Genomic DNA, 56799 nt, shown 5'->3' with positions numbered 1-56799 from the left:
AAGACCTTGCCGTTGTCCGCCACTGGGATCACGTTGAGGTTCGCGCTAAAGATGAAAGCCAGCGCCTGGATATTCGCGACGCGCTGACCCGTATTCCGGGGATCCACCATATTCTCGAAGTTGAAGACGTGCCGTTTACCGATATGCACGATATTTTCGAGAAAGCGCTGGTGCAGTATCGCGATCAACTGGAAGGCAAAACCTTCTGCGTACGCGTTAAGCGTCGCGGTAAGCATGAGTTTAGCTCTATTGAGGTGGAACGCTATGTTGGCGGTGGACTGAACCAGCATATTGAATCCGCGCGCGTGAAGCTGACGAAGCCGGACGTGACGGTTAATCTTGAAATCGAAAACGACCGTCTGCTGCTGGTTAAAGGCCGCTATGAAGGTATTGGCGGTTTCCCGATCGGGACGCAGGAAGATGTACTGTCGCTGATTTCCGGTGGTTTCGACTCCGGCGTGTCCAGCTATATGCTGATGCGTCGCGGCTGCCGCGTGCACTACTGCTTCTTTAATCTCGGCGGCGCAGCGCATGAAATCGGCGTTCGCCAGGTGGCGCATTATCTGTGGAACCGCTTTGGTAGCTCGCATCGCGTGCGTTTTGTCGCGATCAACTTTGAGCCGGTGGTTGGCGAGATCCTGGAGAAAGTCGACGACGGTCAGATGGGCGTGGTCCTTAAACGTATGATGGTTCGTGCAGCGTCGAAAGTCGCTGAGCGCTACGGCGTACAGGCGCTGGTAACCGGTGAAGCGCTGGGCCAGGTGTCCAGCCAGACGCTGACCAACCTGCGCCTGATCGATAACGTTTCTGACACCCTGATCCTGCGCCCGCTTATCTCCCATGATAAGGAGCACATCATTAATCTGGCGCGTGAAATTGGTACTGAGGACTTTGCCCGTACCATGCCGGAATACTGCGGTGTGATTTCAAAAAGCCCGACGGTGAAAGCGATTAAAGCGAAGATTGAGGCCGAAGAAGAAAACTTCGATTTCTCTATCCTCGATAAAGTGGTTGAAGAAGCGAACAATATCGATATTCGTGATATCGCCCAGCAGACGCAGCAGACCGTGGTGGAAGTGGAAACCGTGAGCGGCTTCGGCCCGAACGATGTGATTCTGGATATCCGCTCTGTGGATGAACAGGATGACAAACCGCTGAAGGTTGACGGTGTGGACGTCGTTTCTCTGCCGTTCTACAAACTGAGCACCAAATTCGGCGATCTGGACCAGAGTAAAACCTGGCTGCTGTGGTGTGAACGCGGGGTGATGAGCCGTCTGCAGGCGCTGTATCTGCGCGAGCAGGGCTTTGAAAACGTGAAGGTATATCGCCCGTAGTGACTTTTGCCTGAGGGTGCTGCGCTTATCAGGCCTGCAAGCGGTATGTTTTGTAGGCCTGATAAATTGTTTACGCTGCCATCCGGTAATATAACAATATTATTCAAAACGGACGGGGAGCTTTTTCCCGTTCGACTCCCAGACACCCTGATAGACGCCGTCTTTTAACTCCAGCGTTATCTTCTCTTCCGATTGTTCAGCGGCAGAGGTCTTCAGTACATAATGTTGATTGTCGGCTGTGTCGCATTTACCGTTTAATTCAATCGGTGCGCCAAATTTCTGGTAAAAGTAAGCCCCTTCAAAAAAATCACCGTATTTGCAGTCCACCTTCAACACAATACGCATGCTTTTTCCCAACGTGCCGTACATGACCTTGCCGTCAATGCCGGGCGCTGGCGAAACCGGTGTTGTTCTCTTTGCGGTAGTCAGATACTGTCCGTAAGGCGTGAGCTGATTATGCAGTTCAACGGTCGGGATTTTCGTGGTGAAATCGCCCAGTTCGTCACCCGCGCGATTGGCGTGGTTGCTACAACGTCCATTCAGGAAAGCCAGATGGTCTTTTTGCAGGGAGAATTTGTCGATGTAGTACAGACCGTCGGTGTAGGTTGCACACGATGCGTAGAATTCGGCAAAGCCAGAATCTCCACCGTCTTCTTTTATTTGCTCTGGCTTTTGTGATTTCTGTGCGACAACAAAGGCATCAATTTGGCTGCGGATATCTTTTCTGATGCGGGTGTTCAACTCGTTCATCGTGGAGCGGGAAAAGAGGTCGTTAAGGGTAATTGTCGCGCCGTTGGCTAAATCGAAGCTGATCGGTACATTGTACGACTCGCAATACGCCCCGCAGCCTTCGACAAACATGTTGAGGGTCAACACTTTGGCGTCGCGATACTCTACCGTGTAGTCAAGGTTTGCGGTGGGATTCATCTCTGATTTCGCAAACTGATTCACGGTCGCTCGTGGATTATTTCCCGGTAGCTGATTGATAAAGCTTGTGAAAATATAATCGTTAATGCGTTTTGCAACCTGTGGGTTATCCGTTGAGGTAAACCACGGCACGCGATATTGCATCTCAGTGCTTGCGGGATAGCGATACTCAAGGCTCTCAATTTCAAGTTGAGTCGCACTGGCGTAGCCGGAAAGGAGCAGTAAAGCCACTCCGCTCAGATATCCTTTCATCATAATTCCTTGAATGCGAGTGGCCTGAAGATTACTCGTAGTAGTTATAAATTCCTGCAGCCATCACCAGTTGTGATGCCACTTCGTAAGCTTTTTCGCGACTCACCAGGAGATCAATGATTTTTAAACCGAAATCGATTGAGGTTCCCGGTCCCTGGCTGGTTAACAGATTGACGCGCGGATCCCATACGACGCGCTTATCCTGCCACTGGTCAGTGGGAATATTGTCTTTCAGCGCCGGAAAACCGGTCATGTTACCGATGGGGAAAATATCGTGTGGGACGAGGACTGTGGAGGCAGCGGCGCAAATTGCCGCGACAATGCGCCCGGAGCGATGAAACTGTTTCACGGTTTCGACAAGCAGAGGGCTGTCGCGAAAACACTCGGCGCCTTTAATACCGCCGGGCAGCACGATAATGTCGAAATCCCCGTCAGCAACTTCCACTAATGGCGCATCCGCCAGTAGTTTTACGCCGCGTGAGCACACGATCGTCAGGCCGCCATCGCTGGCAACGCTTGCGGTCGTGACCTTAATTCCGCCGCGAACCAGCAGATCGATAGTGGTGACCGCTTCGGTCTCTTCACTACCAGGGGCGAGACATACCAGTGCTTGAGCGCTCATACTCACTTTCCTTTCTCTTAACCATTTCAAACAGGCGGGCATTTTCCGGGACGGCGATGCCGTGCGCGCGGGCGCGTTTTAACAAATAACCAGTAATGTAGTCGATCTCAGTATGGCGCAGGGCATGTATGTCTTGCAGCATTGATGAGATATTTTCCGCCGTACTGTCAATCACTTGCTCAACATAATAGCGTAAATCATCTGCTGATGTGTGGTGGCCTTCGCGTTCAATGACCGCCGCCACCTCCTCGCAGATGAGCGCTATTTTTTCAGGATGATGGCGTAACTCTCCATTTGAGCAATCCCATAATGCGGTCAGCGGGTTAATGACGCAGTTGACGGCCAGCTTGCGCCACAACTCAGCGCGAATATTGTTGTGCCAGGCGACGTCCGGTAGCACCTCTTGCAGGACTTCAGCCAGATAACTGAAATCACCGTCTTGTTCACGCGCCGGACCAATCCTTGTTGTTCCCTGAGCGACATGAATGATCACGTTGCCGTCACGGCGTGCCGCGTGGGTTGTGGTGCCCATCAATAGAGGTTGCTTAATGTTATGCAACTCTTCAATCGTCCCCATACCGTTGTGAATCAGCAGAATGGGAGTGGTGTCAGGCAGAATGGCGGCCAGGCCTTTGACCGCATCAGAAACCTGCCAGGCTTTCAGAGTGACAAGCAGCAGGTCGCTTTTCGCCAAAAAATCGGGGTCGTTTGCCGTCAGGGATTCATTGAATACTGACCCATCCGTGTCGATCAGGTTAACGCTGCAATAGGGTTGCGGTACGCGTAGCCACCCCTGAACCTCATGTCCATGTTTGCACAGCGTGGTTAGCCAAAGCTGTCCTAACGCTCCACATCCCAGTACGGTAATTTTCATTCTTCCTCCTCACCTGCAACATCACCAGGTGTTAATCCATATCGGCCGTACCCCATTATTGTTCGCAGGTATCAGTACCACGTACAATTAAAGGATACAGCCTAGTATAGCGCTGTCTGTTGTGTAACTTTGCAGGTATTATGCTTCGCATCAAAAATGAAGGGAGAGGAAAAGATGCCATCTTTCGATATTGTTTCTGAAGTTGATCTTCAGGAAGCCCGTAACGCGGTAGATAACGCCAGCCGCGAAGTGGAGTCACGCTTTGATTTTCGTGGCGTTGAAGCGACTTTTGAGCTGAACGAGTCGAATAAGACGATTAAGGTGCTAAGCGAGTCTGATTTCCAGGTCAATCAGTTACTGGATATTTTACGTGCCAAGCTGCTGAAACGTGGTATTGAAGGCACTTCGTTGGACGTACCAGAAACCTTCGTGCACAGCGGTAAAACCTGGTTTGTTGAAGCTAAGCTGAAACAGGGCATTGAAAGCGCGGTGCAAAAGAAAATCGTTAAGCTGATCAAAGACAGCAAACTGAAGGTGCAGGCGCAGATTCAGGGCGAAGAAATCCGCGTGACCGGCAAGGCGCGTGACGATCTGCAATCCGTTATGGCGCTGGTTCGCGGCGGCGATCTCGGCCAGCCGTTCCAGTTTAAGAACTTCCGCGATTAAGTCGTAATGCCTGATGGCGCTACGCTTATCCGGCCTACAGGTTGCACACGCTATTTGTAGGCTGGATCAAACGATAGTCGCCATCTGGCACTCTTCACGCCTGGCTGATGGCCTGTTCAACCTCAAATCGATTCGTCACTTTGCTGTCGATTTTCACGTAAGCCGAATGCTCTTTCGCAACAATTAACACTTCGCTTATCCCTTCTTTAGCCAGCAGACGCTGCTTAAGGGTGTCATCTGCGGCAATCTCAGGCGGGATTTCCACTCGCAGGCTACTGACATACGGCGGCTCTTTCATTGTGCTTGCCACCAACAACCAAACTGCCGCCAGAAGCGCGCCGGCCAGGAATACTGCCTGACCATCAAACATTTCGACCACCCAACCGCCGAGCGAACCGCCAATCGCCACGCCAAGAAACTGGCTGGTGGAGTAAACGCCCATCGCCGTGCCTTTATAGCCAGCCGGAGACTCTTTGCTGATAAGCGAGGGGAGGAGGGCCTCCATCAGGTTGAAGGCGAGGAAGAATATCTGAACGCCTGCAATCAGCCCCCAAAAACGCACGTTAGCGCTCCACAATACAATCTCTGCGATAAGGATCAGTAACACGCAGGCGAGGAATACGCGCTTCATCCGCCGCTTCACTTCTGCGTAGATGATGAACGGCACCACGGAAACAAAGGACAGCAGCATCGTCACCAGATAAATTTTCCAGTGTTCTGCGGCGGGGAAACCGGCTTTCGCCAGTTGGCCCGGTAAGGCGACGAAAGTGGACATCAACAAAATGTGCAGACACATGATGCCAAAGTTGAGCTTGAGCAGTTTGGGCTCCGCCAGCACTTTGCTGAAGCTGCCTTTTACCATGCCAGATTCGCGGTTCAGCACGTGGCTGGTGCTATTGGGAACGACCCAAATGGTTAGCACGATGCCGGTGGTTGCAAGAGCTGCAATCATCCAGAACAGCGCGTGTAGCCCCAGCGCATGGGTAACGATCGGTCCTAGCACCATCGCAATGGCGAAGGTGATACCAAAGCTGACGCCGATAAACGCCATCGCTTTGGTACGGTTTTGCTCACGGGTTAAGTCGGAAAGCAGCGCCATCACGGCGGCGGCAATCGCGCCAGAGCCTTGCAAAGCGCGACCGAGAATAATGCCCCAGATTGAATCGGAGAGGGCGGCAATCACGCTGCCGAGAACGAACACCGCCAGCCCGCCGACGATAAGCGGCTTACGACCGATGCGGTCAGAAAGCAGACCAAAGGGGATCTGGAAAACGGCTTGCGCCAGACCATAAATGCCAATGGCAAGGCCAATCAGCGCTTCGCTGGCACCCTGTAGCGCCATACCGTACGTGGTCAGAACCGGCAGAACCATAAACATGCCAAGCATGCGCAACGAGAATACGGTCCCTAAACCCCAGGTGGCGCGCAACTCACCGGGCGTCATTTTGTAATCGTTCATTCCCACCTCTGTATTAATTTCGCGCCTAGTGTAAAGCGGGGAAGGAGTGCGGTAAACCTCTACGATATGTGGAATTGTGTAGTGGGAAAATTGAAATAATTACAACTGCAACTAATTTACTTGCGATAATTACAGGTGTAGTCTTTTGGTGGTTATTTCTAATGGAAAGAGGGAAAAGGAAAATGGCGATTCCGGGCAATATGTGGATTTATGACGATGGTGGTGCGCTGATTAAGGGCGGGTGTGATGTAAAGGGAAGAGAATACAGTATTGAATTTAAAGGCTTTCATCACAATTTGTCTATTCCCACTGATAACGGTACAGGCAAGCCAACAGGCACACGCCAACATTCACCGATGATGATCGTCAAAGAGTTTGACTACTCCAGCCCGTATTTATACAAAGCTGTCGCTTCTGGTCAGAATCTTAAGTCTGCAGAGATTCGTTGGTACAAAATCAATGATGCCGGTCAGGAAGTTGAATACTTCAATATGTTTCTGGAAGGGGTGCGGATTGTCTCCGTTTCTCCCTCGATGGCTGGTCCAGAGGACATGAATAATAACCATCTTGAAACCATAGAATTACGCTACGAAAAAATCACCTGGAAGCATTGCGACGGGAACATTATCTATACCGACGCATGGAATGACCGGCAGACGGCATAATGGGGGATTGAATGGACACAACTGAAGAGGCGAATGGAACCTATTGGTATCATGGTCACAGCAATCTGTCCGCTGGCGAATTGTTCGATCTCATCTTTCTGGAACAGTTTTGTGATGAGTTAGGTATTGGTATTGAATCGGGAGCCGCTATTCTGGCTGGTCAACCCTGGTTGAAGACGAGACAAAAACCTTCCGGGGCTATTGAAGGAACAAGTGTTGTTTCCAAATACGGGAGAATGCTTCTGAAAGATGCGCGGGTACCATTTGGTATTAAAGTCCCCACTCCGGTGGGGTTAAGGATACAAAGCACTAACAAACTCGCTGCTGTGATTGCTCGTTATGTACCCTGGCTTGGGTGGATTGGTCTTGTAAATGCACTTGTGCAAGTATCCAGAAAGACTCAGATAAAATACAACTTAATTGCTCGCTCTAAAGATCGCATTCAGTGGACATCATTCTAATGAGTATTCAAGACGATGTGTTAAAGCTTTTCAGGGAAGAAATACCTGGGTATTTGGATGAAAACTGGAAAGAGGTTCCTTTAGAACTCGACTCAGATTTGTTTGATGCCCCCGGTGATGATCTTCACAGTGCTCTGGATCGATATGAGAAAGAGTTCAAAGTCGATTTATCATGTGTGAACTGGAAACCTTATTATCCATGGCACAATCTGCCACTATTCACTAGATGGTTCAAAGCTAACCGGGAAGAAGTGGAAGCAACACGCATACCGCTAACCGTAAGGATGTTTGCTGAGTCGGCTGAAGCGGGGAAATGGCTTTATGACTGAATAACATCCCTGCCAATAAAAAAGGGTGCCGGAGGCACCCTTTTCGTATCAGCAGATCGTTACCAGACGTAAGTCAGCAGGTTCTGCGAGTTTGGCACCATAAAGTCAACGGACATCATTACGGAAAGCGCGGTAATGGCGATGATGGAGAAACCGAACAGCTTGCGCGCCCAGACCCTGTCATCTTCCACTTTATAACCGCGCAGCGCCATGCCCAACCACCAGACACTCACCGCCGCAGCAACAATCAGGTATTTATAACCAGCATAGCCGCCCAGGGTGAGCATCAGCGTGGCGATAGCAAACGCCACGATGTACAGCGTGATATGGTTCTTCGCGACCGAAATACCTTTCACCACCGGCAGTACCGGGATGTTGGCTGCCTGATAATCCTTAAAGCGGAAAATCGCAATCGCGTAAGAGTGCGGCATCTGCCACAGGCTGAAAATAGCCAGCAGAATCAGCGCACCACTATCGAACTCACCGGTTACGGCGCAGTAGCCAATCACCGGCGGCGCAGCGCCGGAGAGTGAGCCAATCAGCGTGCCATAAACGGAATGGCGCTTCATGTACAGGCTATAGACGCCCACATAGACCACGAAGCCCATTACCCCCAGCCAGCAGGCCAGAGGGTTCGCGCCAAACCACAGCAGCATAAAGCCAGCAATACCCAGCAGGGTGGCGTATACCAGCGAGACCGCAGGGGAAATCAGACCTTTAACCAGCACGCGGTTTTTGGTCCTCTCCATCTTCCTGTCGATATCCCTGTCGATGTAGTTGTTAAATACACAACCCGACGCCACAACCAGTGACACCCCAACCAACGTGTAGATAAACAGGGGATAATCAATGCTGCCTTTCGAGGCCAGCAGGAATCCCCCAATCACCGAGATCAGGTTGCCAAAGATGATGCCTGGTTTTGTTACTTGCAGGTATTGCTTAAACATCATAATCGCCGCTCTTAGTGCATCATCATGTTGTAGTTAAGGTTCCACATAATCCAGATGGAGCCCACAACCAGGATGGCGATGATTAGCACAGTAAAGACAAAGGCTGTCATGTTCCAACCTTCATCAGATTTGCTATTCATGTGCAGGAAGCACACCAGGTGCACCAGAATCTGTACCACTGCCATTGCCAGAATAGTTCCCAGAATGACGGCTGGAGAGGCAGAACCTGTCATGACCATCCAGAACGGAATAACCGTCAGGATTATCGACAGGATAAAACCTGTCATGTAGGTTTTTACGCTGCCATGGGATGCGCCGCCGCTCTCGTTAGAATGACTCATTACATCGCCCCCATCAGATAAACAACAGTGAACACACAGATCCACACCACATCCAGGAAGTGCCAGAACAGGCTCAGGCACATGATGCGGGTACGGTTAGTACTGGTCAGGCCGCGACGAGCAACTTGCACCATCAGCACTGCCATCCAGATAAGACCGGAGGTGACGTGCAGACCGTGCGTGCCGACCAGCGCGAAGAACGCAGACAGGAAGCCGCTGCGATCCGGGCCCATACCGTTAACAATCAGGTGATGGAATTCATAGAGTTCCATCCCGATGAATCCGGCACCGAACAAGAAGGTCAACGCCAGCCAGGAGATAACCTGGCTCTTGTTGTTCTTGTACATGGCGATCGCCGCCATGCCGTAAGTAATAGAGCTGAATAACAGCAGGAATGTTTCAACCAGAACGAACGGCAGTTCAAAAATGTCCTTACCTGTTGGGCCACCAGCGGTGCCGTTCACCAGAACGGCATAGGTTGCAAACAGAATAGAGAACAGAATGCAGTCGCTCATCAGGTAGACCCAGAATCCGAAGATCTTGGTCTGGCCTGCATCGTGGTGCCCGTGTTCGTGCGCGTGGGCAGTCGCGTGCGTTAAAGTATCAGTTGCCATTTTTCAGCCCTGCCTTAGTAATCTCATCGAAATGCTGGTTTTCCAGTTTTTCGACTTCCGGGACCGGCACGTAGTAATCCACGTCTTCATCAAAGCTTTTCACAATCCAGCTGATGATCATGCCTGCGAAGCTTGCAATCGCCAGCCACCAGATATGCCAGATCATGGCGAAACCAAACAGTGTTGCGAAGGCGGTAATGACGATACCGGCACCGCTGTTTTTCGGCATATGAATTTCTTCATAGTGCGCAGGCTGCTTGTACGCTTCACCTTTTTCTTTCATTTCCCAGAAGGCATCACGCTCATGAACGTGCGGCACAACGGCAAAGTTGTAGAACGGAGGCGGGGAAGAGGTTGCCCACTCCAGCGTACGACCACCCCATGGGTCACCGGTCAGGTCGCGGTTCTGCTCGCGGTCGCGAATAGAAACGAAAATCTGAATCAGCTGGCACAGGATACCCAATGCAATCAGCGCGGCACCGCAGGCGGCAACGACCAGCATCGGATGGAACTGCGGGTCAATCTGCTGGCTGAGGCGACGGGTCATCCCCATAAAGCCCAGCACATACAGCGGCATAAACGCCACGAAGAAGCCGATGATCCAGAACCAGAATGCGCGTTTACCCCAGGTTTCGTTCAGCGTGAAGCCAAACGCTTTTGGCCACCAGTAGGTCATACCTGCGAAGCATCCAAATACGACGCCGCCGATGATAACGTTATGGAAGTGCGCAATCAGGAACAGACTGTTGTGCAGCACGAAGTCCGCACCCGGAACCGCCAGCAGTACGCCGGTCATGCCGCCGACTGAGAAGGTAACGATAAAGCCAATCGTCCACAGCATCGCTGAGTGGAATACGATACGACCCTGGTACATGGTGAACAGCCAGTTGAAGATCTTCACCCCGGTCGGGATGGCGATAATCATGGTGGTAATACCGAAGAAGGCGTTTACGTTAGCGCCTGCACCCATGGTGAAGAAGTGGTGCAGCCAAACAACGAACGACAGAACGGTGATACACACTGTTGCCCACACCAGTGAGGTGTAACCAAACAGACGTTTACGTGAGAAGGTTGCAGCGATTTCGGAGAACACACCGAAGACCGGCAGAACCAGAATGTACACTTCCGGATGGCCCCAGGCCCAAATCAGGTTGATGTACATCATCATGTTGCCGCCCATATCGTTGGTAAAGAAATGGGTGCCCAGATAGCGATCCAGGGTCAGCAACGCGACGGTAACCGTCAGGATTGGGAAAGACGCGATAATCAGGATGTTCGCACACAGCGATGCCCAGCTAAATACCGGCATCTTGAACATGGTCATTCCTGGCGCACGCATCTTAATGATGGTCACAAAGAAGTTGATCCCGGTTAGGGTTGTACCAATACCGGACAACTGGACTGCCCATATCCAATAATCGACCCCGACGCTTGGACTGTACTCTATTCCCGAGAGTGGCGGGTACGCCAGCCAACCGGTCTGTGCGAATTCACCCACGCCCAGAGACAGGTTAACCAGGATTACGCCGACAACGGTGAACCAGAAGCTCAGGTTGTTCAGGAACGGGAATGCAACGTCACGTGCGCCGATCTGCAGCGGAACCACCAGGTTCATCAGACCGATAACAAATGGCATTGCCACGAAGAAGATCATAATCACGCCGTGAGCCGTGAAGATCTGGTCGTAGTGGTGAGGTGGCAGGAAGCCCGCTTCACCTGCAGAAGCCAGCGCTTGCTGACTACGCATCATGATGGCGTCGGCAAAGCCACGAATCAACATGACGATTGCGACAATGACATACATGATGCCAAGGCGTTTGTGGTCAACCGAAGTTAGCCACTCTTTCCACAGGTAGGTCCACTTACCGAAGTAAGTGATTAGGCCCAGTAAGGCCGCACCACCGATGATAATGGCAGCGATCGTAACCATGACAATTGGTTCATGGAACGGCACTGCATCCAGCGTCAATTTTCCGAACATCGTATTCTTCCTCGGCCCCTTAGTGAGCGGATTCCGCGTGGCTCATGTCCATGCCTTCCATTCCTTCGTGTGCGCTGTGCTCACCTTCGGGTTGGGTCATGTCCATGCTCTTACCGTGAGCCATAAATTTGTTAATAACGTCTTTAAACAAATCTGGTTTCACGTTGGAGAAGTATTCCACCTGGTTGTATTCGCTTGGCACAGCCACTTTTTCGAACGCAGCCATGTCGCTCATGGTGTTCGTGGACTGTTTAGCTTTAGCAACCCATTGGTCGAATTCGGCGCGGTCCTTTGTTGCGATAGCCTTGAACTTCATACCGGAGAAGCCTGGTCCGCTATAGCTTGCGGAGATACCATCATAAGTACCGACTTCGTTGGCGATCAGATGCAGTCGAGTCTGCATACCGGCCATGGCATAAATCTGGCTACCCAGACGCGGGATAAAGAAGGAGTTCATCACGGAGTTGGACGTCACTTTGAACTCAACCGGAGTATTCGCCGGGAAGGCGATTTCATTCACGGTAGCGATACCTTGTTCCGGATAGATGAAGAACCATTTCCAGTCCATGGAAACCACTTCAATGGTAATGGGCTTCTCGTCATGCGCCAGCGGTTTGCTTGGCTCAAGAGCGTGAGTGGTTTTCCAGGTCAGTACGGCAAGGAAAATGATGATTAAGATCGGCACCGTCCAGACCACAGCTTCCACTTTATTGGAGTGTGACCAGTTCGGGCTGTACTTCGCATCTTTATTGCTTGCACGATACTTCCAGGCGAAACCAACAGCCATCAAGATGGCAGGAATAACGACAATCAACATCAGGCCAAATGCCGTCAGTATCAGAGAACGTTGTTCCAGTCCAATCTGTCCTTTAGGGTCAAGCAGCGCAGAATTACAGCCACTGAGTAATGCAGTGCCTGCAATTAATGACAACCATCCCAAACTTTTATTGTATTTCCTGAGTCTCATTTAACGACCTCAATTCCACGGGACCGGGTGGCGTTTAAAGTGTGAGGGCATTTTACGGGAAGGTTACATTACTGTAAACATCCTTGGATCTGTGTTACTGGGTTCTGCCGGGCATGTCACATATGTTGCAATATATGTCGTTTTGACTTTAAGAACCTGTTGCAACATCACGTTATAACGAAAGCGGGCAAGCGGGAGACGTGCTGAGGGCAATTGGTATAACCAATACGAAAATAAAACAATTGCTTAACAATTGATTATCAATAAAAAGACAATTGAAGAACAAAAAATAAATCTGTAGTGGCTGAATCGAGTAAGGGAAATAGTATATATAAAAGGCGTCAATAATTTCCAAATTCTTTGGCGCACAAAATAACAAATAATATTTTTAGTAATTGTTGTTTATTTAGCCGTTATAATTACGCAGGGTGATTACAACGGCGATATTAATGTGGATTTTTACGCCAGGCGGGTTTTGCGCAGTGCCAGATAATCCAGCAATCCACCAAAAACGACCCCGCAGACCGCGACCACCACCGAGATTTCCAGCAGTTCCGGCAGGAAGGAGAAGTGGGTGTAATCCAGCGCGTTCATGGTTAATAGCAGCAGCCAAACCACCAGCAGACAGCAGCCCGCAACCAACGTCATTAATGCCAGGCTGTACGCGCTACGAAATTCCGTGCGCGGAATGAAGCTCTCATTTTGCCAGCTATGTTCCAGAGTCTGACGACAAACCAGCAGCAGTATGAGGCCGGGGATAGCGGCAAACACAGAGAACAAATAAAACGTTGGCCACCCATGCGCTTCGACAAACCAACCTGCTACCGGGCCAACGTAAACGCGACCAACGGCTGAAAGCGCGGAGAGCAGAGCGAACTGGGTCGCTGAGAAGGACTTATTGCACAGAGTCATTAATAAGGCGACAAACGCTGCCGTACCCATGCCACCACACAGGTTTTCAAAGAAGACGGCGGCGGCCATACTGAACATGTGTTTGTCAGTGATGGACAATAACCAGTAGCCCGCATTCGACGCCCCCTGCAGGATGCCGAAAATCAGCAATGCGCGAAACAGCGAAAGGCGTTGCATCAGGATCCCGCCGTACAGCGCGCCAACGATGGTTGCCAGCAGTCCGAGCGTTTTATTCACCACGCCAACTTCACCCGCATCAAATCCGACGCCGCGGATTAAAAAGGTTGTAGTCAGGCTCATGGCAAAGGCATCCCCGAGCTTATACAGAACGATAAGCAGCAGAATTAGCCAGGCGTTGTTACGACCAAAGAAGTCGCGCAGCGGGGCCACAACCGCTTGCTCCAGCGTTTTGGGCACCGGAATGGCATCAGTCGGTTCGGGCGCTAGCAGGGTAGCGATGATGCAAGGTATCAGCAGCGCCGCCATCAGCCAGTACATTCCTTGCCAGCCCAGCCAGCGGTCGGCCATCCACAGAGCCAGCCCACCGGAAACCAGCATCCCTAAACGATAGCCCAGCACGCTGATAGCCGCGCCAGTGCCGCGTTCTTCGGCGGGTAGCACGTCGGTTTTCCATGCGTCAAAGACGATATCCTGCGATGCCGAGCAAAACGCGATCACCACCGCAAGCGCGGCCATCCAGCGTAGTTGCGTGCCAGGCTCCAGAAAGCCCATCGCGGCGATAGAAATCAGTAACAGCACCTGAGTTGCCAACAGCCAGCCACGGCGTCGACCTAAAAACGGCGGCGTGTAGCGGTCCATTAGCGGAGACCAGAGGAACTTAAACACGTAGGCCTGGCCGACCAGAGAAAAGAAACCGATGGTTTTAAGATCGATATTCTCGACTGTCATCCATGCCTGAAGCGTACCCGAGGTCAGTGCGAGTGGTAAACCGGAGGCGAATCCCAGTATGAGCAGGATAGCTGAACGTGGTTGCTGAAAAATACGTAAGTAATGACTGGACATGGGCTTCTATAGGCCCGACGAACGCCGGGCCATATGGGCAGAAATTAACGAGCGTTCTGCTTGATGAAATCGTGAACGCTGGTGTCCTGAGACATATCAGCGATGGTATCGGTCAGCACGCTGTTAACGGCGTCAGCGATATTTTTGTTAGAGGCCTGCAGTGCGCCTTCAACAGAATAGCTTGCGCGGTAGTTTTTGGTCATCTTGTTGCCGTTAGCAGCAGTCGCAATGATGGCGATGTCTGCCTTGGTGGCGATGTTATAGCGCACGCTACCCTGGGACACGTCTGCATACAGCTGGCTAACAATGATTTGCAGGTTAACAGCACCGTTTGGCCCAATCATATAACCGCGTGCGGTCATCTGTTTTTCCAGTACTTCTTGCAGCAGGAAGCGCAGATCGCGGGACGCGGTCAGGGTAACAAGCTGGTTGTCACGGGTAACTTTTGCCAGCGCCTGATCCTGACGCTGGTCGGCACCGTTGATGCTAACGGTCACACCCATCAGGCTCGGGTCCTGCTGTGGCAGGGTAATTTTCGGGGAAACTTCAATAGTGGTCGGCGGCGTTGCGCATCCAGCTAACATAAACAGCGCGACAAACGGGACGAGGATTTTTTTAAACATGCCAGGGCTCTCAGCGAATCTAAATTGTATGGTTGGAGAAAATTCCCGCCATCATAACATCGCCAACGATGAGGGGAAGTGGGTAACGCATGTAAATTCATTGTGTTGTCAGTTTTATGTCTTTGTGGAGACCATAAACGGACTTTTTGCAATAAATCGAAGTGAGGATTTAGTGAACTTCATCCATTTGGCTGAGAAAATCAGACAAACGCTAATTTTTTGTTGCTAAGGTGTAATGAAAGCGGTAAAAGCGGCTAGTATTTAAAGGGATGGGTGACATCTCAGCGTTGTCGGAGGAAAACTTCATGATGATTCGTGAGCAAATAGAAGAAAAATTAAGGGCAGCGTTCCAACCCGTGTTCCTCGAAGTTGTGGATGAAAGCTATCGTCACAATGTCCCGGCAGGTTCTGAAAGCCACTTTAAGGTTGTGCTGGTTAGCGATCGCTTTACAGGTGAGCGTTTTCTGAATCGTCATCGGATGATTTACAGCACCTTAACGGTGGAGCTTTCCACAACCGTTCATGCACTTGCCCTGCATACCTACACCATTAAGGAGTGGGAAGCGTTGCAGGATACGATTTTTGCATCGCCTCCGTGTCGTGGGGCGGGAAGCATCGCGTAAAAACGGATTTGCAACAACCGACGCTTTTCCAGTATGTTGCTATAGATTATGTGAAAACGGCCTGCGGGCCGTTTTGTTTTGTCTGAATTCTGGTGCAGTCGTACAGTATTCAGACAAAAATTAGCCGGGAATTGTGAAAAAAGCCGCAGCAACGCGCGATAACCGTTCTCGACTCATAAAAGTGATGCCGCTATAATGCGCGTCTTATTTTTCGGAATGTCTTCGGGATGATTCTGACGACAGGGAATGTGATTGCTTATGAGAACATCCCAGTTCCGCGAAGCCAACAACCTGTGCTTGCGGAGAAGAGTTGACCGAGCACTGTGATTTTTTGAGGTAACAAGATGCAAGTTTCAGTTGAAACCACTCAAGGCCTTGGCCGCCGTGTAACGATTACTATCGCTGCTGACAGCATCGAGACCGCTGTGAAAAGCGAGCTGGTCAACGTAGCGAAGAAAGTGCGTATTGACGGTTTCCGCAAAGGAAAAGTACCGATGAATGTTGTTGCTCAGCGTTATGGCGCGTCTGTTCGCCAGGACGTTCTGGGCGACCTGATGAGCCGCAACTTCGTTGACGCGATCATCAAAGAAAAAATCAATCCGGCTGGCGCACCGAACTACGTTCCGGGCGAATACAAACTGGGTGAAGATTTTACTTACGCGGTAGAGTTCGAAGTTTACCCGGAAGTTGAGCTGACTGGCCTGGAAGCAATCGAAGTTGAAAAACCGGTTGTTGAAGTCACCGACGCTGACGTTGACGTGATGCTGGACACCCTGCGTAAGCAGCAGGCTACCTGGAAAGACAAAGACGGCGCTGCTGATGCAGAAGATCGTGTAACCATCGACTTCACCGGCTCTGTAGACGGCGAAGAGTTCGAAGGCGGCAAAGCGTCTGACTTCGTACTGGCGATGGGCCAGGGTCGTATGATCCCAGGCTTTGAAGAAGGCGTTAAAGGCCACAAAGCTGGCGAAGAGTTCACTATCGATGTGACCTTCCCGGAAGAGTACCACGCTGAAAACCTGAAAGGTAAAGCCGCTAAGTTCGTTATCAACCTGAAGAAAGTTGAAGAGCGCGAACTGCCGGAACTGACTGAAGAATTCATCAAACGTTTCGGCGTTGAAGATGGTTCCGTAGCGGGTCTGCGCGCTGAAGTACGTAAAAACATGGAACGCGAGCTGAAAGGCGCTGTGCGTAACCGCGTTAAATCTCAGGCGATCGAAGGTCTGGTAAAAGCTAACGACATCGACGTTCCGGCTGCTCTGATCGACAGCGAAATCGACGTTCTGCGTCGTCAGGCTGCACAGCGTTTTGGCGGCAACGAAAAACAAGCTCTGGAACTGCCGCGTGAACTGTTCGAAGAACAGGCTAAGCGTCGCGTAGTTGTAGGTCTGCTGCTGGGCGAAGTGATTCGTACCAACGAGCTGAAAGCTGACGAAGATCGCGTTAAAGGCCTGATCGAAGAGATGGCTTCTGCTTACGAAGATCCGAAAGAAGTTGTTGAGTTCTACAGCAAAAATAAAGAGCTGATGGACAACATGCGTAACGTCGCTCTGGAAGAGCAGGCTGTTGAAGCCGTTCTGGCGAAAGCGAAAGTGACTGAAAAAGCCACTTCCTTCAACGAGCTGATGAACCAGCAGGCGTAATTCGTCGCTTATTTAGCACGAATTTCGTACACAAGCCCGTCACCTTTTGGTGGCGGGTTTTTTTTTGTCACGGATTTTGCATGGGAAGAGTGCGAAAACAGCGTTTCAGTGTTAGCGTTACAACAAAAGATTGTTATGCTTGAATTATGGCGATGTCGTACCCATTACAGAGGGACTAGCTGATAATCCGTCCATAAGGTTACAATCAGCACAGCAGGTTTTTTCAAATTTTATCCAGGAGACGGAAATGTCATACAGCGGCGAACGAGATAACTTTGCACCCCATATGGCGCTGGTGCCGATGGTCATTGAACAGACCTCACGTGGTGAGCGCTCTTTTGATATCTATTCTCGTCTACTTAAGGAACGCGTCATTTTTCTGACCGGCCAGGTCGAAGACCATATGGCTAACCTGATCGTGGCGCAGATGCTGTTCCTGGAAGCAGAAAACCCAGAAAAAGATATCTATCTGTATATCAACTCCCCTGGTGGAGTGATCACTGCCGGGATGTCTATCTATGACACCATGCAGTTTATTAAGCCGGACGTCAGCACCATTTGTATGGGCCAGGCGGCCTCAATGGGCGCGTTCCTGCTGACTGCCGGGGCGAAAGGTAAACGTTTTTGCCTGCCTAACTCTCGCGTCATGATCCACCAGCCTCTGGGCGGTTACCAGGGCCAGGCAACGGATATTGAAATTCATGCCCGTGAAATCCTGAAGGTAAAAGGGCGCATGAACGAACTTATGGCGCATCATACGGGTCAATCTCTTGAGCAGATTGAACGTGATACCGAGCGCGATCGCTTCCTCTCCGCTTCTGAAGCGGTAGAGTACGGTCTGGTCGACTCGATTTTGACCCATCGTAATTAATGCCCAGCGCGCAGGTGTACCGCTATAATTACCTGGAGCGGCACAACGCTGACTAGCGTCTTGCGCCTGAGAATGGCATTTGCGTCGTCGTGTGCGGCACAAAGAACAAAGAAGAGGTTTTGACCCATGACAGATAAACGCAAAGATGGCTCGGGCAAATTGTTGTACTGCTCTTTTTGCGGCAAAAGCCAGCATGAAGTGCGTAAGCTGATTGCCGGACCATCCGTGTATATCTGCGACGAATGTGTTGATTTATGTAACGACATCATTCGCGAAGAGATTAAGGAAGTAGCACCGCACCGTGAACGCAGTGCGCTGCCGACGCCGCATGAAATTCGCAACCACCTGGACGATTACGTTATCGGTCAGGAGCAGGCGAAGAAAGTGCTGGCGGTCGCGGTATACAACCATTACAAACGTCTGCGCAACGGCGACACCAGCAATGGCGTCGAGTTGGGCAAAAGTAACATCCTGCTGATTGGCCCGACGGGTTCCGGTAAAACGCTGCTGGCTGAAACGCTGGCACGCCTGCTGGACGTTCCGTTCACTATGGCCGATGCCACCACGCTGACCGAAGCTGGTTATGTGGGTGAAGATGTTGAAAATATTATTCAGAAACTGCTGCAGAAGTGCGATTACGACGTGCAGAAAGCACAGCGCGGGATCGTCTATATCGATGAAATCGACAAGATTTCTCGTAAGTCTGACAACCCGTCCATTACCCGTGACGTTTCCGGCGAAGGCGTACAGCAGGCGCTGTTGAAACTGATCGAAGGTACGGTTGCTGCCGTTCCACCGCAGGGGGGGCGTAAACATCCTCAGCAGGAATTCCTGCAGGTTGATACCTCCAAGATCCTGTTTATCTGTGGCGGTGCCTTTGCCGGTCTGGATAAAGTCATTGCTAACCGTGTTGAAACGGGCTCCGGCATTGGTTTTGGCGCAACGGTAAAAGCGCAGTCTGATAAAGCCAGTGAAGGTGAACTGCTGTCGCAGGTGGAGCCGGAAGATCTGATCAAATTTGGTCTGATCCCTGAGTTCATCGGGCGTCTGCCGGTTGTAGCGACGCTGAGCGAACTGAGTGAAGAAGCGCTGATCCAGATCCTGAAAGAGCCGAAAAACGCCCTGACCAAGCAGTACCAGGCGCTGTTCAATCTTGAAGGTGTTGATCTGGAATTCCGTGAGGAAGCGCTGGATGCGATCGCCAAGAAAGCGATGGCACGTAAAACCGGTGCTCGTGGTCTGCGTTCTATCGTCGAAGCCGCACTGCTTGACACCATGTACGATCTGCCTTCTATGGAAGACGTCGAAAAAGTGGTGATCGATGAGTCGGTGATTGGCGGCCAGAGCAAGCCATTGCTGATTTACGGTAAGCCGGAAGCGCAGCAGGCATCTGGCGAATAATTCATCAATTCATACAGACATTTAATTAATAAGGGGGGATTTTATCTCCCCTTTTATTTTTCCGTAAACATGGCGTTGAATGTGTGGGAAACATCCCCATATACTGACATACATGTTAAAGGTGGTGTGGAGCACAGTCGTACCACCTGATTACCTGGCGGAAACTAAACTAAGAGAGAGCTCTATGAATCCTGAGCGTTCTGAACGCATTGAAATCCCCGTATTGCCGTTGCGCGATGTGGTGGTTTATCCGCACATGGTCATACCCTTATTTGTAGGGCGGGAAAAATCTATCCGTTGTCTGGAAGCGGCTATGGACCATGATAAAAAAATCATGCTGGTTGCCCAGAAAGAAGCGTCAACGGATGAGCCGGGTGTAAACGATCTTTTCACCGTCGGGACCGTGGCCTCTATTTTGCAGATGCTGAAACTGCCTGACGGCACCGTAAAAGTGCTGGTCGAGGGGTTACAGCGCGCGCGTATTTCAGCGCTGTCTGACAACGGTGAGCACTTCTCTGCGAAAGCGGAGTACCTTGACTCGCCTGCTATTGATGAGCGCGAACAGGAAGTGCTGGTGCGTACCGCTATCAGCCAGTTCGAAGGCTATATCAAGCTGAACAAGAAAATCCCGCCCGAAGTGCTGACGTCGCTGAACAGCATTGACGATCCTGCACGTCTGGCGGACACCATCGCTGCGCACATGCCGCTGAAGCTTGCTGACAAGCAGTCCGTACTGGAGATGTCCGACGTTAACGAACGTCTGGAATATCTGATGGCGATGATGGAATCTGAAATCGATCTGCTGCAGGTTGAGAAACGCATTCGCAACCGCGTGAAAAAGCAGATGGAAAAATCCCAGCGTGAGTACTATCTGAACGAGCAGATGAAAGCCATTCAGAAAGAGCTCGGCGAGATGGACGATGCGCCGGACGAAAACGAAGCGTTGAAGCGTAAAATCGACGCGGCGAAAATGCCGAAAGAGGCAAAAGAGAAAGCGGAAGCAGAACTGCAGAAGCTGAAAATGATGTCTCCGATGTCAGCGGAAGCGACCGTAGTCCGTGGCTACATCGACTGGATGGTTCAGGTGCCGTGGAATGCGCGTAGCAAGGTCAAAAAAGATCTGCGTCAGGCTCAGGAAATCCTCGATACTGACCATTACGGTCTGGAACGCGTCAAAGACCGTATTCTTGAGTATCTCGCGGTTCAAAGCCGTGTGAATAAAATCAAGGGGCCGATCCTGTGCCTGGTTGGGCCGCCGGGGGTAGGTAAAACTTCTCTGGGACAGTCCATCGCTAAAGCAACCGGACGTAAATACATCCGTATGGCGCTGGGCGGCGTGCGTGATGAAGCTGAAATTCGCGGTCACCGCCGGACCTATATTGGTTCGATGCCGGGTAAACTGATCCAGAAAATGGCTAAAGTGGGTGTTAAAAACCCGCTGTTCCTGCTTGATGAGATCGACAAAATGTCTTCCGACATGCGTGGCGATCCGGCTTCCGCACTGCTTGAGGTGCTGGATCCAGAGCAGAACGTGGCGTTCAGCGATCACTACCTGGAAGTGGACTACGATCTCAGCGACGTGATGTTCGTTGCGACCTCTAACTCCATGAATATTCCCGCACCGTTGCTGGATCGTATGGAAGTGATCCGTCTGTCCGGGTATACCGAAGACGAGAAGCTGAACATTGCTAAACGTCACCTGTTGCCGAAACAGATTGAGCGTAACGCGCTGAAAAAAGGCGAGCTGACGGTCGACGATAGCGCCATTGTGGGCATTATTCGTTATTACACCCGTGAAGCTGGCGTGCGTAGTCTGGAGCGTGAAATTTCCAAACTGTGCCGTAAAGCGGTGAAACAGCTGCTGCTCGACAAGTCGCTGAAACATATTGAGATCAATGGTGACAATCTGCACGACTACCTGGGCGTACAGCGCTTTGACTATGGCCGCGCGGACAACGAAAACCGCGTTGGTCAGGTAACCGGTCTGGCATGGACGGAAGTGGGCGGCGATCTGCTGACCATCGAAACCGCTTGCGTACCGGGTAAAGGTAAGCTGACCTACACCGGTTCTCTGGGTGAAGTCATGCAGGAATCCATTCAGGCTGCGCTGACCGTGGTGCGCGCGCGCGCGGAAAAACTGGGCATTAATCCGGACTTTTACGAAAAACGCGACATCCACGTTCACGTACCTGAAGGGGCGACGCCGAAAGACGGTCCAAGTGCGGGTATTGCCATGTGTACCGCGCTGGTTTCTTGTCTGACCGGTAACCCGGTACGTGCCGACGTGGCGATGACCGGCGAGATCACCCTGCGTGGCCAGGTTCTGCCTATTGGTGGTTTGAAAGAAAAACTGCTGGCAGCACACCGTGGTGGTATTAAAACGGTCTTAATTCCAGACGAAAACAAACGCGACCTGGAAGAGATTCCGGACAACGTAATTGCCGATCTGGACATCCATCCGGTGAAACGCATTGAGGAGGTTCTGACGCTCGCGTTGCAAAATGAGCCCTCCGGAATGCAGGTTGTGACCGCAAAATAGTGACCTCGCGCAAAGAGCACTAATAAAAACAGGGCTGGCAGGCCATTTCGGACTTGCCAGCCTTTTTTTGTATAGCTAATTTAGATGACGGATTGGGCTTGCCATCATTAACGGGTGTTGTAAGGGCATGGCAGGCCTGATATAACTGCTGCGCGTTCGCACTTTGAAGGATTCAGGTGCGATATAAATTATAAAGAGGAAGAGAAGAGTGAATAAATCTCAACTGATCGACAAAATTGCTGCAGGGGCTGATATCTCTAAAGCTGCGGCTGGACGTGCGTTAGATGCAATTATTGCTTCTGTTACCGAATCTCTGAAAGAAGGTGATGACGTAGCGCTGGTAGGTTTTGGTACTTTTGCCGTTAAAGAGCGTGCTGCCCGTACTGGTCGCAACCCGCAAACAGGTAAAGAGATCACCATCGCCGCGGCTAAAGTACCGGGCTTCCGTGCAGGTAAAGCACTGAAAGACGCGGTAAACTAAGTGATTTCCCCTTTGGGGATGTGACGAAGTACAAGGGCGCATCGACTGATGTGCCTTTTTTATTTGTAATTCCGGTACTTTCTACGCGTTGTGGGCTGACAATTGCCCCTGTTTCTTGTCACAATAGGCCTTTGTACGCAGCGTTCAGGAAACGCTATGCTGCGTGAAGCATATATACTCAAAATCCTTGCCGCCGCTGTTGTGACAACGCGCAGGCGGCTTGAGAGATAACGCGTATAGTCATCTACAGCGGAGTGTGGTTACACCATGATGGACAGCTTACGCACGGCTGCTAACAGTCTCGTGCTCAAGATTATTTTCGGTATCATTATCGTGTCGTTCATTTTGACCGGCGTGAGTGGTTACCTGATTGGCGGGGGCAATAACTTCGCCGCCAAAGTGAATGGCCAGGAGATTAGCCGCGGGCAGTTCGAGAATGCGTTCAACAGCGAACGTAACCGCATGCAGCAACAGCTGGGCGATCAATACTCCGAACTGGCTGCGAACGAAGGCTACATGAAAACGCTGCGTCAGCAGGTGCTGAATCGTCTTATTGACGAAGCGCTGCTGGATCAGTACTCCCGCGAGCTTAATCTCAACATCAGCGACGATCAGGTTAAACAGGCTATTTTCGCCACGCCTGCGTTCCAGGTGGACGGTAAATTTGATAACAATCGCTACAACGCGATTGTTAATCAGATGGGAATGACCGCAGACCAGTACGCTCAGGCATTACGTAATCAGCTTACTACCCAGCAACTGATTAACGGCGTTGCCGGTACGGACTTCATGCTGAAAGGCGAAACGGACGAGCTGGCGGCGCTGGTCGCACAGCAGCGTATCGTTCGCGAGGCGACAATTGACGTTAACGCACTGGCCGCGAAGCAGTCTGTTACCGAGCAGGAAGTTGCCAGCTACTACGAGCAGAATAAAAACAACTTTATGACGCCGGAACAGTTCCGCGTGAGCTACATCAAGCTGGATGCTGCTGCTATGCAGGAGACGGCCAGCGATGCTGATATTCAGGCTTATTATGACCAGCATCAGGATCAGTTCACTCAGCCGCAGCGTAACCGCTACAGCATCATTCAGACCAAAACGGAAGATGAAGCCAAAGCGGTACTGGACGAGCTGAACAAAGGCGGTGATTTCGCTGCGCTGGCAAAAGAAAAATCTGCTGACATCATCTCTGCCCGTAAAGGCGGTGATATGGGATGGCTGGAAGATTCCACCACCCCGGATGAGCTGAAGAATGCCGGTCTGAAAGAGAAAGGCCAACTGTCAGGTGTGATTAAGTCTTCCGTTGGTTTCCTCGTTGCGCGTCTTGACGACGTGCAGCCTGCGCAGGTTAAACCGCTGAGCGAAGCCCGCGACGACATTGCGGCGAAAGTGAAGCAGGAAAAAGCGCTGGATGCCTACTATGCGCTGCAGCAGAAAGTGAGCGATGCCGCCAGCAACGATAACGAATCCCTGGCGGGCGCGGAGCAGGCGGCGGGTATGAAAGCGGTTGAAACGGGCTGGTTTAGCCGTGACAGCCTGCCGGAAGAGCTGAACTTCAAACCGGTCGCTGACATCATTTTCAATGGTGGTTTGGTTGGTGAGAACGGTACGCCTGGCAGTAACTCCGACATCATCACCGTGGATGGCGATCGCGCGTTTGTACTGCGTATTGCAGAGCACAAAGCTGAAGCCGTTAAACCACTGGCTGAAGTGAAAGATCAGGTTACTGCGCTTGTTAAGCACAATAAAGCAGAGCAGCTGGCGAAGCTTGATGCCGATAAACTGCTGGCGGATCTGAAAGCTGGTAAGGGCGATGAAGCCATGAAAGCGGCGGGTCTGAGCTTTGGCGAAGCGAAAACGCTGAGCCGTACGGGTCAGGATCCGCTGAGTCAGGCGGCCTTTGGCCTGAGCCTGCCGGCGAAAGACAAACCGAGCTACGGCGTGGCGAACGACATGCAGGGTAACGTTGTACTGCTGGCGCTGGACGAGGTGAAAGCCGGTTCTATGCCTGAAGAGCAGAAGAAAGCGATGGTTCAGGGGATTACCCAGAACAATGCGCAGATTGTCTTTGAAGCGCTGATGAGCAACCTGCGTAAAGCCGCAAAAATTAAAGTCGGTGACGCGCTGGAACAGCAGCAATAACCGAGGCTACTCGCAAAAAATTGCAAAAAGTTGTATCAACCAAAGGCCGCTTTCGCGGCCTTTTCCATTTCTGATATTTGCCGTTTGTCTGCCGTTCTGCACCTCGCTATCGTGATTCCACTGTTAACAAACAAGGAGAAAACAGTATGAAACATGGAATCAAAGCCCTGCTTATTACCCTTTCATTGACCTGCGCCGGTATGGCTCAAAGCGCACTGGCTGCAGAGCCAGTCGCCAAAAGCCAGGCGACTCAAGCCAAAGCGGATGCTACGGGAGTAGCACAAAGCAAAGCCACGCAACCGGCTAAAGCGAGCGATGATGAAGGCACCAGGGTAAGCATCAACAGCGCTTCTGCGGAGGATTTAGCGCGAGTCATGAATGGCGTAGGTCTGAAGAAAGCACAGGCGATTGTCAGCTATCGTGAGGAGTACGGGCCGTTTAAAACGGTGGAGGACTTAAAGCAGGTGCCGGGCATAGGGAGTTCGCTGGTAGAGCGCAATCTGGCAGTTTTAACACTTTAATAACTTGCAGAGTGCTGAAAGTTTGCCAGACTGTAGAGGTCATACCAGTTATGACCTCTTACCCTAAAGTGTGTTCCTATAAAAACAACGTAAGGCTCCTGCGCTATGCAAACACAAATCAAAGTTCGTGGTTTTCATCTTGATGTCTATCAGCACGTTAACAATGCTCGCTATCTTGAGTTTCTGGAAGAAGCCCGCTGGGATGGCCTGGAAAACAGCGACAGCTTTCAGTGGATGACCGCACACAACATCGCTTTTGTGGTCGTGAATATTAACATTAACTACCGCCGCCCTGCGGTGCTGAGCGACCTGCTGACCATTACCAGTCAGGTGCAACAGTTAAATGGCAAAAGCGGTGTGTTGAACCAGACTATCACCCTGGAGCCGGAAGGACAGGTGGTGGCAGACGCGTTGATTACCTTCGTCTGTATTGATTTGAAAACGCAAAAGGCGCTACCGCTGGAAGGGGAGTTGCGCGAAAAACTGGAGCAGATGGTGAAGTGATGGAAGGAAGCCTGACGGCGCTTCGCTTATCAGGCTTACGGGCGATATTGACCATGGTGAATGTCGAAAGCCGGATAAGGTGCGTGCACCGCCATCCGGCAAAACGATCACTTTAGTCCTGTTTTCTGCTTCATTGCCGCCATCACTGCCGGTTTATCTGCCAGATAATGGTTCAGGCCGTTGGCGCGCAGATTACAGGCCGCGCAGTGACCGCAACCGTCACCTTTGATGCCGTTATAGCAGGTCAGCGTTTCTTCGCGTACCAGGTCCAGCTTGCCCCAGTAATCGGCCAGTGCCCAGGTTTCGGCTTTATCGATCCACATCAGCGGGGTTTCAAAGCGAATATCTTTCGCCATTCCCAGGCTTACGGCATGATTCAGGGCTTTGACGAACTCATCGCGGCAGTCCGGATATCCAGAGAAATCCGTTTCACAAACGCCGGTAATGACCGCCTCCGCCTGCACCTGATACGCGTAAATCGCCGCCAACGTTAAAAACAGAATATTGCGTCCTGGCACAAAGGTATTAGGAATGCCGTTCGCATCCGGTTCGTAATCGGGTACCGGAATGTTATCGCGGGTCAGGCTGCTGACGGCCAGTTCGCTGAGCAGCGTTACATCAAGTACCTTGTGCGCACGCGCGCCAAGTTTTAAGGCCAGGTCACGTGCGACATCAATCTCAGCGCGATGGCGCTGACCATAATCAAAGGTCACGCAGTGCACTTCATCATACTGATGCAGCGCTTGCGCCAGACAGGTTGTGGAGTCCTGACCCCCACTGAATACAACAACGGCACGTTTCATGGTTTTTCCTGACAAATAACGAAACCCTTATGGTAGCGCCTGGGCGTGTCGCCGACCAGCTTCTTCACGCCGACGGGGGCGGTAGCCAGGCTTCGGTAAATTCAAACCAGCCGCGAGGATTCAGGCGTACGCCGTTCACGCCCGGCGGAGCGCTAATACGATAGTGATAATTGAACAGCGGTGTCAGGGTCGCGTCATGCATCAGCGAGGCGAAAACGTGTTGTAAAGCCGCATGACGATCGTCCTCATCGGCCTGGATTTGCAGGGCATCCAGGGTGGTTTGCAGATGAGTATATGCCGGCGAGCTCAATACATGTGACCAGAGCTGATCGCAGCGCAGCCACTGTTCGAGGGTATATTCAGGCGCTTCGCCAATCAGCCTGTCTCCTATCATCAGGTCGGCCTGGGCTAAAGGATGGTCGCCATCCCAGTTTTTAGCATTATGAAAAATAAGCGTTAATTCACAGCCGAGTAGCGCCAGCGCCTGGCGAAGCTGTTCAGCCATGGCGTGCAACTCTACCGGCAGGTGATAGGCCAGCGTAAGTTTTTCCGGTAGCGGCACGTCATCCCGTTCATCCCATTGGGGGATCGTCCATCCCGGCAGCAGCGCATTGCTTGGCGTGATCAGGTTTTCATCCACGTCAAGCGTTTGTAGCAGGGAAGATCGGTGGATAATATTGACCAGGCGACGGGCCTGCTGCGTATTCAGCCGCGCGCTTTTTCTGAGCGTGAGATAGCAGAAACCGAGGCTGATCCCGCTGCTTACCTGGCTTAGCATGGGAAGCTCTTCGGGTTTACCAATTGCAATTTGAACCGGATGGCGACAGCTGGTGCCCAAATCCTGGGAGAAAAGCTGCGGGGTTATCCAGTATTCAATGGCTTTTAGTAGCGGATGACTCAGGTGGTAGTGATCGTGACTCTCGATGCGCACCAGGTCTGGGGTAAACAGCGTCAACCGGAACGGACCGGTACCAACAAACGGGAGTTCGGGATGTGCCAGGTGACTGCTGTAGCTTGCCAGACGATGCGCCAGCCAGAAGTCGGGGCGATGCAAAATAAAGGTTAGGCACTGGGGATGCGTCACCTCAATGCGCTTTACGCTGATAAACAGCTTATTTAACGCGGGTAGCTCTAACAGCTTCAGCAACTGTTGATGTAGCTGTGTGCTGCTGACCGCATCGCCGTTATGCCAGTACAGGGTGGAGCGAATATAGAAATCCCAGCGCTGGCCGTCGGCGGAGATATTCCAGTGGTGGGCTAAATCTCCGCAGGGGCGTTGCGTAACACTGTCGAACCGGGTCAGGCCCGAGAATATTTGTCCGGCGAGGTGTTGCTCTGCGCGACCGGGGAGGAATCCAGGGTGCAAAGGGTCGAGCTGGCGGTAATAGGGGATACGCAGCGTTGGCGTGTCATTTTGCCACTGCCCGCCCATAAACGGCTGGAGCAGCGTTCTTAATTCTCCCGGCGCCAGCTGAGCCAGCTCCAGTACGCTAAGTTGCTCCCCCTTTTGCAGCGCTTGCTCCATCATAATGCTGCGTAGCGAATCTGGCGTCACCAAAAAGCGTAGCTGCCCGCGTTTCCCACGCCCCGACTGGGCGTGCCACTCCAGCCAGCCAGCATCCTGCGCTTGCTTCAGCAGGGTACGCACGTGGCGCTCGCTACAAAAACAGCGTTCTGCCAGCTCCCCGACGGTCACCGACTGCGGTTCTCCCGCCGACGGCTGCCACAGGCGTTGGTACTGATTCAGGCGATTCAACAATCTCATATACACGTCATCCTTCAAGCTGCCTCTTTGTTGGCGGCGTTAATTCACCCCAGTCACTGCATGTGATGTAGCCCCCTGAAACACCGGACAGTAGCTGTATCTCCAGATAAGAGATAGGCTTGAATATATGTCTAACACTAACGCCAATTTTGAGATGACCGGGATCCTGTTAGGGCAAGAAGTCCGTAAACGTAAAACTCCTCAGGAGAAGATCGCCATTATCCAGCAGACGATGGAGCCGGGTATGAATGTCTCCCATGTCGCCCGCCTGCATGGTATCCAGCCCAGCCTGCTGTTTAAGTGGAAGAAGCAATATCAGGAAGGCAGCCTCACCGCCGTTGCGGCTGGAGAGGAAGTCGTTCCTGCTTCTGAGCTTACTGCTGCTCTGAAGCAGGTCCGGGAGCTTCAGCGCCTTCTGGGCAAGAAAACGATGGAAGTTGAGATCCTGAAAGAAGCCGTGGAGTACGGTCAGTCGCGAAAATGGATAGCGCACGCGCCCTTGTTGCCAAAGGACGGGGAATAGCCATGGTCAGCCGGACCATGGGCGTGTCGCGTGCGCAACTGTCACTGCGGATTAACCGTTCTGCCGACTGGCAGGACAGGCGCTGTAACCGGCGTAATGAAGAAGCAGACGCAGAAATACTGTCGGCTATCCTCAACATTATCAGCGATATGCCGAGTTATGGTTATCGACGCGTGTGGGGCATCCTGCGCAAGCAACGTCGCACAGAGGGACAGCCACCTGTGAATGCCAAACGGCTTTACAGGATAATGAGCGAGCATAACCTGTTGTTGTTGCATCACAAACCAGAGCGACCGAAGCGTGAACATAAGGGCAAGATAGCGGTGGCAGAAAGCGATATGCGCTGGTGTTCAGATGGCTTCGAGTTCGGCTGCGACAACGGCGAAAAACTGCGGGTAACGTTCGCGCTGGACTGCTGCGACCGTGAGGCCATAGACTGGGCAGCAAGCACGGGAGGCTATGACAGTTCGACCGTGCAGGATGTGATGCTGAGGTCGGTGGAAAAGCGCTTCGGCGACAGGTTGCCCGACACAGCGGTGCAGTGGCTGACGGATAACGGTTCAGCGTATACCGCGTATGAAACGCGGAGGTTCGCGAGAGAGCTGAATCTGGAGCCCTGCACAACAGCGGTGAGCAGCCCGCAGAGTAATGGCATGGCCGAACGGTTCGTGAAAACGATGAAAGAAGACTATATCGCGTTCATGCCAAAACCGGATGTGAGAACAGCACTGCGAAACCTTGCAGTAGCGTTCACGCATTACAATGAAAACCACCCGCACAGCGCGCTGGGATATCACTCCCCGAGGGAATACCGGCGGCAGCGGACATCGTTAACTTAAGATACAAAAGCTGTTCGGAGATGGAGGGTCAAGATCACCCCAGTCACTGCATGCTCCTGGACGTTCATTCACTTGCCGCCTGGATGCAACTTGAATGATTTTGTGTAATAAACCCGGAACAAATCATTTTATCTATTCACTATTACTTCCGTATATCTCAGGTGATACTGAATCACAAGTTAACCGCGTCACAGTGTGGAGAAAGAAATGGCTCGTCTGGCTGCATTTGATATGGATGGCACCCTTTTGATGCCGAATCACCATTTAGGTGACGAAACGCTTTCAACGCTGGCGCGCCTGCGTGAACGCGAGATCACCCTGACATTTGCCACCGGCCGCCATGTGCTGGAGATGCGCCATATTTTGGGTTCTATCTCACTGGACGCCTTTTTGATCACGGGTAACGGCACGCGCATTCACTCTGTTGAGGGCGATGTATTGCACCGTCAGGATCTGGATCCGACTGTGGCGGATATTGTGTTACATCAGAAGTGGGATACTACAGCCAGCATGCATGTCTTTAATGACAACGGTTGGTTCACCGGACAAGAGATCCCATCGCTGCTACAGGCGCATGTGTATAGCGGATTTCGCTACCAGATCGTCGATGTGAAACGTATCCCGGCTCATCAGGTAACGAAAGTCTGTTTCTGTGGGGATCATGACTCCCTGATCCAATTACGCATTCAACTGAATGAGGCGCTGGGTGAGCAGGCAAATCTTTGTTTTTCCGCGGTTGATTGCCTTGAGGTGCTGCCGCTGGGCTGTAACAAAGGATCGGCGCTGGCGGTACTAAGCGACCACTTAGGTTATTCAATGGCCGAATGTATGGCGTTTGGCGATGCCATGAACGATCGCGAAATGTTAGGCAGCGTTGGGCGCGGCCTGATTATGGGTAACGCGATGCCACAACTGATTGCTGAACTGCCGCATTTGTCGGTGATTGGGCATTGCCGCAATCAGGCGGTGTCACACTTTTTGACGCATTGGCTGGACAATCCGCATCTACCTTATTCCCCCGAATGAGAGATCCCTTCCAGCAAGCCAGACTTCGCGTCTGGCTTTTTTTTGTGCACAGAAAACCCCCAGCTAGGCTGGGGGTTCCGGAAAGCTTTCAGCTTTGGGCCAGTTATTAAAACCCCTTTTGATTTGTTAAAACACATTGCGGTCTGGCAACTGCAAATGTTTAACAAGAAATCAAAAGGGGGTCCCAATGGGGGACGAAAAGAGCTTAGCGCACACCCGATGGAACTGTAAATATCACATAGTTTTTGCGCCCAAATACCGAAGACAAGCATTCTACGGTGAGAAACGCAGGGCGATAGGCAGCATCTTAAGAAAGCTGTGTGAGTGGAAAAACGTGCGGATCCTGGAAGCGGAATGCTGTGCGGATCATATCCATATGCTTGTGGAAATCCCACCCAAAATGAGCGTATCCGGCTTTATGGGGTATCTGAAAGGGAAAAGCAGTCTGATGCTGTATGAACAGTTTGGGGATATGAAATTCAAGTACAGGAATAGAGAGTTCTGGTGCCGGGGATACTACGTAGATACGGTGGGTAAGAACACGGTGAAGATACAGGAATACATAAAGCACCAGCTTGCAGAAGATAAAATGGGTGAGCAGTTATCGATCGCTTATCCGGGTAGCCCGTTTACGGGCCGTAAGTAACGAAGTCTGATGCAAATGTCAGATCGTATGCGCCTGTTAGGGCGCGGCTGGTAACAGAGCCTTATAGGCGCATCCGAAAAACCTCCGGCTATGCCGGAGGATATTTATTATCCCATTAATGGGTGTTCAGAAGCCGGGTGAGTTCCGCTTTCCACGGCGTTAAATCACCGATGTGCGTGTCGATCCACTGCGGGTTGTAGTAGGTTTCAAGATAGCGTTCGCCGCTGTCGCACAGCAGCGTGACCAGTGAACCGCTTTCTCCGGCATCGCGCATACGGGCGGCAAGTTGCAGCGTTCCCCACATGTTGGTGCCGGTTGAAGCGCCGACTTTGCGGCCCAACTGCGTTTCCAGCCAGTGTGCGGTGGCCACGCTTGCGGCATCCGGCACGCGCAGCATTTCATCGACTACGTCAGGAATGAAGGAGGGTTCGACACGTGGGCGGCCGATGCCTTCGATTTTGCTTCCTACCGGGCTGCGTAACGTTGCATCGCGATCCTGCCAGAAGGGCAGAAAGACTGAGTTTTCCGGATCCACCACCATCAGGCGAGTATCGTAGCCCTGACAGCGAATATAGCGGCCAATGGTTGCAGAGGTGCCGCCGGTTCCGGCGCTCATTACAATATGGCGGGGGACAGGGTTGGGCTCGCACTGCATCTGACGGAAGATGCTGTCAGCAATATTGTTATTGCCACGCCAGTCGGTAGCGCGCTCAGCATAAGTGAACTGGTCCATGTAATGACCGTTCAGCTCACGCGCCAGCTGTTCAGAGGCCGCATAGATTTCACAGGCGCTTTCCACGAAATGACAGCGACCACCGTAAAACTCAATCTGTTCAATTTTACGCTTCGCCGTACAGGAAGGCATGACGGCAATAAACGGCAGCCCTAACAGTCGGGCGAAATAAGCCTCAGAGACCGCCGTTGAACCGGACGATGATTCAATGATGGTGGTGCCTTCTTTAATCCAGCCATTGCACAATCCGTACAGAAACAGTGAACGCGCCAGACGATGCTTCAGGCTCCCGGTGGGATGCGTGCTCTCATCTTTTAAATAGATCTGAATGCCCGGGAACGCCGGTAGCGACAGACGAATGAGATGCGTATCCGCAGAACGCTGATAATCCGCGTTGATTTCATTGATGGCGTTTTTAACCCAGGAGCTATTCATCATTAATAGATATCCATTTGTCATTTTGTGCCAAGAATAGCGAAAAGCACGGAAAAAATTGTTGCCATTTAGCCTTTAAAATAGAATGTAAGGAGAAAATTCTTCTCTGTGGAGTGGATATGTTAGACAAAATTGACCGTAAGCTGCTTAGCTTACTGCAACAGGACTGCACCCTTTCTTTGCAGGCGTTAGCAGATGCCGTTAATCTGACTACCACCCCCTGCTGGAAACGCCTCAAACGGCTTGAGGATGACGGTATCCTGCTGGGTAGAGTCGCCCTGTTGGATCCAGAAAAACTGGGGCTGGGGCTGACCGCGTTTGTGCTGATTAAGACTCAGCATCACAGCAGTGAATGGTATTGCCGCTTTGTCACCGAAGTCACCGGTATGCCGGAGGTTCTGGGGTTCTGGCGTATGGCAGGGGAATATGATTACCTGATGCGAGTGCAGGTCGCCGATATGAAAAGCTACGATGAATTTTATAAGCGCCTGGTGAACAGCGTACCGGGCCTGTCTGACGTCACCTCCAGCTTTGCGATGGAACAGATTAAATACACAACTGCGCTCCCTATTGAATAACTCTCCCGGCGCTTATTGCCGGAAATCTTGTCAGGATATAACGCGTGCGATTATTTGCTCAATTAAGCTGGTACTTCCGCCGGGAGTGGCGTCGCTACCTCGGGGCGGTGGCCCTGCTTATCATCATCGCTATCCTTCAGCTTATTCCGCCGAAAGTGGTCGGGATCATTGTGGATGGCGTGACGACTCAACGCTTCACCACCGAGCGGCTGCTGATGTGGGTGGGAACAATTGCCCTGATTGCAGTGGTGGTTTATTTGCTGCGCTATGTCTGGCGCGTGCTGCTGTTTGGCGCATCCTACCAACTGGCGGTTGAGCTGCGGGAAGATTATTACCGTCAGTTGAGTCGCCAGCATCCAGAATTTTATCTGCGTCACCGCACGGGCGATCTGATGGCGCGTGCGACCAACGATGTCGATCGGGTCGTATTTGCCGCCGGAGAAGGCGTGCTGACGCTGGTAGATTCGCTGGTAATGGGATGTGCGGTGCTGATCGTGATGTCAACGCAGATAAGCTGGCAACTGACGTTAATTGCGCTGCTGCCGATGCCGGTGATGGCGTTGATGATCAAACGTTACGGCGATCGACTCCATAATCGCTTTAAGCTGGCGCAGGCGGCGTTTTCCAGTCTCAACGACCGTACTCAGGAAAGCCTGACCAGTATTCGTATGATCAAGGCCTTCGGTCTGGAGGATCGGCAATCGGCATTATTTGCCGCCGATGCCGAAGATACCGGAAAGAAAAATCTGCGCGTGGCGCGCATTGACGCCCGTTTTGATCCCACGATTTATATCGCCATTGGCATGGCTAACCTACTGGCGATTGCTGGCGGAAGCTGGATGGTGGTGCACGGCTCGCTGACGCTCGGCCAGCTCACCAGCTTTATGATGTATCTCGGTTTAATGATTTGGCCAATGCTGGCACTGGCATGGATGTTTAACATCGTCGAACGTGGCAGCGCGGCGTATAGCCGTATTCGCGCCATGCTGTCTGAAGCGCCGGTGGTGGATGACGGCACTGAACCGGTACCGGAAGGGCGTGGGGAGCTGGCGGTGGCGATTCGCGAATTTTGCTACCCGCAAACGGCACACCCGGCGCTGGAAAATGTGAACTTCCAGCTTAAACCTGGGCAGATGTTGGGCATTTGTGGGCCTACCGGCGCGGGGAAAAGTACGGTGCTGTCGCTGATTCAGCGTCATTTTGATATCACCCACGGCGATGTGCGCTTTCATGATATCCCCTTAACGCGATTACAACTGGATAGCTGGCGCAGCCGGCTGGCAGTTGTCAGCCAGACGCCATTCCTGTTTTCGGATACCGTTGGCAATAACATCGCGTTAGGACGCCCTCAGGCCACGCAGGAAGAGATCGAGTATGTGGCACGCCTTGCCAGCGTTCATGAGGATATTTTACGTCTTCCGCAGGGCTACGACACCGAAGTGGGCGAACGTGGGGTGATGCTGTCTGGTGGGCAAAAACAGCGTATTTCTATCGCTCGAGCGCTACTCCTGAACGCTGAAATCCTGATTCTGGATGATGCGCTGTCGGCGGTAGATGGTCGTACCGAGCATCAGATCCTGCATAACCTGCGCCAGTGGGGCGAAGGCAGAACCGTCATTATTAGCGCCCACCGTTTATCGGCCCTGACGGAAGCCAGCGAGATTATCGTGATGCAGCATGGGCATATTGCCCAGCGCGGCGAGCATGATGCGTTAGTGCAGCAGCCTGGCTGGTATCGCGATATGTACCGCTATCAGCAACTGGAAGCGGCGCTGACTGATGCACCAGAGATAAACGAGGAGGCGGCTAATGCGTAGTTTTGGGCAATTATGGCCGACCCTGAAAAGATTGCTGGCGTATGGCTCTCCATGGCGAAAACAGCTGGCTATTGCGGTAGTCATGCTGTGGGTGGCGGCTGCGGCGGAAGTCAGCGGTCCGCTGCTGATTAGCTATTTTATCGATAACATGGTGGCGAAGAATAATCTGCCGCTGGCGATGGTCGCCGGGCTGGTTGCGGCATATATCGGTCTGCAACTGCTGGCGGCTGGCCTGCATTACGCGCAGTCATTGCTGTTTAACCAGGCGGCAGTTGGCGTAGTACAACAGTTGCGCACCGACGTAATGGACGCTGCGCTGCGCCAGCCGCTCAGCGCCTTTGATACTCAACCCGTCGGGCAGCTAATCTCCCGCGTGACCAACGACACCGAAGTTATTCGCGACCTGTACGTGACGGTGGTAGCAACAGTCCTGCGCAGTGCGGCATTAATTGGCGCCATGCTGGTAGCGATGTTCAGCCTTGAGTGGCGTATGGCGTTAGTGGCGATGGCCATTTTCCCGGCCGTGCTGGTGGTGATGGTGATTTATCAACGCTACAGCACCCCGATTGTGCGCCGGGTTCGCGCTTATCTGGCGGATATTAACGATGGCTTTAACGAAGTCATCAACGGCATGAGTGTTATCCAGCAGTTCCGCCAGCAGGCGCGATTTGGCGAGAGAATGGGCGAAGCAAGCCGCTCGCACTATATGGCGCGTATGCAGACCCTGCGACTGGATGGTTTTTTGTTGCGCCCGCTGCTTAGCCTTTTCTCGGCGCTGATCCTCTGCGGATTGCTGATGCTGTTCAGTTTTACCTCTGGCAGCTCGATCGAGGTTGGCGTGCTGTACGCGTTTATCAGCTACCTCGGCCGTTTGAACGAACCGCTGATCGAGTTGACCACTCAGCAATCAATGCTGCAGCAGGCGGTTGTCGCCGGTGAGCGAGTGTTCGAACTGATGGATGGGCCACGTCAGCGCTATGGTGAAGATGAGCGACCGCTAAAGAGCGGGGACATTGAGGTGGATAACGTTTCATTTGCCTATCGCGACGACAATCTGGTGCTGCAAAATATCAGTCTGTCCGTGCCTTCGCGCAGCTTTGTGGCTTTGGTCGGACACACCGGCAGTGGTAAAAGCACGCTCGCCAGCCTGTTGATGGGTTACTACCCGCTGACGCAGGGGGAAATCCGCCTTGATGGACGGCCGCTGTCTTCACTGAGCCACGGTGCGTTACGTCAGGGCATCGCCATGGTGCAGCAGGATCCGGTGGTGATGGCAGATACCTTCCTGGCGAACGTCACGCTGGGCCGCGATATCTCAGAAGAGCGGGTATGGCAGGCGCTGGAGACCGTGCAACTGGCAGAACTGGCGCGAGGTCTGAGCGAGGGGATTCATACCCGGCTGGGCGAGCAGGGCAATAATCTCTCCGTTGGTCAAAAACAGCTGCTGGCGTTGGCGCGGGTGTTGGTTGAAACGCCACAGGTGTTGATCCTCGACGAAGCGACGGCCAGTATCGACTCCGGTACTGAACAGGCCATTCAGCAAGCTCTGGCGGCGGTACGTGAACACACCACGCTGGTGGTGATTGCGCATCGGTTATCGACGATTGTCGATGCGGACACCATTCTGGTGCTGCATCGCGGTCAGGCGGTTGAGCGTGGTACGCACCAGCAATTACTCGCGGCGCAAGGCCGTTACTGGCAGATGTATCAGCTGCAACTGGCGGGTGAAGAGTTAGCCGCCAGTACGCAAGACGATTCTGTTATCGCCTGATGGCGCGGCGCTTACCCGGTCTGCGGCCAGCGCGGTCTCATAGGCCGGATAAGGCGTTTACGCTGCCATCCGGCAATCAACAATCTGGTGCAAAAATGTAACGCACTATGCACCGTTATAGTGCGTTTTTTCTTTTTCTCTCCCGGAAGTACCCTGAGAACCTGAATCATCCCGCCTTTTTCATTTCTGGCACATCCCTTGCAATATTCCTCTCGTGTATCTGCAGCCACTACTGAATTCTGACTGGAGGGGATCTATGAAGCTGGTTACCGTGGTAATCAAACCGTTCAAACTGGAAGACGTCCGTGAAGCATTGTCGTCTATTGGTATTCAGGGGCTGACCGTCACCGAAGTGAAGGGGTTTGGCCGACAGAAAGGTCATGCTGAGCTGTACCGTGGGGCTGAATATAGCGTCAATTTTCTGCCCAAGGTGAAGATTGATGTGGCGATTGCCGACGACCAACTGGATGGCGTGATTGATGTCATCAGTAAGGCGGCATACACCGGAAAAATTGGCGACGGCAAAATCTTCGTCGCCGAGCTGCAACGTGTGATTCGTATTCGTACCGGCGAAGCCGACGAAGCCGCACTGTAACGTCTGGCACACAGTGATAGGAAACCAAAAAATGAAGATAGCAACGATGAAAACAGGTATTGCTTCACTGGCGCTGCTGCCGGGACTGGCGATGGCGGCACCGGCGGTTGCGGATAAAGCGGATAACGCTTTTATGATGATCTGTACCGCGCTGGTGTTGTTTATGACCATCCCTGGCATTGCGCTGTTCTACGGCGGTTTGATTCGCGGTAAGAACGTGCTGTCGATGCTGACTCAGGTTACGGTGACATTTGCTCTGGTTTGTATTTTATGGGTGGTTTATGGCTACTCACTGGCCTTTGGCGAAGGAAATAATTTCTTCGGCAACTTCAACTGGGTATTGCTGAAGAATATTGCGCTGACGGCGGTAACGGGGAGCTTCTACCAGTACATTCACGTTGCTTTTCAGGGCTCGTTCGCCTGCATCACCGTTGGGCTAATCGTCGGTGCGCTGGCTGAACGTATTCGCTTCTCCGCGGTGCTGATTTTTGTGGTGGTATGGTTAACGCTGTCGTACATCCCCATTGCCCATATGGTCTGGGGCGGCGGCTTGCTGGCTTCCCACGGCGCGCTGGATTTTGCTGGTGGAACGGTTGTACACATCAACGCGGCGATTGCCGGTCTGGTAGGCGCGTATCTGATTGGCAAACGTGTCGGTTTTGGCAAAGAAGCTTTTAAACCGCATAACCTGCCGATGGTCTTCACCGGTACCGCTATTCTCTACATTGGTTGGTTTGGCTTTAACGCTGGTTCAGCGGGTACGGCAAATGAAATCGCCGCACTGGCCTTCGTCAATACCGTGGTCGCCACCGCTGCAGCCATCCTCGGATGGATCTTCGGTGAATGGGCGCTGCGTGGTAAACCGTCTCTGCTGGGCGCCTGCTCTGGTGCCATTGCAGGTCTGGTGGGCGTAACACCTGCATGTGGCTACATCGGTGTCGGCGGAGCGCTGATTATCGGTGTCGTTGCGGGTCTGGCAGGCCTGTGGGGCGTGACCATGCTGAAGCGTTTTCTGCGTGTGGACGATCCGTGTGACGTGTTTGGCGTTCACGGCGTGTGCGGCATTGTCGGCTGTATCCTGACCGGAGTTTTCGCTGCCAGCTCTTTGGGAGGCGTGGGCTTTGCCGAGGGCGTGACCATGGGGCATCAGCTGCTGGTGCAACTGGAAAGCGTGGCGATCACCATCGTCTGGTCTGGCGTGGTGGCTTTCATTGGCTATAAGCTGGCGGATATGACGGTTGGTTTGCGCGTACCGGAAGAGCAGGAGCGCGAAGGTCTGGATGTAAACAGTCACGGCGAGAACGCTTACAACGCCTGATTCTCAATTTGCCGGATGGCAACGCTTTTGCGCCACCATCCGGTAATTCTCAATTGCGATTACGCATTACCCCTTCCTGTACGGTAGAAGCGACCAGCACACCATCCTGGGTATAAAACTCTCCGCGTACAAAGCCCCGGGCACCGGATGCCGAAGTACTCTCGACGTTATACAGCAGCCATTCATTGATATTAAACGGACGGTGGAACCACATGGAATGGTCAATGGTGGCGATCTGAATCCCTTTTTCCAGGAAGCCAATCCCATACGGTTGCAGCGCAACAGGCAGGAAGTTCAGGTCTGAGGCATAACCCAGCAGATACTGATGGACGCGCAGATCGTCCTGCAGCACGCCGTTAGCTCGGATCCATACCTGGCGCGTCGGAGGTGCGACGTGACCTTTTAGGGGGTTATGAAACTCGACAGGGCGTACTTCCAACGGACGATCGTTGATAAATTTTTCTTTCAACAGCGGCGGCAGCAAATGCGCCACTGAGCGGGCAATTTCCGTTTCTGATTTCAGCTCATCGGGACCCGGCGCATCTGGCATGGTTTTCTGATGTTCAAATCCGTCTTCCGGTGCCTGAAAAGAGGCAGTCATGTAAAAAATGGGTTTACCATTCTGGATCGCGGCAACGCGGCGCGCGCTGAAGCTGTTACCATCACGCAGGACTTCCACATCATAGATGATGGGTTTTTGGCTATCGCCGGGGCGTAAAAAGTAGCTGTGAAAAGAGTGTACCAGACGCTCTTCCGGTACGGTTTCTTTTGCGGCATATAGCGCCTGACCGACAACCTGTCCCCCAAAAACCTGACGTAACCCTAAGTCTTCACTTTGGCCCCGAAAGAGTCCTTCTTCAATTTTTTCCAGATTTAACAATGTCAGCAAATTTTTCAGTGCCAGACTCATACGTGCTCTCCAGGTGATATCAATGTCGCAGCGAGGTAGGCAGAGTATAACGCAATTTTAAAAGTGGTCCGATGGGTGCAATTGTCTGAATTACTGGCCTATTACAGGCAAAAATAGCTGTCCTGTGCCACACTTAGTCACGTTATGTTTTTGTTAACCACTCTTCTGGCGAGGAAAGTTCTCGCTGGTGCATAGATGATAAGGAGAATTTAATGAAACTCGTGCACATGGTAAGTGGTTTAGCGGTTGCAGTCGCTCTGGCGGCCTGTGCCGATAAAAGCGCTGATATTCAGACACCTGCGCCAAGCCCTAATACGTCAATTTCTGACACACAGTCTAAAATTCAGCAGCCAAATGTCTCCGGTACAGTATGGATCCGTCAGAAAGTGGCCTTGCCACCCGATGCGGTGCTAACCGTTACGCTGTCAGATGCTTCACTGGCCGATGCGCCGTCAAAAGTGCTGTCGCAAAAAGCGGTTCGTACTGAAGGTAAACAAGCGCCATTCAGCTTTGTATTACCGTTCAACCCGGCAGATATTCAACCTAACGCCCGTATTCTGTTGAGTGCGGCTATTACGGTAAATGATAAACTGGTCTTTATTACTGATACCGTTCAGACGGTCATCAATCAGGGTGGGACTAAAGCTGACCTGACGTTGGTCCCTGTACAGCAAACAGCAGTACCGGTTCAGGCGAGCGGTGGGGCTACTACCACGGTTCCGTCAACGTCACCAACCCAGGTGAATCCGTCATCTGCGGTTCCGGCTCCCACGCAGTACTAAGGTCGTTGTAACCCTCTCCGCCTGGAGAGGGTTAGTACACCCAGCGATAGCGCTGTAAATCGATCTGTCCGCTTCCTGAAACCACAATTCCTTCTGCCAGCAACGCCTGACGTTGTCGTTGCAGGTCGGGACCCGTCAGCGAAATGGCTCCGTGGCGATTGACCACCCGATGCCAGGGCAGGGTACTGCCTTCGGGGAGACGCTTAAGCACGCCGCCTACCTGACGCGCAGCACGCGGCGATCCCGCAAGCCGGGCAACATCGCCATACGTGGTGACGAAACCTTCGGGGATTGAAGCGACGATTTGCCAGACGCGTTGGGGGAAAGAGTCCTGTATATCCATCATTTATTCCTGCGCTAATCCTCCAGCATAATGCTGAATGGCGAAGGAGTGAAGCCGCATTGCACAAGAAAACAGCATCCGATGCTGGATGGGTTGCAATTACAGGGTGCAGCAGTGATAATGCGCCTGCGCGTTGGTTAACAACGCTCTCAATGGGGGCTCTGTTGGTTCTCCCGCAACACTACTCTGTTTACCAGGTCAGGTCCGGAAGGAAGCAGCCAAGGCAGATGACGTGTGTGCCGGGATGTAGCTGGCAGGGCCCCCACCCATTTCAGCCGTCCGGCAGTTTCTCTTTTGTTTATCTTCTTTTCTTTGTCATCGTATCGTCATTTTATTGTCATCAAATACTGTCACTGTGTTTTGGGGATGTTATTTGAGCTTTTGCCGCCGCCATTGCGCTGTAATGACATGGTCTTACATCCGGTGTGTTGTGGCTGACCACAAGGATTTTCTACGATGTCGACCGCTGTATTGAATGTCAAAGTTGATGAGGCGCTAAAAGAAAAGCTTCGCCATTATGCTGAAGTGCATAATGAAAATTTGAGTATCGCCACGGAAAAACTGCTACTAATCGCGTTTTCCGCCATTGAAGAGGTGGGAGTCTCCGCTGAGGATATCGATAGCCAGCATACGGAAGAATCCGTAGTTGACGCACTGACTCCTAAAGAAATCAAAGCATTGCGAAGATTACTGAAGAAGAAAAAATGAAACAACAATCGCTCTCAACCGCCTGCAATTATGGCGAAGCCTGTGAAATGCTGCGCTCCGGTTATGTGAAACACGTTCGTCTGAGCTGGAATGTCGGTAGCGATGAGTTCTTCCGTATTGCCTCCGACTGGTGTGATGCCGGGGCAAAAATTAAGAAAGACGGTGAGAATTTCGTGATTTCCCTGAAGGGTTTTCCGGTTCCTCCTCAGCGGTAGTATTGCCAGGACCTCCTCGTCCATCACGGCATTCAAGAGCGGGTCCTTTAACTCGTCGTTTAGATTATTTTACGCATTTTCCCGCCGCTGGCCTGCAAACGCAGGCTATCCCAAATAGGTTGCAACACTCTGAAGGCGGCACATGCTGTGTCATCCGGCAACGTGAAGGGCATACGCAAAAATCGGTCGAATGCGCCATCAAGGCCGAACCGCGTACCGGTTCCCAACTGAATGCCTGCACTTTCGGCGCGCGTGGCAAAGAGCGTCGCCAGCGTATCAGGCAGTTCAACCCAGAAAGAGAGTCCTCCTTGTGGCTGGGTAAATTGCCATTCCGGAAAATGTGAGTTCATCAGGCGCGAGCACAGGTCTCGCTGTGATGTGAGTCGGCGTCTTCTGTCAGGAAGAAAGTCCTCGGCGTTATCCAGCAGCCAACTGGTGGCGAGTTGTTCAAGCACCGGGGAGCCCAAATCGAAGGTGTCGCGGGTTTGGACCAGCGCGGCAATGGTACGCGCCGACGCCCGAATCCAGCCCAGACGTAATCCGCCCCAAAAGCTTTTCCCTGCTGAACCGAGCAGGATGATCGGGGCATCGCGATTGAATGCGGCAAGCGGCGGTGGCGGTGGGGCGTCATACCACAGGTTCACCATGGTCTCATCGACCACCAACGTCGTGTGGGTTCTTTCTGCAATATCCGCCACGACCTGGCGAGTAGCGGTGTCCATACAGCGCCCGGTCGGGTTGTGAAAATCCGGCATCAGATAGGCCATTCTCGGTGCAGTTTGCGCGATGGTGGCGACCAGACCCGCCGTATCCCAACCGTGCTCGGGCAGCGACACGCCGACGGGGCGACATGACGCCCCTTGTATTGCTGCAATGGCCAGCGGATAAGTGGGGTGATCTACCACTACGCGATCGCCGGGGCCGGTGAGTAAACGCAGGATCAGTGCCAGACCGCTGACCGCGCCGTTCACGACCATTATTTCGTCGGGCTGCGTCGGGAGTCCGCGTTCGCAATAATGCCGGGCGATGGATTCACGCAAAACCGACAGTCCCTGCGGTAGATACCCGGAGCTCAGCAGATGCTGCGGCATTGCGAACAGTGCCTGCTGGTAAGCCTGATGAATTTCAGGACCGGCACTCAGCGCTGCCGTGGACAAATCAAGCGCTGTTCCAGTGCTGGTCCGCGTTGGCACATGGCGAATGTGCTCCGGCAGGATCACCCGTGAACCGCTACCATGTCGGCTTTCCAGATATCCCTCCTCACGCAGTTGTGCCATGGCGCTGGCGACGGTGGTTCGGCTGACTTGCAGAACGGCAGCGAGCTCGCGCTCACCGGGCAAGCGGCTATCCAGCGCCAGTCGCCCATCGAGGATCAGCAAACGTAACGCTTCTGCCAACTGTCGCCAGATGGGCGTTCGCGAGGGACTTTCCTGCCAGTGTCCGAGCAGGCGTTGCAAAGACTGGCTTCCGTAACGGCGAGATGACATAGCAGTCCACTTTTTGAAAACTGGACATTAATCATAGTGCCAATTGCGGTGAAGATGAAAGTTATCTGAGAGTAAGAGGGGAAGAACATGCTGCGTCGTTTACTTCAGCTGTTTATCGGGCTGACGCTGTACGGTGTGTCGACGGCGATGTTTGTCCGTGCCGATTTAGGGGCCGATCCGTGGAACGTGTTCCACCTGGGGGTGGCAAATTTACTGTCGATGAATATCGGCGTGGTGATTATTGCCGTGGGTGTGTTGGTGCTTCTGGCGTGGATACCGCTACGCCAGCGCCCAGGGTTTGGCACGTTGAGCAACGTGATTATGATTGGGCTGGCGGCAGATGTCGCGCTGCTGGTGATTCCGGGATTTGAATCCCTGCTGGCGCGCAGCGGGCTGCTGGTGTCAGCGGTGATACTGAATGCGTTAGCAACCGCTCTGTACATTGGTGCCGGTTTTGGCGCGGGCCCGCGTGACGGTCTGATGACTGGAATTCACGCGCGTACCGGCTGGCCAGTACGACGAATTCGAACCGCAATCGAAGTGTCCGTGTTGCTTATTGGTTGGCTGCTGGGGGGAACCGTTGGGTTTGGAACGGTGCTGTATGCACTGGCTATTGGGCCGCTGATTCAAATTTGCCTGCCATGGTTTTGCCATCAGCCGCAGGCGCGTATTCGTATCAGGAATGCGCCTGGGGCACGATCGCCTGCTGGCGACTAAACTTAACCTCGACTGACGCGGCCGGAATCGGCTTGCCGCGCAGTACACTTCGGAGGTTTTTCTCATGAAGTATGTTGATGGCTTTGTGGTTGCCGTACCCGCTGAAAACAAGGAGGCGTACATTGCGATGGCGGCAAAAGCAGCTCCGCTTTTCAAGGAGTTCGGTGCATTGCGCGTGGTGGAGTGCTGGGCAGATGATGTCCCCGACGGCAAACTGACCGATTTTCGCATGGCTGTGAAAGCGCAGGATCATGAAGAAGTGGTATTCAGCTGGATTGAATACCCTTCCAAAGAGGTCCGCGATGCGGCGAATCAGAAGATGATGTCCGATCCCCGTATGAAGGAATTCGGTGAATCTATGCCATTTGATGGCAAGCGAATGATCTACGGTGGATTTGCGCCCATTATGGAAGAGTGATGTGACTGGCTGTGCGGCGTGCCGCCAGCCATCTCACCATCAACAGCCATGCTAAAGCCGTTTTTCTGCCCACAGAATAAATTCCGCTTTCGGCAGCGCTTTACTGTAGAGCCAGCCCTGACCGTACTGCACGCCGTGCTGGCGTAGCCAGGCTTCCTGATTCTCGGTTTCAATACCTTCTGCCACCATCTCCAGCTTCAGCGTTTTCGCGATCTCGATGATATGCGGCGTGACGTGTTGTACTCCAGCGCATCGACGAACGATTTGTCGATCTTCAAGATATCCACATCCAGATCCTGCAAATAGCTAAGACTTGAATAGCCGGTACCAAAGTCATCAATATAGATCGAATGGCCTGCCTGTCGGTATTTAGCAATAAACGGCGCGCTGTTTTTTGGGTCGGCAAATTCGCGTTCGGTCAGTTCCAGCGCGATTTGTGCAGGCTTAAGTTGCCAGTGGTTCACCTTCTGGCTTAACAGAGCAGGAAGTGTTTCGGAGGTCAGATCGGCTGACTCAAGGTTAATGGATATATGCTGGTGGGGATATTGACGCAGCCATTTTCCTAAATCGTCAAATACGCTTTCAATAATCAAACGGGTGAGCGGCTCTGAAAGCCCGGTCTCTTGCGCCAGTGCGACGAAAATCTCAGGCGACAGATAGCTCCCGTCGGCCTGTGGCCAGCGAGCCAGCGCCTCTGCCCCGACCACTTTCCCCGTTTTGAGCGAGATAATCGGCTGGTAGTAGACCTTGATATCCCGATGCTGGATAGCGTCCTGCAACTGGTGATGAGGGGACTGCAAACGGCGCAAAATACGCAGAATAAAGGCTGCGGTGAGTAAGCCGAGAAGGATCCCTGCCGGCAGCCAGATTAGCGCTTGTCGGTGCCAGCTCTTTTGCAAAGGTACAGTGGATGCCCAGGTTACAACCGTAATGCCCAGTTCGGGGAAGGGGCGGGCGTTATAAATACTGCCGTCTTTCTGCAGATGGGTAATCGAATGCTCTAGTTGCACATGTTGTAAAACATCCGGTGGCAGATCGGTGCTACTGGCTACCACCGTGTTACGCGCGGTACCAATGATAGCGACTTCAATCGGCCATGAGCCAAACGGGATGACATCAATAAAAGAACCGGGATCGATCATCACGACGTAATGTTTGCTACCTAATGCCGCCATAAAACGCTTGATGCCCAAATCGTTTTGCATGGTCAACCATGCGTGGTAGCCATCGGGCGTGATTTTCATTGCTGGAGGAAACGCGGCTGCCCGGCTTCTTTTTTCCAGGGATGAGCATTGTGGAACGTTATCTTTGAGGTACAGCACTTCCTGAATATAGCGATAGCTATATGACAAACGACGCATTTCAAGCAGATGCTCTTCACTACAAGGTTCACCCTGAAAAGCTTCAATATGGCGCAACGCTTTTTTGGCCTGTTCACCTACGCGTTCCGTACGTAATGCGACTCGGGTTGAGAACATATCGAGTTCATCGATAAATTTCGTTTCGACCTGACGATGCGCCAGCCACAGGCTTAAACCTACGGGCGCGAGGATGGAAAGAAACAGCACCCCAGTCACCAGGCTTATCAGATGTCGTGTTATCACAGTGATATCCTTATTAACACAGCGTAGGGAAAGTATATCCGAAAGCCGAAAAAGCTATTCGATTGGCATCATATATTTACGGCCACTTATCATCCCGTTTAACTCTTAATCGCGTAAACCAGGTTGTGATTTATACAAGAGTGGTGTATTTTGATGGTTATGTTATAACGTAACAAATCGAGGTTGCCATGAAGCCGGATATTCATCCTTTTTACCGTACTGTGGTGTTTCACGATACCAGCGCCAATGAATTTTTTAAGGTCGGCTCGACCATTAAAACGGAACGTGAGATTGAGTTTGAGGGGAAAATGTACCCGTACGTGACCCTGGATATCTCTTCCAAATCGCATCCGTACTATACCGGGAAACAAAAAACCTTTGATAACGAAGGCAGTGCAGCACGTTTCCAGAAACGTTTTGGTCATTTTATTGGCACTAAGCGAGGTTAAGATGCAGGTACTCAATTCACTTCGTAGTGCAAAACAGCGTCATCCTGACTGCCAGATAGTGAAACGCAAAGGGCGTTTGTACGTAATCTGCAAAACGAATCCGCGCTTTAAAGCTGTTCAGGGGCGTAAAAAAAGACGTTAGTTTCTTTACCAACATTTCAGGGATTAAAGTGCGTTTCCTTCATCGGGACGCACTTTTTTTATCTGCGTTGAGATGTGGTTACTGGCTGGTCTGGGGACGGGTTAGCGTAAAGACATCGTAAAACGAGAGTTCACCCTTACGCGATATCATCTTTTGCAGCTGCGCTTTATGTTCGCTATCGACGGAAGGTGAGTGCAGGATGGTATCGATGAGTGAAGGGGGGACAAAGCGCGTGTTATACCATTCCCCGTTATAGCAAACTCTGAAATCCAGTACGTCGATATCTTCAAAGCGGTATCGCGGCGCAACGTCGAAAAAGAAAAACGCGTTGAGTATGACGAACAGAACCACCAGCAGCCATACTGAATCGACTAACGTTTCTGACTGCAGCATCACCGCCAGCGTGGCAAACCACGCAACATACATGCCGATGAACAAGCCGGGATGTTTGCGAATAAAGCTGATGCTAAAGCGCGGTTTGTTGTCGCGCTTTTCGCGAATATTTAAGTCGTCGATGGTTTCGGTAAGCAGGCGCTGTATTTCTGTCATCTCTTGCCTTTGTGGTGTCTGCGATATTCAGATGCGATCGCCCTATTTTAAAAGGGGATACCTTGTGAAGAAAGTAACAGATTAACCACAATTTAGCATAACAGTTACATTTAAGATCACAGCGTTTTGATAATCCTGGCGGGATTGCCCCCAACCACGCAGTTTGCCGGAACGCTTTTCGTGACCACCGCGCCTGAGGCCACAACCACGTTATCACCCAACGTTACGCCAGGGTTTATCACTGCGCGTCCACCTATCCAGACGTTGTTGCCAATAGTCACGGGTTTGCCGAGCTCCATGCCTCTGTTTCGCTCGGTGGCATCCAGCGGGTGGGTGGCGGTATAAATATGGACTCCTGGGGCTAACATGCAGTTGTCGCCAATATGGATCGGGCAGACGTCGAGCATAACGCAGTCGAAGTTGGCGTAAAATTCTTTACCGAGATAAATGTTATAGCCGTAATCACAACGAAAAGAGGGTTCAATGTAAGCCCCTTCGCTCTGGCCCAACAGCTCATGCAGGATGGCTTGTCGCGCATTTTTTTCATCGGGAGCGGTGAGATTGTAGCGATGGGTCAACTGACGAGCGCGTAGTCGGTCGTGGCGCAATGTTTCATCCGCCGGGCGATAAAGTTCACCGGCGATCATTTTTTGCTTTTCATTACTCATTACGAATTTCCTGTGTACTGGAGGTCATTTCAACACAGTAAAACGCAATGCAAACAAGGGGAACGTTCCCATTTCTTCGTTGTGATCGTAGTCACGTGATTTGATTTAAATAACCATTGTAAATACGAAAATGGTCAGCCAGACAAATGTACCGCTATACCTGACTTAACCCGTGAGCAATTAGCGAATGAATTTCCAAACAGAAGTTGGAATCTTGTCGTAGAGCTTATTCATAGTCAATTCAGCAAGGCGGTGATCTGCTGCTGAGTAAAATACAGCCAGTTCGTTGTCGGACAATTCATATTTATTTTTTTCAATAACGCGCTCAAGTGTGTCAATTGTCTGACAACGTCGCAGGCGCATCAAATAATCAGTTTTAGTTAATGGTTTATCGGACATAAATCTTACCTATGATTGTAATAATTTTTAACAAGACAAACTAACAGGATTAGCCCTGGTGGCATTGACAAAACAGCGAAACAGTCGATTACCTGACTTCCGCCATTTCTGCAGATCCTGCGTATTAATACCATAACTGCTGAACAACATAAAAGTGTCATCCAGGTATTCATCTATCTGCGCGACCAGCTTATTGTCCTCATTGTACTTAATTTTATAATTAAGTGCGAAGGTTGCAATATGCTCTATCAGTTCATTGAGCTGCAAGCTGGTGGCAGAGGTAGGGTCATTAACCCAGCCATGGTTACTTTGTTCAAGGTTTGCAAGACAGTCATGATACAGGGTTTCGCAGAGAAATTTAAGCTGCGCGATATCATGTCTTTTGGGTGAGTATTCATCCATAACGCATCCCCTTCTTCGTGGCTTAAACTAACCGAACACCTTCGGGATGGATACAACAGACTACCTGGAACTTGCCCGCGACTCCTGATGATTTAACTATAATCTAGTCTAAAAAAGATTTCATCGTCATATCACGAAAAATTACAATTATGCAAACTTATGATGTCAGGTCATTTTTACATTTTAACAGATAAATGCGGTTATTCGGAATCGGACAATTTCTTTATTCTTCGGGCAATCATCGAGTTATCTTGATTAGGTTTAGCAACGAAAGGTAACAATCGACAATGTGAACCGCTTACCAGGAATAATCTTAATATTTATTAAAGTAAATAAGAACTCTCAATGATTTTTAAGAATAGCCTTTAAGGCTACAGGGATTATATCGCTTATTTACCCTGGAGAAAATAAACGAAATAGCAATAAGTGATTTTTATGATTTTTCCAGAAAAAAGGCCGCTTGCGCGGCCTTATCTTTAGAGATCTATCAATGATGGTCTACTGAGTGGCTATGCTCAAGATCTTCACTTTTGCGGCTAAAGCGGCGGCGTACCACCACAAAGAACACCGGAACAAAGAAGATAGCCAACACGGTTGCCGTCACCATCCCGCCCATTACGCCAGTACCAACGGCGTTCTGCGCGCCGGAGCCTGCGCCGGAGCTGATAACCAGCGGCATTACGCCCAGAATAAAGGCCAGCGATGTCATCAGGATCGGACGTAAACGCATGCGGACCGCATCCAGCGTCGCCTCTATCAGACCTTTACCCTCTTTATCCATCAAGTCTTTGGCGAATTCGACGATAAGTATCGCGTTCTTCGCCGACAACCCAATGGTTGTGAGCAGGCCTACCTGGAAGTAAACGTCGTTGGTCAGGCCGCGGAACGTTGCCGCCAGCAATGCACCGATAACACCTAACGGTACCACCAGCATGACGGAGAACGGAATTGACCAGCTCTCGTACAATGCCGCCAGACACAGGAATACGACAATCAGTGAAATGGCATACAGAGCAGGGGCCTGGTTGCCGGACAGTCGTTCCTGGTAGGACATACCGGTCCAGTCATAGCCGATACCGGATGGCAGTTTGCTGGCCAGTTCCTCCATCATTGCCATAGCTTCACCGGTACTTTTACCCGGTGCGGCCTGGCCTAAGATTTCCATGGAAGGCAGACCGTTATAGCGTTCCAGACGCGGTGAACCATATTCCCAACGTGAGGTAGAGAAGGCGGAGAACGGTACCATCTGTCCATCGCTGCCGCGGACATACCAGTTTCCAATATCTTCCGGCAACATACGGTATTTCGCTTCAGACATGATGTAAACTTTCTTCACACGGCCACGGTCGATGAAGTCATTTACGTAGCTTCCGCCCCATGCTGCACCCAGCGTTGTATTAATATCACTAATGGATACACCCAGAGCCTGCGCTTTTTCCTGATCGATATCGATCTTGAACTGTGGCGTATCTTCCAGACCGTTAGGACGTACGCCGACTAACAGATCAGGATGTTTCGCAACTTCACCAAACAGCTGGTTACGCGCCTGGGTTAGCTTCTCATGACCTAAACCTGCCTGGTCAATCAGCTGGAAGTCGAAACCGGTCGCGGTCCCTAATTCCACAATCGCTGGCAGGTTAAAAGCGAAGACCATCGCGTCTTTAATCTGCGAGAATGCCCCCATCGCACGTTGAGTAATTGCCTCAACCTTGTTCTCCTCGCCTGGACGTTCACTCCAGTCTTTCAGAGACACGAACGCGATACCGGTGTTCTGACCACGTCCTGCAAAACCGAAGCCGTTAACGGCAAACACCGATTCAACGTTCGCTTTTTCTTTGGTCAGATAGTAATCCGTCATTTCGTCCAGCACCTTCTGGGTACGCTCTTGCGTTGCACCCGCTGGCAACTGAGCCATTGACAGGAATACCCCCTGGTCTTCATCCGGCAGGAACGAGCTTGGCAGACGAACAAACAGATAGGCCATACCCACGACGATGATCAGATACAGCGCCAGATAACGACCGGTGCTGCGCAGAATTCCGCCCACGCTGTCGGTGTAATGGTGCGTGCTCTTATCGAACATGCGGTTAAACCAGCCGAAGAAACCTTTTTTGCCTTCTCCGTGATCGCCTTTAGCAACCGGTTTGAGCATGGTCGCACACAGGGCAGGGGTCAGAATCAATGCCACCAGGACTGATAACGCCATCGCCGAAACAATGGTGATGGAGAACTGACGGTAAATTGCACCGGTAGACCCCCCGAAGAAGGCCATCGGAATAAATACCGCTGACAGCACCATAGCGATACCAACCAGTGCGCCCTGAATCTGGCCCATCGATTTACGTGTTGCTTCCTTCGGCGGTAGCCCTTCCTCAGCCATTACACGTTCAACGTTCTCGACCACAACGATGGCGTCATCCACCAACAGGCCGATGGCGAGCACCATCCCGAACATCGTCAGCGTGTTTATCGAGAAGCCGAAAATCGCAAGGACGGCAAACGTACCCAACAGCACCACCGGCACGGCGATAGTCGGAATCAGCGTCGCGCGGAAGTTCTGCAGGAACAGATACATTACCAGGAACACGAGGATGATGGCTTCCGCCAGCGTTTTCACTACTTCGTGAATAGAGATTTTCACGAACGGCGTGGTGTCATACGGGTAAACGATCTTCAGACCTGACGGGAAGAACGGTTCCATCTTCTTCAGTTCATCGCGGATAGCGTTTGCGGTGTCCAGGGCGTTAGCGCCTGTCGCCAGCTTGATACCCAGACCGGATGCCGGTTTACCGTTGAACTTCGCAATGATGTCGTAGTTCTCACCACCCAGTTCAACTTTCGCTACGTCACGCAGACGCACCTGGGAACCGTCCTGATTCACTTTCAGCAGAATTTTGCTGAACTCATCGGCGGAGGTTAGACGGGTTTGCGCGATGATCGAAGCGTTAAGCTGCTGGCCTTTCACCGGCGGCGTACCGCCTAACTGACCGGCTGCAACCTGGGCGTTCTGCGCTTTGATGGCGCTGATCACATCAACCGGCGTCAGCTGGAAGTTATTCAGTTTGTTCGGATCCATCCAGATGCGCATCGCGTACTGGGAACCGAACAGCTGAACATCACCCACACCTGAAGTACGGCTGATGGCGTCCTTCATGTTGGCGCCCACGTAGTCGGAAATATCCTCCTGCGTCATGGTGCCGTTGGTGTTGATTACGCCGACAACCATCAGGAAGCTACTGGATGATTTCTCAACGCTCACACCCTGTTGTTGTACTTCCTGCGGTAGAAGCGGCATTGCCAGCTGCAGTTTGTTCTGCACCTGTACCTGCGCGATATCCGCATCAGTACCAGACTGAAAGGTAAGCGTGATCTGCACGGTACCCGTGGAGTCACTGTTTGAGGACATGTACATCAGGTTATCGATACCGTTCATATTCTGTTCGATAACCTGCGTAACAGTATCCTGTACTGTTTTGGCATCAGCGCCAGGGTAGGTCGCGGAGATCGTCACTGCTGGCGGTGCAATAGTCGGATATTGCGCTACCGGCAATTTGAGGATCGCGAGCCCCCCTGCCAACATGATGATAATGGCGATCACCCACGCAAATATTGGGCGATCGATAAAGAAATTAGGCATGTCTTAACGGCTCCTGTTTAAGTTAAGACTTGGACTGTTCAGGCTGGCTACCGCTTGCAGCTTGCTGGTTGTTATCAGCGGTGATTTCCTGCGCTTTTACCTGCGCGCCAGGACGTACTTTTTGCAGCCCAGTGACAATCACGCGGTCGCCCGGTTTAAGTCCATCAGTGACTAACCATTTGTCGCCAATCGCTTGTGCGGCAACAATTTGACGGGTTTCAACTTTGTTGTCTGCACCGATAACCAATGCACTGGCATCGCCACGCGGTGTGCGGGTAACGCCTTGCTGTGGAACCAGTAATGCAGTTGGGTTAGTCCCTTCTTCCAGACGAGCACGGACGAACATACCCGGCAGTAAGGTGTGATCCGGGTTAGGGAAGATTGCGCGTAACGTAATCGACCCGGTGGTTTGATCTACCGTGACATCAGAAAATTCCAGCGTACCGGACTGCGGGAATTTAATGCCGTCATTGGTCACCAGTTCGACTTTCGCTTTACCGTTTTCTTGCTTCAGCGTGCCGTTGGCCAACTCTTGTTTCAGGCGCAGGAAATCGTTGCTTGACTGCGTCACGTCCACATAGATGGGATCCAACTGCTGAACGGTTGCCAGTGCGGTTGCCTGACCGTTTTGCACCAGAGCGCCTTCAGTAACGGATGATTTACCAATGCGGCCGCTGATCGGCGACGTCACTTTGGTATAAGCCAGATTGATGCGTGCAGTTTCTACCGCGGCTTTCGCGGCGACAACGGAGGCGTTCGCCTGCTGTGCGTCTGCCAGTGCACTATCGTAATCCTGTTGACTGATGTACTTAGTACCCAACAGTTTCTGATAACGTTTGACCGTCAGTTGAGCGATATTTGCTGCGGCTTGTGCTTTTGCCAGATCGCCTTTTGCGCTTTCATAAGCGGCCTGGTAAGTAGCAGGATCAATCTGATAGAGAGATACACCCGCTTCGATGTCACCACCTTCCGTGAAATTACGCTTCAGGATAATACCGCTAACCTGAGGACGAACTTCTGCAATGCGATACGCACTGGTGCGACCCGGGAGTTCGGTTGTTATCTGTAGAGGTTCAGTTTTGAGCGTAACAACTCCAACCTCTGGCATCTGCTGGCCCCCTTGTTGGGCCTGTTTGTCGTCACATCCTGTTAGCGCTAAGCTGCCTGAGAGCATCAGAACGACTGCCAGAGGCGTTAACCCTCTGTTTTTGTTCATATGTAAACCTCGAGTGTCCGATTTCAAATTGATCAATGGCTGAAAGCCCATAAACCCATTGCTGCGTTTATATTATCGTCGTGCTATGGTACATACATTCACAAATGTATGTAAATCTAACGCCTGTAAATTCACTGACCTATGGCACGAAAAACCAAACAACAAGCACAGGAAACTCGACAGCACATTCTCGATGTTGCTCTGCGTTTGTTTTCGCAACAAGGGGTATCATCCACCTCGCTTGCGGGGATCGCAGCAGCCGCTGGTGTCACGCGCGGCGCAATCTATTGGCATTTCAAAAACAAATCGGATTTATTCAGTGAAATCTGGGAGCTAGCAAAACCTAACATTGATGAGTTAGAGACTGAGTATCAGGCAAAATTCCCCGACGATCCACTATCAGTATTAAGAGAAATTTTAATTTACGTTCTTGAAGCTACCGTGACAGAAGAACGCCGACGTTTATTGTTGGAAATTATATTCCACAAATGCGAATTTGTCGGGGAAATGGCCTCAGTTCAGCTAGCTCAACGCAGTCTGTGTATTGAAAATTACGACCGTATCGAACAAACATTGCGGCACTGCATGAACGCCAACATGCTACCGGAAAATCTGAACACGCGTCGCGTGGCGGTGCTGCTGCGTAGTTATGTTACCGGAATTATCGAGAACTGGTTATTTGCCCCTGAATCTTTTGATCTGAAAAAAGAGGCACGGGAATACGTCGCCGTGCTGCTTGAGATGTGTCTTCTCTGCCCAACCTTGCGGGTTAACGTAACGGAAACCTGTTAACTCTCTGGGTCTGTACCAGGAATTCTCCAGGTCATTTTGCCTCCTGCTATTCTGCCGGTCACAGCCGTGATATTCTTGCCGCTTGACTATTTTCGGTCACTTTTCCGGTTCAGAAACCTTCATTCTCATGACTATGTTGCAGCTCTATAAACGTTCACAGCATCTTATTGCTATTACCATTCTTTTCTTCATTCTTTTGCTATCCTGCCAGTCATCTGCATTTGCGCGGGCGCAACAGAGTGGTGAACTGCCGACGAAAGCGGATATTCAGAGCCAGTTAGACACGCTGAATAAACAAAAAGATCTCTCCGCACAGGATAAGCTGGTTCAACAGGATCTCATCGATACCATTGCCACGCTGGATAAAATCGATCGTGTGAAGGATGAAACCGTACAGCTTCGGCAAAAAGTTGCCCAGGCGCCGGAGAAAATGCGTCAGGCGACGGATGCGCTAAATTCGCTTAGCGATGTCGATAATGACGATGAAACGCGAAAAACGCTGAGTACGCTCTCCTTACGACAGCTTGAGTCGCGCGTGTCGCAGGTCCTGGATGACCTGCAAAGCTCGCAAAACGATCTGGCCGCTTACAACAGCCAACTGGTATCGCTGCAGACACAGCCAGAGCGTGTACAAAATGCGATGTACACCGCGTCGCAACAGATGCAGCAAATCCGCAATCGACTCGATGGCACCACTGTGGGAGAGGCGGCTTTACGCCCCAGCCAGCAGGTGCTGCTGCAGGCGCAGCAAGCGTTGCTGAACGCGCAGATCGACCAGCAGCGTAAGAGCCTCGAAGGGAATACCGTTTTGCAGGATACCCTGCAAAAACAACGCGATTATGTGACGGCGCACAGTAACCGCCTTGAACACCAGCTCCAGCTCCTGCAAGAGGCGGTGAACAGCAAACGACTGACGTTAACCGAAAAGACGGCACAGGAAGCGGTAACGCCGGACGAAGCCGAGCGTATTCAGTCCAATCCGTTAGTGAAGCAGGAACTTGATGTTAACCATCAGCTCAGCCAGCGCCTGATTGCCGCGACTGAAAACGGCAACAGCCTGATGCAGCAAAATATCAAGGTCAAAAACTGGCTTGACCGCGCGCTGCAATCCGAACGCAACATTAAAGAGCAGATCGCCGTTCTGAAAGGCAGTCTGCTGCTGTCGCGCATTTTATATCAGCAACAACAAACGCTGCCGTCGGCGGATGAGCTTGCCGATATGACCAACCGGATCGCCGATTTGCGTCTGGAGCAGTTCGAAGTCAACCAGCAGCGCGATACGTTGTTCCAGAATGATGCGTTTGTCGCCAAACTGGAAGAAGGACACAGCAACGACGTTAACCCTGAAGTCCATGATGCCCTGCTGCAGGTCGTGGATATGCGTCGTGAACTGTTGGATCAGCTAAATAAGCAGCTGGGCAACCAGTTGATGATGGCGATTAATCTGCAAATCAACCAGCAGCAGTTAATGAGCGTGTCGAAAAACCTGAAAGAGATCCTCACGCAACAAATCTTCTGGGTTAACAGTAACCGTCCGATGGACTGGGACTGGATCAAAGCCTTCCCGCAAACCCTAAAAGACCAGTTTAAGTCGATGAAAATCACGGTGAACTGGGAAAAAGCCTGGCCCGCCGTGTTTATTGCGTTCCTGGCAGGGCTGCCGCTGCTGCTTATCGCCGGGTTAATCCGCTGGCGTTTGAAGTGGCTGAAGGATTATCAGGCAAAATTAGCCGCCGCGGTGGGGAACCTGCGCAATGACAGTCAGCTTAATACGCCAAAAGCGATTCTGATCGATCTCATCAGAGCCTTGCCGGCGTGTCTGATTATCCTCGCGGTGGGTCTGATTCTGCTGACTATGCAACTGAATATTAGCGACCTGCTGTGGGCGTTCAGTAAGAAGATGACCATCTTCTGGCTGGTGTTTGGTCTGTGCTGGAAGGTGCTGGAAAAAGATGGCGTGGCGATACGTCATTTTGGCATGCCAGCGAAGCAGACCAGCCACTGGCGTCGCCAGATTGTGCGTATTAGCCTTGCGCTGTTGCCGCTTAACTTCTGGTCGGTCATTGCTGAGCTGTCGCCGCTTAATTTGATGGACGATGTGCTTGGCCAGGTGGTCATTTTCCTCAACCTGCTGCTGATCGCCTTCCTGGTATGGCCAATGTGCCGCGAAAGCTGGCGTGACAAAGAGTCGCATGGTCTGCGTCTGGTCACTATTACCGTGCTGTCTATTATTCCGATTGCATTAATGGTGCTGACGGCGACAGGGTATTTCTACACCACGCTGCGCCTGGCGGGCCGCTGGATTGAAACGGTCTATCTGGTTATCCTCTGGAATCTGCTGTACCAGACGGTACTGCGAGGGTTGAGCGTAGCGGCTCGCCGTATCGCCTGGCGTCGTGCGTTAGCGCGTCGTCAGAACCTGGTGAAAGAAGGGGCCGAAGGCGCAGAGCCGCAGGAAGAACCGACTATTGCGCTGGAACAGGTTAACCAGCAAACGCTGCGTATAACCATGCTGGTGATGGTTGCCCTGTTTGGTGTTCTGTTCTGGGCCATTTGGTCTGATTTGATAACCGTGTTCAGCTATCTCGACAGCATAACGCTCTGGCATTACAACGGCACCGAAGCGGGTGCGGCAGTGGTGAAAGACGTCACCATGGGCAGCCTGTTGTTTGCGATTATTGCGTCAATGGTCGCGTGGGCGCTGATCCGCAACTTACCCGGCCTGCTGGAAGTGCTGGTGCTCTCGCGACTGAAGATGCGCCAGGGGGCTTCTTATGCGATCACCAC

At 51.9% G+C, this 56799-nt stretch carries 53 protein-coding genes, 1 other RNA gene and 2 pseudogenes (2 of these 56 cut by a window edge); 32 read left to right on the top strand and 24 right to left on the bottom strand.

Annotation, left to right across the window (positions count from 1 at the left end; genetic code table 11):
- Positions 1-1334, top strand: the 3' portion of a protein-coding gene (gene thiI / locus HV350_RS18335; protein WP_005125147.1) for a tRNA uracil 4-sulfurtransferase ThiI. The gene continues 115 nt to the left of window position 1, outside the view; only the last 1334 of its 1449 coding nucleotides appear in the window; its start codon lies off the left edge, out of view; it ends in the stop codon at positions 1332-1334.
- A gap of 99 nt (positions 1335-1433) precedes the next feature.
- Here thiI and HV350_RS18330 read toward each other — a convergent pair whose 3' ends face one another.
- Genes HV350_RS18330 through panE form a run of 3 tightly spaced genes read right to left on the bottom strand, consistent with a single transcriptional unit; the run spans position 1434 to position 4009 of the window.
- Entirely contained in the window at positions 1434-2513 is a 1080-nt protein-coding gene (locus HV350_RS18330) for a hypothetical protein (RefSeq protein WP_181630672.1), read from the bottom strand.
- A 31-nt stretch (positions 2514-2544) separates the two neighbouring features.
- Positions 2545-3135 carry a protein deglycase YajL gene (gene yajL, locus HV350_RS18325; protein ID WP_181629077.1) on the bottom strand — a complete coding sequence of 197 codons (591 nt, stop codon included), beginning with the start codon at positions 3133-3135 and terminating at the stop codon, positions 2545-2547.
- Complete coding sequence (gene panE, locus HV350_RS18320; protein ID WP_016155860.1) at positions 3098-4009, bottom strand: 2-dehydropantoate 2-reductase; 912 nt, start codon at positions 4007-4009, stop codon at positions 3098-3100. The genes yajL and panE overlap by 38 nt, the downstream gene beginning before the upstream one ends.
- 174 nt (positions 4010-4183) lie before the next feature.
- Here panE and HV350_RS18315 point away from each other — a divergent pair, with 174 nt between their 5' ends.
- Positions 4184-4675 carry a YajQ family cyclic di-GMP-binding protein gene (locus HV350_RS18315; RefSeq protein ID WP_003831002.1) on the top strand — a complete coding sequence of 164 codons (492 nt, stop codon included), beginning with the start codon at positions 4184-4186 and terminating at the stop codon, positions 4673-4675.
- Positions 4676-4769: 94 nt separating this feature from the next.
- On the opposite strand, the gene HV350_RS18310 is transcribed toward HV350_RS18315, so the two are convergent.
- A complete protein-coding gene (locus HV350_RS18310) occupies positions 4770-6134 on the bottom strand; it encodes an MFS transporter (protein WP_016152045.1) in 1365 nt (454 codons plus the stop codon).
- A 182-nt stretch (positions 6135-6316) separates the two neighbouring features.
- Between HV350_RS18310 and tssD the strand changes: the two genes are divergently transcribed.
- From tssD to HV350_RS18295, 3 genes are read left to right on the top strand one after another with little or no spacing between them, the layout of a single operon-like run.
- Complete coding sequence (tssD, locus tag HV350_RS18305) at positions 6317-6799, top strand: type VI secretion system tube protein TssD (protein WP_016155861.1); 483 nt, start codon at positions 6317-6319, stop codon at positions 6797-6799.
- Positions 6800-6810: 11 nt separating this feature from the next.
- Entirely contained in the window at positions 6811-7260 is a 450-nt protein-coding gene (locus HV350_RS18300) for an STM2901 family protein (RefSeq protein WP_047357696.1), read from the top strand.
- On the top strand, positions 7260-7589 hold the full coding sequence (locus tag HV350_RS18295; RefSeq protein ID WP_047357697.1) for a DUF1493 family protein: 330 nt from the start codon (positions 7260-7262) through the stop codon (positions 7587-7589). The genes HV350_RS18300 and HV350_RS18295 overlap by 1 nt, the downstream gene beginning before the upstream one ends.
- A 59-nt stretch (positions 7590-7648) precedes the next feature.
- Here HV350_RS18295 and cyoE read toward each other — a convergent pair whose 3' ends face one another.
- The 7 genes from cyoE to HV350_RS18260 form a co-directional block, all read right to left on the bottom strand.
- A complete protein-coding gene (gene cyoE, locus HV350_RS18290) occupies positions 7649-8539 on the bottom strand; it encodes a heme o synthase (protein WP_003831005.1) in 891 nt (296 codons plus the stop codon).
- An 11-nt stretch (positions 8540-8550) separates the two neighbouring features.
- Complete coding sequence (locus HV350_RS18285) at positions 8551-8880, bottom strand: cytochrome o ubiquinol oxidase subunit IV (RefSeq protein ID WP_003831006.1); 330 nt, start codon at positions 8878-8880, stop codon at positions 8551-8553.
- Positions 8880-9494: a cytochrome o ubiquinol oxidase subunit III gene (locus tag HV350_RS18280; protein WP_003831007.1), complete on the bottom strand. Its 615-nt coding sequence runs from the start codon at positions 9492-9494 to the stop codon at positions 8880-8882. The genes HV350_RS18285 and HV350_RS18280 overlap by 1 nt, the downstream gene beginning before the upstream one ends.
- The gene (gene cyoB / locus HV350_RS18275) at positions 9484-11475 is read right to left on the bottom strand and encodes a cytochrome o ubiquinol oxidase subunit I (RefSeq protein WP_003831008.1); all 1992 of its coding nucleotides are present in this window, start codon (positions 11473-11475) and stop codon (positions 9484-9486) included. The genes HV350_RS18280 and cyoB overlap by 11 nt, the downstream gene beginning before the upstream one ends.
- Before the next feature lie 19 nt (positions 11476-11494).
- Positions 11495-12442 carry a cytochrome o ubiquinol oxidase subunit II gene (gene cyoA / locus HV350_RS18270; RefSeq protein WP_003847580.1) on the bottom strand — a complete coding sequence of 316 codons (948 nt, stop codon included), beginning with the start codon at positions 12440-12442 and terminating at the stop codon, positions 11495-11497.
- Between the two features lie 459 nt (positions 12443-12901).
- Positions 12902-14377, bottom strand: a complete 1476-nt coding sequence (gene ampG, locus HV350_RS18265) for a muropeptide MFS transporter AmpG (RefSeq protein ID WP_047501919.1) — start codon at positions 14375-14377, stop codon at positions 12902-12904.
- 44 nt (positions 14378-14421) lie between these two features.
- The gene (locus HV350_RS18260) at positions 14422-15000 is read right to left on the bottom strand and encodes a lipoprotein (protein ID WP_016152050.1); all 579 of its coding nucleotides are present in this window, start codon (positions 14998-15000) and stop codon (positions 14422-14424) included.
- A gap of 305 nt (positions 15001-15305) precedes the next feature.
- Between HV350_RS18260 and bolA the strand changes: the two genes are divergently transcribed.
- From bolA to fadM, 9 genes are all read left to right on the top strand, one after another.
- Positions 15306-15623 carry a transcriptional regulator BolA gene (gene bolA / locus HV350_RS18255; protein WP_016152051.1) on the top strand — a complete coding sequence of 106 codons (318 nt, stop codon included), beginning with the start codon at positions 15306-15308 and terminating at the stop codon, positions 15621-15623.
- Between the two features lie 344 nt (positions 15624-15967).
- Positions 15968-17266, top strand: coding sequence for a trigger factor (gene tig / locus HV350_RS18250; RefSeq protein WP_003021622.1), 1299 nt, complete (start codon positions 15968-15970; stop codon positions 17264-17266).
- Between the two features lie 247 nt (positions 17267-17513).
- Entirely contained in the window at positions 17514-18137 is a 624-nt protein-coding gene (gene clpP / locus HV350_RS18245) for an ATP-dependent Clp endopeptidase proteolytic subunit ClpP (protein ID WP_003021624.1), read from the top strand.
- A 126-nt stretch (positions 18138-18263) separates the two neighbouring features.
- Positions 18264-19538, top strand: coding sequence for an ATP-dependent protease ATP-binding subunit ClpX (gene clpX / locus HV350_RS18240; RefSeq protein WP_003831013.1), 1275 nt, complete (start codon positions 18264-18266; stop codon positions 19536-19538).
- Positions 19539-19722: 184 nt separating this feature from the next.
- Positions 19723-22077 (top strand): endopeptidase La, encoded by a 2355-nt coding sequence (gene lon, locus HV350_RS18235; RefSeq protein WP_016152052.1) that lies wholly within the window; start codon positions 19723-19725, stop codon positions 22075-22077.
- A 208-nt stretch (positions 22078-22285) separates the two neighbouring features.
- Positions 22286-22558 carry a nucleoid-associated protein HU-beta gene (gene hupB, locus HV350_RS18230; protein ID WP_003021629.1) on the top strand — a complete coding sequence of 91 codons (273 nt, stop codon included), beginning with the start codon at positions 22286-22288 and terminating at the stop codon, positions 22556-22558.
- A gap of 267 nt (positions 22559-22825) precedes the next feature.
- Positions 22826-24700 carry a peptidylprolyl isomerase gene (ppiD, locus tag HV350_RS18225; RefSeq protein WP_181629076.1) on the top strand — a complete coding sequence of 625 codons (1875 nt, stop codon included), beginning with the start codon at positions 22826-22828 and terminating at the stop codon, positions 24698-24700.
- A 146-nt stretch (positions 24701-24846) separates the two neighbouring features.
- A complete protein-coding gene (locus HV350_RS18220; protein ID WP_181629074.1) occupies positions 24847-25221 on the top strand; it encodes a helix-hairpin-helix domain-containing protein in 375 nt (124 codons plus the stop codon).
- Positions 25222-25326: 105 nt separating this feature from the next.
- Positions 25327-25725 carry a long-chain acyl-CoA thioesterase FadM gene (fadM, locus tag HV350_RS18215; RefSeq protein ID WP_016152055.1) on the top strand — a complete coding sequence of 133 codons (399 nt, stop codon included), beginning with the start codon at positions 25327-25329 and terminating at the stop codon, positions 25723-25725.
- A gap of 107 nt (positions 25726-25832) precedes the next feature.
- Here the strand turns inward: fadM and queC are convergent, their stop codons facing one another.
- On the bottom strand, positions 25833-26528 hold the full coding sequence (queC, locus tag HV350_RS18210) for a 7-cyano-7-deazaguanine synthase QueC (protein ID WP_003021638.1): 696 nt from the start codon (positions 26526-26528) through the stop codon (positions 25833-25835).
- A 64-nt stretch (positions 26529-26592) separates the two neighbouring features.
- On the bottom strand, positions 26593-28293 hold the full coding sequence (locus HV350_RS18205) for an SgrR family transcriptional regulator (RefSeq protein WP_181629073.1): 1701 nt from the start codon (positions 28291-28293) through the stop codon (positions 26593-26595).
- Positions 28294-28447: 154 nt separating this feature from the next.
- Between HV350_RS18205 and HV350_RS18200 the strand changes: the two genes are divergently transcribed.
- The 3 genes from HV350_RS18200 (at position 28448) to tnpA (ending at position 31327) form a co-directional block, all read left to right on the top strand.
- Positions 28448-29655, top strand: a protein-coding gene (locus HV350_RS18200) for an IS3 family transposase (RefSeq protein WP_089617520.1) whose coding sequence is annotated in 2 segments (ribosomal slippage) — positions 28448-28769 and positions 28769-29655 — 1209 coding nt in all. Because the reading frame shifts where the segments join, the coding sequence is not laid out codon by codon here.
- Positions 29656-29862: 207 nt separating this feature from the next.
- Complete coding sequence (gene cof, locus HV350_RS18195; protein ID WP_047357700.1) at positions 29863-30681, top strand: HMP-PP phosphatase; 819 nt, start codon at positions 29863-29865, stop codon at positions 30679-30681.
- Between the two features lie 187 nt (positions 30682-30868).
- Positions 30869-31327, top strand: a complete 459-nt coding sequence (tnpA, locus tag HV350_RS18190) for an IS200/IS605 family transposase (RefSeq protein ID WP_131381019.1) — start codon at positions 30869-30871, stop codon at positions 31325-31327.
- A 115-nt stretch (positions 31328-31442) separates the two neighbouring features.
- Here the strand turns inward: tnpA and HV350_RS18185 are convergent, their stop codons facing one another.
- The gene (locus HV350_RS18185) at positions 31443-32498 is read right to left on the bottom strand and encodes a PLP-dependent cysteine synthase family protein (protein WP_094168793.1); all 1056 of its coding nucleotides are present in this window, start codon (positions 32496-32498) and stop codon (positions 31443-31445) included.
- Positions 32499-32614: 116 nt separating this feature from the next.
- Here HV350_RS18185 and decR point away from each other — a divergent pair, with 116 nt between their 5' ends.
- The 5 genes from decR (at position 32615) to amtB (ending at position 38574) form a co-directional block, all read left to right on the top strand.
- On the top strand, positions 32615-33073 hold the full coding sequence (gene decR / locus HV350_RS18180; protein ID WP_016152059.1) for a DNA-binding transcriptional regulator DecR: 459 nt from the start codon (positions 32615-32617) through the stop codon (positions 33071-33073).
- Positions 33074-33117: 44 nt separating this feature from the next.
- Positions 33118-34890, top strand: a complete 1773-nt coding sequence (locus HV350_RS18175; protein WP_016155869.1) for a SmdA family multidrug ABC transporter permease/ATP-binding protein — start codon at positions 33118-33120, stop codon at positions 34888-34890.
- The gene (locus HV350_RS18170) at positions 34883-36661 is read left to right on the top strand and encodes a SmdB family multidrug efflux ABC transporter permease/ATP-binding protein (protein WP_016152061.1); all 1779 of its coding nucleotides are present in this window, start codon (positions 34883-34885) and stop codon (positions 36659-36661) included. The genes HV350_RS18175 and HV350_RS18170 overlap by 8 nt, the downstream gene beginning before the upstream one ends.
- A gap of 256 nt (positions 36662-36917) precedes the next feature.
- Complete coding sequence (gene glnK, locus HV350_RS18165) at positions 36918-37256, top strand: P-II family nitrogen regulator (protein ID WP_003021657.1); 339 nt, start codon at positions 36918-36920, stop codon at positions 37254-37256.
- A 31-nt stretch (positions 37257-37287) separates the two neighbouring features.
- Complete coding sequence (amtB, locus tag HV350_RS18160; RefSeq protein ID WP_008783954.1) at positions 37288-38574, top strand: ammonium transporter AmtB; 1287 nt, start codon at positions 37288-37290, stop codon at positions 38572-38574.
- Positions 38575-38623: 49 nt separating this feature from the next.
- Here the strand turns inward: amtB and tesB are convergent, their stop codons facing one another.
- Positions 38624-39484, bottom strand: a complete 861-nt coding sequence (tesB, locus tag HV350_RS18155) for an acyl-CoA thioesterase II (protein WP_016152062.1) — start codon at positions 39482-39484, stop codon at positions 38624-38626.
- A gap of 212 nt (positions 39485-39696) precedes the next feature.
- Between tesB and HV350_RS18150 the strand changes: the two genes are divergently transcribed.
- Positions 39697-40266, top strand: coding sequence for a YbaY family lipoprotein (locus HV350_RS18150; RefSeq protein ID WP_016152063.1), 570 nt, complete (start codon positions 39697-39699; stop codon positions 40264-40266).
- A gap of 31 nt (positions 40267-40297) precedes the next feature.
- Here HV350_RS18150 and HV350_RS18145 read toward each other — a convergent pair.
- Positions 40298-40621 (bottom strand): annotated as a pseudogene (locus HV350_RS18145) (MGMT family protein); the annotation flags it as partial.
- 150 nt (positions 40622-40771) lie between these two features.
- Here HV350_RS18145 and ffs point away from each other — a divergent pair.
- The 3 genes from ffs to HV350_RS18130 all read left to right on the top strand — a co-directional run bounded on the left by ffs (position 40772) and on the right by HV350_RS18130 (position 41532).
- Positions 40772-40868: signal recognition particle sRNA small type (gene ffs, locus HV350_RS18140), an RNA gene on the top strand.
- 197 nt (positions 40869-41065) lie between these two features.
- Positions 41066-41317 carry a hypothetical protein gene (locus tag HV350_RS18135; RefSeq protein ID WP_016152065.1) on the top strand — a complete coding sequence of 84 codons (252 nt, stop codon included), beginning with the start codon at positions 41066-41068 and terminating at the stop codon, positions 41315-41317.
- Entirely contained in the window at positions 41314-41532 is a 219-nt protein-coding gene (locus HV350_RS18130) for a hypothetical protein (RefSeq protein ID WP_016152066.1), read from the top strand. The genes HV350_RS18135 and HV350_RS18130 overlap by 4 nt, the downstream gene beginning before the upstream one ends.
- Before the next feature lie 59 nt (positions 41533-41591).
- Here HV350_RS18130 and HV350_RS18125 read toward each other — a convergent pair whose 3' ends face one another.
- Positions 41592-43019 carry a PLP-dependent aminotransferase family protein gene (locus tag HV350_RS18125; protein ID WP_047501908.1) on the bottom strand — a complete coding sequence of 476 codons (1428 nt, stop codon included), beginning with the start codon at positions 43017-43019 and terminating at the stop codon, positions 41592-41594.
- An 87-nt stretch (positions 43020-43106) separates the two neighbouring features.
- Between HV350_RS18125 and HV350_RS18120 the strand changes: the two genes are divergently transcribed.
- Positions 43107-43736 carry a membrane protein gene (locus tag HV350_RS18120; RefSeq protein WP_016155872.1) on the top strand — a complete coding sequence of 210 codons (630 nt, stop codon included), beginning with the start codon at positions 43107-43109 and terminating at the stop codon, positions 43734-43736.
- Positions 43737-43800: 64 nt separating this feature from the next.
- Positions 43801-44154, top strand: a complete 354-nt coding sequence (locus HV350_RS18115) for a DUF1428 family protein (protein ID WP_003831033.1) — start codon at positions 43801-43803, stop codon at positions 44152-44154.
- Positions 44155-44205: 51 nt separating this feature from the next.
- Here HV350_RS18115 and HV350_RS18110 read toward each other — a convergent pair.
- A pseudogene (locus tag HV350_RS18110) lies at positions 44206-45758 on the bottom strand (EAL domain-containing protein).
- 188 nt (positions 45759-45946) lie between these two features.
- On the opposite strand from HV350_RS18110, the gene HV350_RS18105 reads away from it, so the two are divergent.
- Together HV350_RS18105 and ykgO are read left to right on the top strand one after the other, a co-directional pair.
- Positions 45947-46207, top strand: coding sequence for a type B 50S ribosomal protein L31 (locus tag HV350_RS18105; protein WP_016152070.1), 261 nt, complete (start codon positions 45947-45949; stop codon positions 46205-46207).
- Between the two features lies 1 nt (position 46208).
- Entirely contained in the window at positions 46209-46349 is a 141-nt protein-coding gene (gene ykgO / locus HV350_RS18100) for a type B 50S ribosomal protein L36 (protein ID WP_005125190.1), read from the top strand.
- A gap of 78 nt (positions 46350-46427) precedes the next feature.
- Here the strand turns inward: ykgO and HV350_RS18095 are convergent, their stop codons facing one another.
- From HV350_RS18095 to acrA, 6 genes are all read right to left on the bottom strand, one after another.
- A complete protein-coding gene (locus HV350_RS18095) occupies positions 46428-46898 on the bottom strand; it encodes a YlaC family protein (protein ID WP_016152071.1) in 471 nt (156 codons plus the stop codon).
- Between the two features lie 116 nt (positions 46899-47014).
- Positions 47015-47566 (bottom strand): maltose O-acetyltransferase, encoded by a 552-nt coding sequence (gene maa / locus HV350_RS18090; RefSeq protein ID WP_181629072.1) that lies wholly within the window; start codon positions 47564-47566, stop codon positions 47015-47017.
- 180 nt (positions 47567-47746) lie between these two features.
- A complete protein-coding gene (locus tag HV350_RS18085; protein ID WP_002892050.1) occupies positions 47747-47965 on the bottom strand; it encodes an HHA domain-containing protein in 219 nt (72 codons plus the stop codon).
- Between the two features lie 27 nt (positions 47966-47992).
- Positions 47993-48367 carry an Hha toxicity modulator TomB gene (gene tomB / locus HV350_RS18080; protein WP_019076175.1) on the bottom strand — a complete coding sequence of 125 codons (375 nt, stop codon included), beginning with the start codon at positions 48365-48367 and terminating at the stop codon, positions 47993-47995.
- A 487-nt stretch (positions 48368-48854) separates the two neighbouring features.
- Positions 48855-52004 carry an efflux RND transporter permease AcrB gene (gene acrB / locus HV350_RS18075; protein ID WP_016152073.1) on the bottom strand — a complete coding sequence of 1050 codons (3150 nt, stop codon included), beginning with the start codon at positions 52002-52004 and terminating at the stop codon, positions 48855-48857.
- 22 nt (positions 52005-52026) lie between these two features.
- Positions 52027-53220 carry a multidrug efflux RND transporter periplasmic adaptor subunit AcrA gene (acrA, locus tag HV350_RS18070; protein WP_016152074.1) on the bottom strand — a complete coding sequence of 398 codons (1194 nt, stop codon included), beginning with the start codon at positions 53218-53220 and terminating at the stop codon, positions 52027-52029.
- 141 nt (positions 53221-53361) lie between these two features.
- On the opposite strand from acrA, the gene acrR reads away from it, so the two are divergent.
- Both acrR and mscK read left to right on the top strand, forming a co-directional pair.
- On the top strand, positions 53362-54012 hold the full coding sequence (acrR, locus tag HV350_RS18065) for a multidrug efflux transporter transcriptional repressor AcrR (protein WP_181629070.1): 651 nt from the start codon (positions 53362-53364) through the stop codon (positions 54010-54012).
- Positions 54013-54139: 127 nt separating this feature from the next.
- Positions 54140-56799: the 5' portion of a mechanosensitive channel MscK gene (gene mscK / locus HV350_RS18060; protein WP_016152076.1), read on the top strand. It continues 706 nt past the right edge of the window; only the first 2660 of its 3366 coding nucleotides appear in the window; the start codon lies at positions 54140-54142; the stop codon falls past the right edge of the window.

Source organism: Citrobacter sp. RHBSTW-01013, assembly GCF_013781985.1.
GTDB lineage: Bacteria > Pseudomonadota > Gammaproteobacteria > Enterobacterales > Enterobacteriaceae > Citrobacter > Citrobacter braakii.
This window is presented reverse-complemented; position numbering and strand designations above follow the sequence as displayed.

What these genes read in the sequence shown, in the direction of transcription:
- HV350_RS18300 (WP_047357696.1), top strand. Translation starts at nt 6,811, where the DNA reads ATGGACACAACTGAAGAGGCGAATGGAACCTATTGGTATCATGGTCAC.
- HV350_RS18285 (WP_003831006.1), bottom strand. Translation starts at nt 8,880, where the DNA reads ATGAGTCATTCTAACGAGAGCGGCGGCGCATCCCATGGCAGCGTAAAA.
- acrA (WP_016152074.1), bottom strand. Translation starts at nt 53,220, where the DNA reads ATGAACAAAAACAGAGGGTTAACGCCTCTGGCAGTCGTTCTGATGCTC.
- HV350_RS18095 (WP_016152071.1), bottom strand. Translation starts at nt 46,898, where the DNA reads ATGACAGAAATACAGCGCCTGCTTACCGAAACCATCGACGACTTAAAT.
- lon (WP_016152052.1), top strand. Translation starts at nt 19,723, where the DNA reads ATGAATCCTGAGCGTTCTGAACGCATTGAAATCCCCGTATTGCCGTTG.
- HV350_RS18150 (WP_016152063.1), top strand. Translation starts at nt 39,697, where the DNA reads ATGAAACTCGTGCACATGGTAAGTGGTTTAGCGGTTGCAGTCGCTCTG.
- bolA (WP_016152051.1), top strand. Translation starts at nt 15,306, where the DNA reads ATGATGATTCGTGAGCAAATAGAAGAAAAATTAAGGGCAGCGTTCCAA.
- tssD (WP_016155861.1), top strand. Translation starts at nt 6,317, where the DNA reads ATGGCGATTCCGGGCAATATGTGGATTTATGACGATGGTGGTGCGCTG.
- tomB (WP_019076175.1), bottom strand. Translation starts at nt 48,367, where the DNA reads ATGGATGAATACTCACCCAAAAGACATGATATCGCGCAGCTTAAATTT.
- HV350_RS18120 (WP_016155872.1), top strand. Translation starts at nt 43,107, where the DNA reads ATGCTGCGTCGTTTACTTCAGCTGTTTATCGGGCTGACGCTGTACGGT.
- HV350_RS18315 (WP_003831002.1), top strand. Translation starts at nt 4,184, where the DNA reads ATGCCATCTTTCGATATTGTTTCTGAAGTTGATCTTCAGGAAGCCCGT.
- HV350_RS18115 (WP_003831033.1), top strand. Translation starts at nt 43,801, where the DNA reads ATGAAGTATGTTGATGGCTTTGTGGTTGCCGTACCCGCTGAAAACAAG.
- cyoB (WP_003831008.1), bottom strand. Translation starts at nt 11,475, where the DNA reads ATGTTCGGAAAATTGACGCTGGATGCAGTGCCGTTCCATGAACCAATT.
- HV350_RS18125 (WP_047501908.1), bottom strand. Translation starts at nt 43,019, where the DNA reads ATGTCATCTCGCCGTTACGGAAGCCAGTCTTTGCAACGCCTGCTCGGA.
- HV350_RS18135 (WP_016152065.1), top strand. Translation starts at nt 41,066, where the DNA reads ATGTCGACCGCTGTATTGAATGTCAAAGTTGATGAGGCGCTAAAAGAA.
- HV350_RS18170 (WP_016152061.1), top strand. Translation starts at nt 34,883, where the DNA reads ATGCGTAGTTTTGGGCAATTATGGCCGACCCTGAAAAGATTGCTGGCG.
- decR (WP_016152059.1), top strand. Translation starts at nt 32,615, where the DNA reads ATGTTAGACAAAATTGACCGTAAGCTGCTTAGCTTACTGCAACAGGAC.
- yajL (WP_181629077.1), bottom strand. Translation starts at nt 3,135, where the DNA reads ATGAGCGCTCAAGCACTGGTATGTCTCGCCCCTGGTAGTGAAGAGACC.
- HV350_RS18185 (WP_094168793.1), bottom strand. Translation starts at nt 32,498, where the DNA reads ATGATGAATAGCTCCTGGGTTAAAAACGCCATCAATGAAATCAACGCG.
- cyoE (WP_003831005.1), bottom strand. Translation starts at nt 8,539, where the DNA reads ATGATGTTTAAGCAATACCTGCAAGTAACAAAACCAGGCATCATCTTT.
- cof (WP_047357700.1), top strand. Translation starts at nt 29,863, where the DNA reads ATGGCTCGTCTGGCTGCATTTGATATGGATGGCACCCTTTTGATGCCG.
- clpX (WP_003831013.1), top strand. Translation starts at nt 18,264, where the DNA reads ATGACAGATAAACGCAAAGATGGCTCGGGCAAATTGTTGTACTGCTCT.
- HV350_RS18295 (WP_047357697.1), top strand. Translation starts at nt 7,260, where the DNA reads ATGAGTATTCAAGACGATGTGTTAAAGCTTTTCAGGGAAGAAATACCT.
- maa (WP_181629072.1), bottom strand. Translation starts at nt 47,566, where the DNA reads ATGAGTAATGAAAAGCAAAAAATGATCGCCGGTGAACTTTATCGCCCG.
- HV350_RS18220 (WP_181629074.1), top strand. Translation starts at nt 24,847, where the DNA reads ATGAAACATGGAATCAAAGCCCTGCTTATTACCCTTTCATTGACCTGC.
- HV350_RS18085 (WP_002892050.1), bottom strand. Translation starts at nt 47,965, where the DNA reads ATGTCCGATAAACCATTAACTAAAACTGATTATTTGATGCGCCTGCGA.
- HV350_RS18105 (WP_016152070.1), top strand. Translation starts at nt 45,947, where the DNA reads ATGAAGCCGGATATTCATCCTTTTTACCGTACTGTGGTGTTTCACGAT.
- ampG (WP_047501919.1), bottom strand. Translation starts at nt 14,377, where the DNA reads ATGTCCAGTCATTACTTACGTATTTTTCAGCAACCACGTTCAGCTATC.
- amtB (WP_008783954.1), top strand. Translation starts at nt 37,288, where the DNA reads ATGAAGATAGCAACGATGAAAACAGGTATTGCTTCACTGGCGCTGCTG.
- HV350_RS18310 (WP_016152045.1), bottom strand. Translation starts at nt 6,134, where the DNA reads ATGAACGATTACAAAATGACGCCCGGTGAGTTGCGCGCCACCTGGGGT.
- HV350_RS18205 (WP_181629073.1), bottom strand. Translation starts at nt 28,293, where the DNA reads ATGAGATTGTTGAATCGCCTGAATCAGTACCAACGCCTGTGGCAGCCG.
- ykgO (WP_005125190.1), top strand. Translation starts at nt 46,209, where the DNA reads ATGCAGGTACTCAATTCACTTCGTAGTGCAAAACAGCGTCATCCTGAC.
- HV350_RS18330 (WP_181630672.1), bottom strand. Translation starts at nt 2,513, where the DNA reads ATGAAAGGATATCTGAGCGGAGTGGCTTTACTGCTCCTTTCCGGCTAC.
- HV350_RS18130 (WP_016152066.1), top strand. Translation starts at nt 41,314, where the DNA reads ATGAAACAACAATCGCTCTCAACCGCCTGCAATTATGGCGAAGCCTGT.
- glnK (WP_003021657.1), top strand. Translation starts at nt 36,918, where the DNA reads ATGAAGCTGGTTACCGTGGTAATCAAACCGTTCAAACTGGAAGACGTC.
- queC (WP_003021638.1), bottom strand. Translation starts at nt 26,528, where the DNA reads ATGAAACGTGCCGTTGTTGTATTCAGTGGGGGTCAGGACTCCACAACC.
- clpP (WP_003021624.1), top strand. Translation starts at nt 17,514, where the DNA reads ATGTCATACAGCGGCGAACGAGATAACTTTGCACCCCATATGGCGCTG.
- HV350_RS18260 (WP_016152050.1), bottom strand. Translation starts at nt 15,000, where the DNA reads ATGTTTAAAAAAATCCTCGTCCCGTTTGTCGCGCTGTTTATGTTAGCT.
- tnpA (WP_131381019.1), top strand. Translation starts at nt 30,869, where the DNA reads ATGGGGGACGAAAAGAGCTTAGCGCACACCCGATGGAACTGTAAATAT.
- tesB (WP_016152062.1), bottom strand. Translation starts at nt 39,484, where the DNA reads ATGAGTCTGGCACTGAAAAATTTGCTGACATTGTTAAATCTGGAAAAA.
- tig (WP_003021622.1), top strand. Translation starts at nt 15,968, where the DNA reads ATGCAAGTTTCAGTTGAAACCACTCAAGGCCTTGGCCGCCGTGTAACG.
- fadM (WP_016152055.1), top strand. Translation starts at nt 25,327, where the DNA reads ATGCAAACACAAATCAAAGTTCGTGGTTTTCATCTTGATGTCTATCAG.
- acrB (WP_016152073.1), bottom strand. Translation starts at nt 52,004, where the DNA reads ATGCCTAATTTCTTTATCGATCGCCCAATATTTGCGTGGGTGATCGCC.
- cyoA (WP_003847580.1), bottom strand. Translation starts at nt 12,442, where the DNA reads ATGAGACTCAGGAAATACAATAAAAGTTTGGGATGGTTGTCATTAATT.
- panE (WP_016155860.1), bottom strand. Translation starts at nt 4,009, where the DNA reads ATGAAAATTACCGTACTGGGATGTGGAGCGTTAGGACAGCTTTGGCTA.
- acrR (WP_181629070.1), top strand. Translation starts at nt 53,362, where the DNA reads ATGGCACGAAAAACCAAACAACAAGCACAGGAAACTCGACAGCACATT.
- ppiD (WP_181629076.1), top strand. Translation starts at nt 22,826, where the DNA reads ATGATGGACAGCTTACGCACGGCTGCTAACAGTCTCGTGCTCAAGATT.
- HV350_RS18280 (WP_003831007.1), bottom strand. Translation starts at nt 9,494, where the DNA reads ATGGCAACTGATACTTTAACGCACGCGACTGCCCACGCGCACGAACAC.